This is a genomic window from Novosphingobium rosa NBRC 15208, from assembly GCF_001598555.1.
In the GTDB taxonomy this organism is placed as follows: Bacteria; Pseudomonadota; Alphaproteobacteria; order Sphingomonadales; family Sphingomonadaceae; genus Novosphingobium; species Novosphingobium rosa.
In genome coordinates this window covers 1-57,010 of sequence record NZ_BCZE01000007.1, presented here as the reverse complement: position 1 = coordinate 57,010, position 57,010 = coordinate 1, and the positions used below count along the sequence as shown (strand labels likewise).

Annotated in this window: 49 protein-coding genes and 3 tRNA genes (1 of these 52 cut by a window edge); 28 read left to right on the top strand and 24 right to left on the bottom strand. The window is 65.7% G+C overall.

What is annotated here, in order from left to right:
- The 3 genes from SR3_RS03205 to SR3_RS03195 form a co-directional block, all read left to right on the top strand.
- A protein-coding gene (locus SR3_RS03205) for a potassium transporter Kup (protein WP_068080610.1) crosses the window boundary here: on the top strand, positions 1-1,379 show its 3' portion. It extends 571 nt beyond the left edge of the window; 1,379 of the gene's 1,950 nt are visible here — the last part of the coding sequence; its start codon lies off the left edge, out of view; it ends in the stop codon at positions 1,377-1,379.
- 206 nt (positions 1,380-1,585) lie between these two features.
- Positions 1,586-2,203 carry a superoxide dismutase gene (locus SR3_RS03200; RefSeq protein ID WP_068080607.1) on the top strand — a complete coding sequence of 206 codons (618 nt, stop codon included), beginning with the start codon at positions 1,586-1,588 and terminating at the stop codon, positions 2,201-2,203.
- Between the two features lie 180 nt (positions 2,204-2,383).
- The gene (locus SR3_RS03195; RefSeq protein WP_068080604.1) at positions 2,384-3,349 is read left to right on the top strand and encodes a magnesium and cobalt transport protein CorA; all 966 of its coding nucleotides are present in this window, start codon (positions 2,384-2,386) and stop codon (positions 3,347-3,349) included.
- 38 nt (positions 3,350-3,387) lie between these two features.
- Here SR3_RS03195 and SR3_RS03190 read toward each other — a convergent pair whose 3' ends face one another.
- From SR3_RS03190 to SR3_RS03180, 3 genes are all read right to left on the bottom strand, one after another.
- Positions 3,388-3,684 carry a hypothetical protein gene (locus SR3_RS03190; protein WP_157098605.1) on the bottom strand — a complete coding sequence of 99 codons (297 nt, stop codon included), beginning with the start codon at positions 3,682-3,684 and terminating at the stop codon, positions 3,388-3,390.
- 140 nt (positions 3,685-3,824) lie between these two features.
- Positions 3,825-4,169 (bottom strand): hypothetical protein, encoded by a 345-nt coding sequence (locus SR3_RS03185; protein ID WP_068080598.1) that lies wholly within the window; start codon positions 4,167-4,169, stop codon positions 3,825-3,827.
- Positions 4,166-5,074 carry a hypothetical protein gene (locus tag SR3_RS03180; protein WP_169805551.1) on the bottom strand — a complete coding sequence of 303 codons (909 nt, stop codon included), beginning with the start codon at positions 5,072-5,074 and terminating at the stop codon, positions 4,166-4,168. The genes SR3_RS03185 and SR3_RS03180 overlap by 4 nt, the downstream gene beginning before the upstream one ends.
- A gap of 310 nt (positions 5,075-5,384) precedes the next feature.
- On the opposite strand from SR3_RS03180, the gene SR3_RS03175 reads away from it, so the two are divergent.
- Entirely contained in the window at positions 5,385-5,579 is a 195-nt protein-coding gene (locus tag SR3_RS03175) for a hypothetical protein (protein ID WP_068080584.1), read from the top strand.
- 495 nt (positions 5,580-6,074) lie between these two features.
- Complete coding sequence (locus SR3_RS03170) at positions 6,075-6,323, top strand: hypothetical protein (RefSeq protein ID WP_157098604.1); 249 nt, start codon at positions 6,075-6,077, stop codon at positions 6,321-6,323.
- 86 nt (positions 6,324-6,409) lie between these two features.
- On the opposite strand, the gene SR3_RS03165 is transcribed toward SR3_RS03170, so the two are convergent.
- On the bottom strand, positions 6,410-7,516 hold the full coding sequence (locus SR3_RS03165) for a hypothetical protein (RefSeq protein WP_169805550.1): 1,107 nt from the start codon (positions 7,514-7,516) through the stop codon (positions 6,410-6,412).
- Between the two features lie 225 nt (positions 7,517-7,741).
- Between SR3_RS03165 and SR3_RS03160 the strand changes: the two genes are divergently transcribed.
- From SR3_RS03160 to SR3_RS03150, 3 genes are all read left to right on the top strand, one after another.
- The gene (locus tag SR3_RS03160) at positions 7,742-8,992 is read left to right on the top strand and encodes a metallophosphoesterase family protein (protein ID WP_068080575.1); all 1,251 of its coding nucleotides are present in this window, start codon (positions 7,742-7,744) and stop codon (positions 8,990-8,992) included.
- An 11-nt stretch (positions 8,993-9,003) separates the two neighbouring features.
- The gene (locus SR3_RS03155) at positions 9,004-9,399 is read left to right on the top strand and encodes an MAPEG family protein (RefSeq protein WP_068080572.1); all 396 of its coding nucleotides are present in this window, start codon (positions 9,004-9,006) and stop codon (positions 9,397-9,399) included.
- Positions 9,400-9,578: 179 nt separating this feature from the next.
- Positions 9,579-11,483 (top strand): sensor domain-containing phosphodiesterase, encoded by a 1,905-nt coding sequence (locus SR3_RS03150; protein WP_169805549.1) that lies wholly within the window; start codon positions 9,579-9,581, stop codon positions 11,481-11,483.
- A 10-nt stretch (positions 11,484-11,493) separates the two neighbouring features.
- Here SR3_RS03150 and SR3_RS03145 read toward each other — a convergent pair whose 3' ends face one another.
- The 6 genes from SR3_RS03145 to SR3_RS03120 form a co-directional block, all read right to left on the bottom strand.
- On the bottom strand, positions 11,494-12,843 hold the full coding sequence (locus tag SR3_RS03145) for an NtaA/DmoA family FMN-dependent monooxygenase (protein ID WP_068080568.1): 1,350 nt from the start codon (positions 12,841-12,843) through the stop codon (positions 11,494-11,496).
- 91 nt (positions 12,844-12,934) lie between these two features.
- Positions 12,935-13,990 carry an aldo/keto reductase gene (locus SR3_RS03140; RefSeq protein WP_068080566.1) on the bottom strand — a complete coding sequence of 352 codons (1,056 nt, stop codon included), beginning with the start codon at positions 13,988-13,990 and terminating at the stop codon, positions 12,935-12,937.
- A gap of 14 nt (positions 13,991-14,004) precedes the next feature.
- The gene (locus SR3_RS03135; RefSeq protein WP_068080563.1) at positions 14,005-14,937 is read right to left on the bottom strand and encodes an ABC transporter ATP-binding protein; all 933 of its coding nucleotides are present in this window, start codon (positions 14,935-14,937) and stop codon (positions 14,005-14,007) included.
- Positions 14,938-14,942: 5 nt separating this feature from the next.
- Complete coding sequence (locus SR3_RS03130; RefSeq protein ID WP_245653749.1) at positions 14,943-15,953, bottom strand: ABC transporter ATP-binding protein; 1,011 nt, start codon at positions 15,951-15,953, stop codon at positions 14,943-14,945.
- Positions 15,950-16,906 (bottom strand): ABC transporter permease, encoded by a 957-nt coding sequence (locus SR3_RS03125; RefSeq protein WP_084454870.1) that lies wholly within the window; start codon positions 16,904-16,906, stop codon positions 15,950-15,952. The genes SR3_RS03130 and SR3_RS03125 overlap by 4 nt, the downstream gene beginning before the upstream one ends.
- Positions 16,896-17,897, bottom strand: coding sequence for an ABC transporter permease (locus SR3_RS03120; protein ID WP_218018754.1), 1,002 nt, complete (start codon positions 17,895-17,897; stop codon positions 16,896-16,898). Before SR3_RS03120 ends, SR3_RS03125 begins: the two co-directional genes overlap by 11 nt.
- A 400-nt stretch (positions 17,898-18,297) precedes the next feature.
- Between SR3_RS03120 and SR3_RS03115 the strand changes: the two genes are divergently transcribed.
- From SR3_RS03115 to SR3_RS03100, 4 genes are read left to right on the top strand one after another with little or no spacing between them, the layout of a single operon-like run.
- Entirely contained in the window at positions 18,298-19,200 is a 903-nt protein-coding gene (locus tag SR3_RS03115; RefSeq protein WP_068080559.1) for an oxidoreductase, read from the top strand.
- 14 nt (positions 19,201-19,214) lie between these two features.
- Entirely contained in the window at positions 19,215-20,813 is a 1,599-nt protein-coding gene (locus SR3_RS03110) for an ABC transporter substrate-binding protein (protein ID WP_169805548.1), read from the top strand.
- A gap of 24 nt (positions 20,814-20,837) precedes the next feature.
- Positions 20,838-21,893 (top strand): ABC transporter substrate-binding protein, encoded by a 1,056-nt coding sequence (locus SR3_RS03105; RefSeq protein ID WP_068080553.1) that lies wholly within the window; start codon positions 20,838-20,840, stop codon positions 21,891-21,893.
- A gap of 35 nt (positions 21,894-21,928) precedes the next feature.
- On the top strand, positions 21,929-23,035 hold the full coding sequence (locus SR3_RS03100; protein ID WP_068080551.1) for a rhodanese-like domain-containing protein: 1,107 nt from the start codon (positions 21,929-21,931) through the stop codon (positions 23,033-23,035).
- 75 nt (positions 23,036-23,110) lie between these two features.
- Here SR3_RS03100 and SR3_RS03095 read toward each other — a convergent pair whose 3' ends face one another.
- Entirely contained in the window at positions 23,111-24,379 is a 1,269-nt protein-coding gene (locus tag SR3_RS03095; protein WP_084454868.1) for an acyl-CoA dehydrogenase family protein, read from the bottom strand.
- 237 nt (positions 24,380-24,616) lie between these two features.
- On the opposite strand from SR3_RS03095, the gene SR3_RS03090 reads away from it, so the two are divergent.
- Positions 24,617-25,111, top strand: coding sequence for a hypothetical protein (locus SR3_RS03090; protein ID WP_068080549.1), 495 nt, complete (start codon positions 24,617-24,619; stop codon positions 25,109-25,111).
- A gap of 53 nt (positions 25,112-25,164) precedes the next feature.
- Positions 25,165-26,262: a lysylphosphatidylglycerol synthase transmembrane domain-containing protein gene (locus tag SR3_RS03085; RefSeq protein ID WP_245653748.1), complete on the top strand. Its 1,098-nt coding sequence runs from the start codon at positions 25,165-25,167 to the stop codon at positions 26,260-26,262.
- A 35-nt stretch (positions 26,263-26,297) separates the two neighbouring features.
- Here the strand turns inward: SR3_RS03085 and SR3_RS03080 are convergent, their stop codons facing one another.
- The 3 genes from SR3_RS03080 to SR3_RS03070 all read right to left on the bottom strand — a co-directional run bounded on the left by SR3_RS03080 (position 26,298) and on the right by SR3_RS03070 (position 27,223).
- The gene (locus tag SR3_RS03080) at positions 26,298-26,792 is read right to left on the bottom strand and encodes a MucR family transcriptional regulator (RefSeq protein ID WP_068080547.1); all 495 of its coding nucleotides are present in this window, start codon (positions 26,790-26,792) and stop codon (positions 26,298-26,300) included.
- A 230-nt stretch (positions 26,793-27,022) separates the two neighbouring features.
- Positions 27,023-27,097 (bottom strand) — tRNA-Val (locus SR3_RS03075).
- Between the two features lie 51 nt (positions 27,098-27,148).
- A tRNA-Val gene (locus SR3_RS03070) sits at positions 27,149-27,223 on the bottom strand.
- Positions 27,224-27,302: 79 nt separating this feature from the next.
- Here SR3_RS03070 and SR3_RS03065 point away from each other — a divergent pair.
- Positions 27,303-27,611 (top strand): DUF3297 family protein, encoded by a 309-nt coding sequence (locus SR3_RS03065; protein ID WP_068080690.1) that lies wholly within the window; start codon positions 27,303-27,305, stop codon positions 27,609-27,611.
- Positions 27,612-27,891: 280 nt separating this feature from the next.
- Here the strand turns inward: SR3_RS03065 and SR3_RS32335 are convergent, their stop codons facing one another.
- The gene (locus SR3_RS32335) at positions 27,892-28,611 is read right to left on the bottom strand and encodes a CHAP domain-containing protein (RefSeq protein ID WP_307558419.1); all 720 of its coding nucleotides are present in this window, start codon (positions 28,609-28,611) and stop codon (positions 27,892-27,894) included.
- A 461-nt stretch (positions 28,612-29,072) separates the two neighbouring features.
- Here SR3_RS32335 and der point away from each other — a divergent pair, with 461 nt between their 5' ends.
- Positions 29,073-30,461 carry a ribosome biogenesis GTPase Der gene (gene der, locus SR3_RS03055; RefSeq protein WP_068080684.1) on the top strand — a complete coding sequence of 463 codons (1,389 nt, stop codon included), beginning with the start codon at positions 29,073-29,075 and terminating at the stop codon, positions 30,459-30,461.
- A gap of 256 nt (positions 30,462-30,717) precedes the next feature.
- Here der and SR3_RS03050 read toward each other — a convergent pair whose 3' ends face one another.
- Entirely contained in the window at positions 30,718-31,599 is an 882-nt protein-coding gene (locus SR3_RS03050) for an SPFH domain-containing protein (RefSeq protein WP_218018753.1), read from the bottom strand.
- A gap of 225 nt (positions 31,600-31,824) precedes the next feature.
- Positions 31,825-33,036, bottom strand: coding sequence for an SPOR domain-containing protein (locus SR3_RS03045; RefSeq protein WP_068080543.1), 1,212 nt, complete (start codon positions 33,034-33,036; stop codon positions 31,825-31,827).
- 230 nt (positions 33,037-33,266) lie between these two features.
- Here SR3_RS03045 and SR3_RS03040 point away from each other — a divergent pair, with 230 nt between their 5' ends.
- Positions 33,267-34,688, top strand: coding sequence for an SPOR domain-containing protein (locus SR3_RS03040; RefSeq protein WP_068080541.1), 1,422 nt, complete (start codon positions 33,267-33,269; stop codon positions 34,686-34,688).
- 120 nt (positions 34,689-34,808) lie between these two features.
- Here SR3_RS03040 and SR3_RS03035 read toward each other — a convergent pair whose 3' ends face one another.
- Complete coding sequence (locus tag SR3_RS03035; RefSeq protein ID WP_068080539.1) at positions 34,809-36,038, bottom strand: dihydroorotase; 1,230 nt, start codon at positions 36,036-36,038, stop codon at positions 34,809-34,811.
- A complete protein-coding gene (locus SR3_RS03030; protein WP_068080537.1) occupies positions 36,035-37,066 on the bottom strand; it encodes an aspartate carbamoyltransferase catalytic subunit in 1,032 nt (343 codons plus the stop codon). The genes SR3_RS03035 and SR3_RS03030 overlap by 4 nt, the downstream gene beginning before the upstream one ends.
- Before the next feature lie 159 nt (positions 37,067-37,225).
- On the opposite strand from SR3_RS03030, the gene sppA reads away from it, so the two are divergent.
- From sppA to clpX, 5 genes are all read left to right on the top strand, one after another.
- Positions 37,226-39,178, top strand: a complete 1,953-nt coding sequence (gene sppA, locus SR3_RS03025; RefSeq protein WP_068080535.1) for a signal peptide peptidase SppA — start codon at positions 37,226-37,228, stop codon at positions 39,176-39,178.
- A gap of 118 nt (positions 39,179-39,296) precedes the next feature.
- Positions 39,297-39,381: transfer RNA gene (locus tag SR3_RS03020), tRNA-Leu, on the top strand.
- 64 nt (positions 39,382-39,445) lie between these two features.
- Positions 39,446-41,020 carry a trigger factor gene (tig, locus tag SR3_RS03015; RefSeq protein ID WP_068080533.1) on the top strand — a complete coding sequence of 525 codons (1,575 nt, stop codon included), beginning with the start codon at positions 39,446-39,448 and terminating at the stop codon, positions 41,018-41,020.
- Positions 41,021-41,279: 259 nt separating this feature from the next.
- Positions 41,280-41,954, top strand: coding sequence for an ATP-dependent Clp endopeptidase proteolytic subunit ClpP (gene clpP / locus SR3_RS03010; RefSeq protein ID WP_068080532.1), 675 nt, complete (start codon positions 41,280-41,282; stop codon positions 41,952-41,954).
- 120 nt (positions 41,955-42,074) lie between these two features.
- The gene (gene clpX / locus SR3_RS03005) at positions 42,075-43,334 is read left to right on the top strand and encodes an ATP-dependent Clp protease ATP-binding subunit ClpX (RefSeq protein ID WP_068080529.1); all 1,260 of its coding nucleotides are present in this window, start codon (positions 42,075-42,077) and stop codon (positions 43,332-43,334) included.
- A 327-nt stretch (positions 43,335-43,661) separates the two neighbouring features.
- Here the strand turns inward: clpX and SR3_RS03000 are convergent, their stop codons facing one another.
- Together SR3_RS03000 and SR3_RS02995 are read right to left on the bottom strand one after the other, a co-directional pair.
- Positions 43,662-45,107 carry an aldehyde dehydrogenase family protein gene (locus tag SR3_RS03000; RefSeq protein WP_245653747.1) on the bottom strand — a complete coding sequence of 482 codons (1,446 nt, stop codon included), beginning with the start codon at positions 45,105-45,107 and terminating at the stop codon, positions 43,662-43,664.
- A 311-nt stretch (positions 45,108-45,418) separates the two neighbouring features.
- A complete protein-coding gene (locus tag SR3_RS02995; RefSeq protein ID WP_068080678.1) occupies positions 45,419-46,801 on the bottom strand; it encodes a protein adenylyltransferase SelO family protein in 1,383 nt (460 codons plus the stop codon).
- A gap of 93 nt (positions 46,802-46,894) precedes the next feature.
- Between SR3_RS02995 and SR3_RS02990 the strand changes: the two genes are divergently transcribed.
- The 5 genes from SR3_RS02990 (at position 46,895) to SR3_RS02970 (ending at position 52,936) form a co-directional block, all read left to right on the top strand.
- Complete coding sequence (locus SR3_RS02990; protein WP_068080527.1) at positions 46,895-47,794, top strand: alpha/beta fold hydrolase; 900 nt, start codon at positions 46,895-46,897, stop codon at positions 47,792-47,794.
- Positions 47,795-47,799: 5 nt separating this feature from the next.
- Entirely contained in the window at positions 47,800-48,933 is a 1,134-nt protein-coding gene (locus SR3_RS02985) for a glycosyltransferase (protein ID WP_068080525.1), read from the top strand.
- Between the two features lie 176 nt (positions 48,934-49,109).
- Positions 49,110-50,138, top strand: coding sequence for a tetratricopeptide repeat protein (locus SR3_RS02980; RefSeq protein WP_245653746.1), 1,029 nt, complete (start codon positions 49,110-49,112; stop codon positions 50,136-50,138).
- A gap of 29 nt (positions 50,139-50,167) precedes the next feature.
- Positions 50,168-51,580 carry an outer membrane protein assembly factor BamB family protein gene (locus SR3_RS02975; RefSeq protein ID WP_068080523.1) on the top strand — a complete coding sequence of 471 codons (1,413 nt, stop codon included), beginning with the start codon at positions 50,168-50,170 and terminating at the stop codon, positions 51,578-51,580.
- Positions 51,581-51,622: 42 nt separating this feature from the next.
- Entirely contained in the window at positions 51,623-52,936 is a 1,314-nt protein-coding gene (locus SR3_RS02970; protein ID WP_068080521.1) for a methyltransferase family protein, read from the top strand.
- On the opposite strand, the gene SR3_RS02965 is transcribed toward SR3_RS02970, so the two are convergent.
- The 3 genes from SR3_RS02965 to SR3_RS02955 form a co-directional block, all read right to left on the bottom strand.
- Positions 52,937-53,701 carry a hypothetical protein gene (locus SR3_RS02965; RefSeq protein ID WP_068080519.1) on the bottom strand — a complete coding sequence of 255 codons (765 nt, stop codon included), beginning with the start codon at positions 53,699-53,701 and terminating at the stop codon, positions 52,937-52,939.
- Positions 53,702-53,706: 5 nt separating this feature from the next.
- Positions 53,707-55,080 (bottom strand): glutamate--cysteine ligase, encoded by a 1,374-nt coding sequence (locus SR3_RS02960; RefSeq protein ID WP_068080517.1) that lies wholly within the window; start codon positions 55,078-55,080, stop codon positions 53,707-53,709.
- Positions 55,081-55,199: 119 nt separating this feature from the next.
- Positions 55,200-55,970, bottom strand: coding sequence for a 16S rRNA (uracil(1498)-N(3))-methyltransferase (locus tag SR3_RS02955; RefSeq protein WP_068080515.1), 771 nt, complete (start codon positions 55,968-55,970; stop codon positions 55,200-55,202).
- Between the two features lie 79 nt (positions 55,971-56,049).
- On the opposite strand from SR3_RS02955, the gene ubiA reads away from it, so the two are divergent.
- Entirely contained in the window at positions 56,050-56,982 is a 933-nt protein-coding gene (gene ubiA / locus SR3_RS02950; protein WP_068080513.1) for a 4-hydroxybenzoate octaprenyltransferase, read from the top strand.
- The last annotated feature ends 28 nt before the right edge of the window (positions 56,983-57,010 follow it).

Here is a 57,010-nt window from a genome sequence, read left to right as displayed (position 1 = left end):
GCATGGGCCAGATGTTCGGCCCGGTGATGCTGATCTATTTCCTCTCGATCGCGGCGATGGGCGTGTCGCAGATCCGCCTGCATCCGCAGGTGCTGTGGGAGCCGCTGAACCCGCTCTACATCTTCTATTTCTTCAAGGCGCACCCCTATCTGTCCTTCGTGTCGCTCTCCGCGGTGGTCTATTCGATTACCGGCGTCGAGGCGCTCTATGCCGATATGGGGCACTTCGGGCGCAAGGCGATCAGCTGGGCCTGGGTGATCGTGTTCCCTTCGCTGGTGCTGAACTACATGGGGCAGGCCGCGCTGCTGATCACCGATCCGGCCTCGGCGTCGAACCCCTTCTTCAACATGGTGCCCGACAGTCTGCAGCTGCCGCTGGTGGTGCTGGCCACGCTGGCCACGGTGATCGCCAGCCAGGCGGTGATTTCCGGCGCCTATTCCGTCACGCATCAGGCGATCCAGCTGGGCTATCTGCCGCGCGTGCAGATCAAGCATACCTCGCATTCGATGGCCGGGCAGATCTATATTCCGGCGATCAACTGGTTCCTGGCCTGCATGGTTGCCGCTCTGGTGCTGACCTTCGAGAGCAGCGCGGCGATGCTGCCCGCCTATGGTCTGGCCGTGGTGGGCACGATGAGCATCACCACCGGCATGGCCATCGTGGTGGTGTTCCGCATGTGGAAGGTGCGCTGGTGGGTCGCGGCACCCGGCTTCGCGGTGATCTTCGCCATCGACTGGTCCTATCTGGCGGCGGGCTCGGCCAAGTTCTTCGAGGGCGCATGGTTCCCGGTGGTGGTCGGCATGATCATCTTCCTGCTGCTGACCACATGGTCGAAGGGCCGGATGCTGATGCGCCAGAACATGGCCGAGGATTCGCTGCCGATCGAGGTCTTCGCGCGTTCTGCTCATTCCAGCGCGACCCGCGTGCCCGGCACCGCGATCTTCATGTCGACCGCGCGCAATGGGGTGCCCTCGGCGCTGCTTCACAACATCAAGCACAACAAGGTGCTGCATGAGCGCGTGGTGGTGCTGACCGTGCTGATCGAGGAGGTGCCCTATGTGCCCGAGATCAAGCGGGTGGCCGTCAGCGAGATCGGGCAGGGCTTCTACAAGATCATCCTGCGCTTCGGCTTCCTGGAGGAAACCAATGTGCCGGAGGCTTTGCGCGGCGTCTCGGTCTGCGGCGGCGAGCCCTTCGACATGATGAAAACCAGCTTCTTCCTCAGCCGCCAGACGCTGATCGCTTCCTCCAAGCCGGGCATGGCGATCTGGCGCGAGAAGCTGTTCGCCTGGATGCTGCGCAATGCGGCCAGCGCGATGGAGTTCTTCCGCCTGCCGATCAACCGCGTGGTGGAACTGGGCAGTCAGGTCGAGATTTAACCGGGATGGGGCGCCAGAGAGTTCCTTTTAAAGGCGGAACTGTTTGCCTTGCCCGTCCCTTACGTCTTTGGCATGACCAACAAAATCTTTGGAGCGGCTGGCCTTCGGCTGGCCTATCCCTTTGCAGTCACACGCGAGGGCCGATACCCACCGGACCTCTTTTCGACCACCCATCAACCACCCCCTGACAGCAGTGGAGTTTGCACATGGCTTTCGCTCTTCCCGAACTGCCTTACGGCAAGGATGCCTTCGGCGACGTTCTCTCGGCCGAGACCTTCGACTATCACTATGGCAAGCATCATCAGGCCTACATCACCCAGGCCAATGACCAGACCAAGGGCACCGACCTTGAGAACGCCAGCCTGCTGGAGGTGATCGCCGCCGCCAAGGCCGCCGGCAACAAGAAGCTGTTCAACGCCAGCGCCCAGATCTGGAACCACAGCTTCTACTGGCTGGGCCTGAGCCCCGAAAAGAAGCAGCCCTCGGCTGAACTGCTGGCCAAGATCGACGCCGATCTGGGCGGTCTGGACGCCTTCAAGGCCGCCATCAAGGCCGAGAGCGCCGGCCACTTCGCCAGCGGCTGGGGCTGGCTGGTGCTGGAAGGCGGCAAGCTGAAGGTGACGTCGTACCACGACGCCGACACCCCCGTCGCTTACGAGGGCGTGGCCCCGCTCTTCACGCTCGACGTCTGGGAGCACGCTTACTACATCGATTATCGCAACGCGCGCCCGAACTACCTCGACGCGCTCCTCGACCATATCGACTGGGATTTCGTCGAGGCCAACCTTGACGGCCAGGGCGCCTCGCGCGCCGATCAGGGCTGATTTTCAGCTCTAGATCGACCGGAACACCAGAGCCGCCCCGCACCTTCGGGTCCGGGGCGGTTTTGCGTTTGAAGCCCGCGTTTACGATCAAAGGCCCCGAAAACACGCCTGTCCGGGGCAGGGGGTTTTGCGGCCACGGCAAAAGGGGTTAGTCCCCGCAGACGCTGTCACGGAGTTGTCATGAGCGTCGTTTCCGCCTCTCTCTACCATCAGGGCAAGCCGCGAAGAATCGCCACGCTCGATTGCCCGCCGGTGCTGATCGCGCCGGATGACTTCGTCTGGATCGGCCTGCTCGAACCCACCGAGAGTGAACTGCGCCTGCTCCAGCAGCATTACGGCCTGCATCCGCTGGCGGTGGAGGATGCGCTGAAAGCCCATCAGATGCCCAAGGTGGATGTCTATGGTGACCAGCTTTTCACCGTCGCACGCACCGCCCATCTGCAGGGCGACGAGATCTGCTATGGCGAGACCGCGATCTTCACCGGGCGCAACCATATCATCACCGTGCGTCACGGTTCGGCCCGCGCGCATACGGCGCTACGCGCCCAGCTGGAGGCGGCGCCCTCGCTGCTGATGCATGGCACCGACTATGTGCTTCACGCCATTCTGGACTTTATCGTCGACGGCTTCTTCCCGGTGATCGAAACCATCGAGGACGAAGTGCTGGCGATGGAAAACCGCGCGCTGGACGCTTTCCTCAGCCGGGAGGAGATCACCCGCATCTTCACGCTGCGCCGCACGTTGATGCGCTTCCTGCGCATGCTGGGGCCGATGTCGGAAGTGGCGAGCAAGCTGGAGCATCAGGACCTGCCCTGCCTCGATCCCGAGGTGCGCCCCTATTTCCGCGATGTACTGGATCATGTGCGCCGCGTGGAAACCCGCACCGATGCGCTGCGCGACATTCTGGGGTCTGTGCTGGAGGTGAGCAATCTGCTCGAATCGCAGCGGCAGGGGGTGATCACCCGGCAGCTGGCCTCATGGGCGGCGATTCTGGCGGTGCCCACGGCGATCGCGGGCATCTATGGCATGAATTTCGAGTACATGCCGGAGCTGAAAACCCACAACGGCTATTTCGTGGTGCTGAGCGCGATGGTGGTGATTTGCGGCGGGCTCTGGCTGCGTTTCAAACGCACCGGCTGGCTGTGAGGGAAGGGCGGGCTCGTCAGGGCCCGCCCCGTCCTGACTTAATGCTTGATCTCGGTCGAAGAGCTGTGGTCCCCGTTCGAGCTGACCGAGCGGGTCTGGATCGTCTTGGTGGTGCGGGTCTTGTGGCCCACCTTCACGCCAAGGATCTTCTTGGGGCGATGGGTCTTCACCTTGCGGATATGCTCCACCTTGGTGGTGCGGGTGGCCACGCCGTCCTGCATGGTGGTGTCGTGGCTGACCTTGGTCTCATGGCTGACCTGCGCCGAGGCGGGAACGCCCGCCAGAGCAACGCCAAGACCCAGCGCCATGGCTGTGAGGGTGCGAGAAACTGTCATGAGAGATCCTTTCGACACGGAAGGTTAGGATGGTCCTGCATGACGCGCGGACACGATGCGTTAAGCTCTGGATGAGGCGATAGGTCCATGAAACAAGCTGAGCTGAGGCTGGAGGCGGGCCAGTTTTTACCGGGGGCGCCTCAGGGCTTGCGCGCGATCCCGGCGACGGGGTGAAGGGCATGAGGAGAGGGCACGCGCTTCACCTTGGGCCAGTGCATGTGGATGCGCCAGACCGGAGCGCCCGCGGTGGCGGCCAGCCTTTCGGTTTCACAGCGGCCCTGAGCAAACAGCCGGTCATAGCCCAGCCCATGCACTGGCGGCGCATGGCTGACGCGCGCCCGCGCTTCATCGAGCTGTTGCTGGCATTCCGCCGCGCTGCCGAAACTGGCGTCAAGGAGAGCGGCGGCGCTGTGCGGGGTCCAGTCGGTGTCCGTATCGGCAGGGGGAGCCGCCAGAAGGGCCAGCAGGATCAGCGCGCCGCTCATCCGCCGATCTCCAGCGCCCCGGTTCCTGCTGCGGCGACACTGGCGCTGCTCTGCTGAAGCGCGCAGGCGCGCATGCCGCTTTCGCCTCCGGTGGCGGCCAGCAGGCGCAGGGCTTCGGCCTTCAGACGCTCGGGATCGATGGGCCAGCCGATGTCGATGCTCTCGCGGCTATGGGGGAAGACGGTGTAGGCGATGCGGCCCCGTGGCAGGCCCTCGCCGTTGCGGGCATTGGGCGGTCCTTCGCCCAGCGCCGCCCAGAAGGCCATCGAGGCCTCGCCCAGCGGTTCGACCGGGCCTTCGTCAGCGATCACGAATGGCGTGGCGCGGCCCGTGTCGAGGTTGATGGCATAGCCGATGTCGCCCATCGCCCCCATGCCTTCGGTGCGGTAGATCGGGGCGGGCAGCACGATATAGGGCGTGGCCGAGGCGTCGACATAGCTGGCCGGATTGGCCGGGCCGCCCCACGCCACATTCTGCAGGGACGTCATCGAGACGAAATAGCCCTTGAACCTGCCCTTGCGCTGAATGGCGGGGCGGTCTGGCGCGCGCGGGTCGGCGGCCAGCACCGTCTGCCACCATGAGCCATGCGGATAGCCTGCGGCCTCAAGGCAATCGAGGCCCCGGCCATTGTCCGGGCAGGCGTCTTCGATGTCTGCGGGGTGATAGGCGTTGGGCGCGCCATCGGCGTCCACGATCTTCATGCCGGTGACATAGGTGTAGGCCCCCGGCGTGCCATGCCGGTCGATGCGCGTGCCCATATAGTCGAAGGAGGAATCGGCGGGGGAGGGGGTGATCGGGCAGGCGGGGGCTGCGGCGGCGGTGAGGGACTGGGCGGCGATCAACCCCGCAAGCGATCCTGACAACACCCGTTTCGCGAGCCAGACCGCTCGCCCCGACATGATCACGATGTAACTCCTGTGCCTGTGCATTTACCCAAGGAATGCGCGAAACCCCCGTAAGGTTGCTTAGACCAAAGCGTGGCGCGCTCCGCCCTGCGAGTCGTGGCTCCGCGTCACGTGGTTGGCCCAAAAGATGGAATGAGGCGGATGACGTAGGCGTGAACGAAAGAATATTACAAAATGGGTGAGGGTCGCACACGATTGCAGGATCGATCCAGCGCATGACGGTGCCATTTGGGCGCAGGAGGCTTTTCTGAACGGATATTCAGGCCCATTGTATAGTCTACAGAAAAGATAGACGTTTGGAGTTCGCCCGATGAGCTGGTTCTGGAACCGGGATTTCCTCACCCGCCGCATTGACCGCTGCTATCTGATCGCGGCGGGCACGAAAAAGCCGCATAAGCGTGAGGCGCATCTCGAACTGGCCCGCCGCTATCGCCGCCTGCTGACCTCGCTCGGCGATTATACGGCGATCCCGCAGGAACCTGCTGTCGCCAGCGCGGCGAACTGATCCGGCAGGGCGGAGAGGCTGCCGCCCCGAAGCGATTAAGGCGCTGCCTTGCACCGGCGGTGTGATCTTCAAACGCTCGGGCAGGGTGCTGGAGGATGCTTGGTTCAAGAACGTCTGGAACAGCGAGGCGGTGGCTTGTCTGGCGAGACCTTCCTTTCCTTGCATGAAAAACGCGATGGTTGCCGCGTACAGGTGGTGAGGAATCTGCCAAATACCAAGCGGGAATTTGCATGAACCGGTTCCGTTTCCGGAACATGATTTTACGAATTTCTGTATTGATTCATCATTCTTCGCATGAGTAGGTTTTGAGCACCCCATCTGAAAGGTGCCTTGAGATCTGTTCTCATGACAATCGATGCGACTGCGCGGCCCTCTGCGCCGCCAAGCCTGAGCCTGCCGTTTCTGATCTATCTGAACTTCGCCATTCTGCTGCCGGTGGGATGGTTTTAGAACGGCTTCCCGCGCCTGGCGCTGTTGCTGATCTTTGGCGGCGGGATGTTGGCCTGCCTTGTCTTGCGCCGCGGCTTTGCGCTTCTGGAGGCTGTGCTGGCGCGGACCGGCACGCTCTGGCGGCTGATCCTGTTCATGATCGCGGCCTTGCTGCTGATTATGACGGGTTCGACGGCGCATGACGATTACATGATCTGGTGGATGCCCGCAGCCCTTGCCGCTTTCGCGCGCAAGAGCGAGGAGCAGCTTGCGGAGACCCCGATGGCGACAATGCCCCTGGCCGCCGCAGGCTGAAAACCGATGCGCGCCGCTGGGCGCCGGTCACAATGAACAAGCCAAGGGGTGCGCGAGGCTTATGACCCTCGCAGTTTCCCTTCTTTCTACCTTGCCGGAATCGTCACCACTGTCCCGCTCGGCTGGGTGGTCTCTGCCAGAGACACCAAGGTCTGCATCACCGAAAAGGCCAGCTTGCTGTCGAAATCGGTGTCGGCGATCCAGTACCAGCGCTCATGATAGCGCACGCTGGAGAAGGCATCGCGGGGCGGCTTCTCGCCATTGTGGATGATGATGGTGGGGCGCGAGAGGATCGCCGTATCGTCCACCGTGGGGATGGTGCGATGCTCGGCGACATCCTGGGGCGAAACCTCGATTTCCGAGGCGATCTCCCCCAGCACCCCCAGAATGGGCCGCGTCAGGATTGAGACCGTGCCGGGCGAGGGCGATCCGCTGCCATAGACCACCTCGGCCTCGGTGCTTGTGGCGGAAAGGCCCAGCATCTTGCGCGTGGTCACCACCACCTTTTGCAATGCCGGGTCGTCGCTGTCGGGCAGGGAGATGATGAGGTTGCTCGGGGCCTTGGTGGATTTGTCCTCCGTCTTGGTGGGGTCGCCGCCGTTCTCGGTCTGGCCGAGGCGGAAATGCAGCAGCCCGGCTACCTGAAGCCGCCGCAGATTGATCAGCAGATGCGCAAAGCCGGGCGATCCGGTGCGGTTGGCGGTGTCCAGCATGGAGCTGTTCTGCAAGCCGTTGACCGATTGCACCGCCAGACGGAACAGCACATCGATGGGCGTGCCCGAAAGGCTCAGCGGCAGCAGCTCGGCGGGGGAGAGCGGCTGGATCACGCTTTGCGCCAGCGCCGCGCCGGTCACGGGCTGGAAGGTGAAGGTGGGGCTTTGGGTCATGGTCATGCCGGGGGTTCCGGCGATGGTGTTGGCCGGATTGTTGCCGGGCAGGATGGAGAGCCTGCCCGACAGGCTGCGCTGCAGCGAATAGCCCGAAATCACCTGCGTGGTGTTGAGGAACACCGGCGAATCCCCATAGCGGATGCGCACGGCATTGAGCAGCGTCTGGGCCTTCTGGCTGTCGCTGAGCGAGCCGGAATAGCCGATCTGGTCGTTGTAGAGCCGCTTGGGCGCGAAACCCGCGCAGGCCGACAGCAGCAGGGGCAGCAGCAAGCTGGCCAGCAGGGGGCGGGGGCGCGGGAACATCGCCATGGCTTGGGCTTTCGCTGCTGCATCGTCCTGCCGGGCGGCAGGTCCTGTCCTTCATGGAAAGACAATGCGGCAGGGGATCGCAAGTTCACCCTTTCCATGCGGTTTATCCTGTCGATCCCGCGCTGTAGCGCATAAGATGAAAAGCCGGGGCCATCGTGTTGCGGTCTTGCCTACAGCCTGCGCGCCAAGGCATCATCGCGCGAGCAGGGGAGACGCGGCATGGCACTGGGACCGGATGGCAAGCCTTACAAGACGCGCGCGGATGTCGATATGGCGCGCGAATCGCAGGCGCAGGCTTTTGCCAAACGCCGCGCGGCGCTGGCGGCGAAGAAACAACTCGGCAAGGGTGGGGTAGAGGCAGCGCGGCTTGCCGTCCTTGCCCCCAACATCCCGGTCACCAGCCTGGAAAAGACCAACAAGCTGGCCTGGGCGCTGACCTATCTTTCGCACCGCTTCGGCCCGCGCGAGAAGTTGCTCACCTATGAAGGTACCGGCCAGAGCGGTATCCATATCATGGCCGACACCGGCACGGTGGCGCTCTATGGAGACTGGGCCAGCGGCACGCTGGCCGCCGCGCAAGTCGCCGCCCGCATCCGCGAACATCGGCCCGAACACACCATCCATATGGGCGACATCTATTTCGTGGGCGACGAGGATGAAGCCCGCGAAAACTTTCTGGGCGAGGACGTGCCCGGCAGCCCGTGGCAGGCGGTGGCCTTTCCGCGCGGATCGCAGCGCTCCTTCGCGCTCAACGGCAATCACGAGATGTATGCGCGCGGGCGCGGCTATTTCCGCCGCGTCCTGCCCGCGCTGGACCAGCAGGCCAGTTTCTTCGCGCTTCAGAACGACCATTGGCGCATCATCGGGCTCGACAGCGGCTATCACTCGATCAGCTGGCCCTTCTGGGAACTGCTGTTTCGGCCCGACTGCCATCTGCCCGATGCCGTTGTGAACTGGCTGAAAGAGTTGGTCACCAAGCCGCGTCCGGGCGACCCGAAAGAACCGCGCGGCACGATCATCCTCACCCACCATCAGCCGTTCTCCTTCTATGAGCCCGGCTTCCCCCGGCTGATGGAGCAGATCGGCGCGGTGCTGGGCGGGCCGGTTCTGTGGTTCTGGGGCCATGAGCACTGGCTGAGCGTTTATGCGCCCGTCGAGCGCGCCGGGCTGGAGATCCACGGGCGCTGCATCGGCCATGGCGGCATGCCCTGCGAGCCGCCCGGCCAGAAACGCGATCCCTCCTGCCCGATCCTGCTGGAGGATCACCGCATCCTCGATACCGGCGCTCAGGTGGTGCTGTGGCCCAATGGCTATGCTATGCTGGGCTTTGACGGGCCGGAGCTGCGCGTCGATTACCGCGACGCGGAAGGCACGCTGGTCGCCCATGAGGGATGGACCCTGCGTGAGGGCAAGATCGTTATGACAGAGGCGCCCGTCGCCGATGCGGATGGTGTCGGGCCGCCCCTTTAAGGGAGGTTGCGATGCGGCTGGAATTTATCATGCTGGGCGCGGTGATTGGGTTGGCGCTGGTGAATATTCTGTGGGCGGCAAATGTGCGCACCCGCCAATATGGCGTGGCATGGAATCTGGGCGCCCGCGATGCGCCCATGCCGCCGCCGAGCGCTCTGGTGCAGCGGCTGCAACGCGCTCAGGCCAATCTCTACGAAACCTTGCCATTGTGGATCGGGGCGCTGCTGGGGGCGGCGGCGCAAGGCCATCTGGGCTGGAAGACGCAAGCCGGAGCGGCGCTTTATGCGGGCGCGCGGGTGGTCTATCTGCCGCTCTATGCCGCGGGTGTGCCGGTGGTGCGCACTGTGGTCTGGCTGGTGTCGCTGGCGGGGCTGTTGTTAACGCTCTGGGCCCTGATCGCGGGTTAGGCCTGCCTTCTTCATCATTTCGTATCGCTAAAAAATCTATAGTAACGTGGCTTTATAAGAACTAGGCACCAATACCTGCTTTTCATGTATCCTGCTGCTTACCATGCATGGTGCAGCCGGATTTACGTTTAGCGCCTAGCTTCGTCCAATCCCTTCTTGCATCTTTCGGGACGCTGGACGTGCTGCTGATTCAGAACAAAATCCTCGGAATGATTGCCAATGGCGAGCCGCTGGATCAGACGGCGCGCCAGCTGTGCCTCAATCTGGAGAAGCTGCTGCCGGGCGTGGCCTGCTCGATCCTGACGGTGGACCGGGCCGGGCTGATCCATCCGCTGGCCGCGCCCGGACTGCCCGCCACATACAGCCTCGCGCTGGACGGTCTGATGATCGGGCCGGAGGTCGGCTCCTGCGGCACGGCGGCCTATCGTCGCGCCCCGGTGGTGATCGAGGACATCGAGCGCGATCCGCGCTTCGCCCGTTTCTATCCCATGCTCGAACGGCCCGATCTGCGCGCCTGCTGGTCTTTCCCGGTGATCGACGCGATGGGGCAGGTGGTGGCGGTGCTGGCGATCTATGCGCCCGAGCACCGCAGCCCCACGCAGCCCGAGCGCGATCTGGCGCAGGGCTGCGTCGAACTGTGCGGCACGGCGCTGCGCCGTCAGGAGCGCATCATCGACCGCGAAAGGCGCGCGACCATCGATGCGCTGACCGGCCTGCCCAACCGGCAGGCCTTCAACGCCGCGCTGGCCAACATCGCCTGCGAGGAGCCGGGATCATGGGCGCTTTTCGTGCTCGATCTCGACAATCTCAAGGTGGTGAACGACACCTTCGGCCATCTGGCGGGCGACGATCTGATCCGCGCCGCGGCGCGCCGCCTGTCGCAGGCGATGGCGCCCGATGTGGCCTTTCGGCTGGGGGGCGATGAATTCGCGGTGATCGTCCAGTCGGAAAGCGCCCTGGCCGATCTGGACAGCGCGGCGGCCAGCATCTTCCGCCTGCTCGATTCCCCCGCGGTCTGCGATGGCCATTCGGTGGTGCCCCGCGCCACGATCGGCGGGGCGGTGCTGAGCCACGATCAGGCCACTGCTGTCGCCGTCAACGAAGCCGCCGATTTCGCGTTGTATCACGCCAAGGAAACCGGGCGCGGCGGTTTCGTGCGCTATTGGCCGGGCATCGGCACGCGCATCACCCTGCGCCGCGACGCCATCCGCGATGTGGCCGAGGCTTTGGCCGAAGAACGCATCGAGGCTTTTTACCAGCCCATCGTCCGCCTCGACACCGGCAAGATCATCGGGCTGGAGGCGCTGTGCCGCATGCGCGCCGCCGATGGCAGCATGATCGATGCGCGCCATTTTCAGGATGCCACCTCCGATGCCCATGTCGCCGCCGAGATGACCCGCCAGATGGTCGATGCGGTGGCGCGTGATATGGTTTACTGGAGCGATCTGGGCCTGTCGCTGCAGCATGTGGGGGTCAATGTCTCGACCGCCGATTTCTACACCGGCAGCCTCGCCGTCAAGCTGAAGGAGGCCTTCGAACGCACCGGCGCGCCGCTCGACCGGCTGGTGCTGGAGGTGACCGAGGATGTCTATCTGGGCCGGCGCGATCAGGTGGTGGCGCGTGAAATCGCGGCGCTGCGGGCGGCTGGCGTGAAGGTGGCGCTCGACGATTTCGGCACCGGCTATGCCTCGCTGACGCATCTGCTGCATGTGCCGGTGGACATCATCAAGATCGATCAGGCCTTTGTCGCCAGGCTGCGCCCCGGCGATCCCAGCCAGATCATCGTCGACGGGCTGATCGACATCGTGCGCCGCCTTGGCATGGAGGTGATCGCTGAGGGGATCGAGACCTCGGCACAGGCGCGCCAGCTCTGGACGATGGGCTGCAAGTTCGGGCAGGGCTTCGCCTATTCGCGCGCCATCGATCGCGAGGCCATCGTCACCCTGCTGCGCAACCATGCCGAGGAGCATGATGTGACCGGGCTGCATCCCTCACGCCATTGCGACGTGATGTCGGGTCCGCCGCGCACCGGCCTGCCGATCCGGCCGGTGGAGGAAACGCCCCAGCGCGCCGTGTCGTTCTGAGGCGGCGGGATCAGGCCAGAGCTTCAGCCCTGGCCGGGGCGGGCTCCGCCGCATGGGGCCATGGCAGGCCATAGCGGGCGCGCACGGTTTCGCCCGGCGTGTAGCGGGTGGGATAGACGCCGCGATCCTGCAAGATGGGGATCACCTTTTCGACAAACTCTTCGATATCGTCGGGCGCGCGGGGCGGCTGGAAGGTGTAGCCATCGACCGTGCCATCGGCCCAGAGGTCGATGATCTGATCGGCCACCTCCTCCGCCGTGCCCAGCACCAGCCGGTGATTGCCCGCCGAGCGCCGCACGGCCTGGCGCGCGGTGAGCTTCTCATGGCGCAGCAGTTCGACCAGCCCCTGCGTGAAGCCCACCGCCATCACGCGGTTCTGATCGGGGAGGAAGTCTTCGGCGTTGAGGATCGCGTCTGGATCGAAGCCCTGCGGGTCGATGCCATGTTCGCGGATGAAGTGCGTGATCAGAGCGTCTTCGCTGCCCGCGCCGGAAAACAGCTCATGCTTGCGCAGGGCTTCTTCGCGCGTCTCGCCGATGATGGCCACAAGGCCGGGCACCAGACGGATGGTCGAGGGATCGCGGCCATGCGCCAGCGCGCGTTCGTTGACCTTGCGGCGGAACGCCTGCCCCGCCCCGCGTGAGAGAATGTTGCAATAGATGATCTCGCCATGCTGCGCGGCCAGATCGATGCCCAGATCCGATCCTCCGGCCTGAGCGATCACCGGCTGACCTTGAGGGCTGACCGGCACGTTGATCGCGCCCTTCACCGAGAAATGCGCGCCCTTGTGGTTGGCGGGCTGCACCTCGGCCTCCGGGTCCCAGAACTGGCCTTCGGGCAGGGGGCGAGCGCGTTTGGGGTCCCAGCTGCGCCACAGCTTCTTGGCCACCTCGACAAATTCGGAAGCGCGCGGATAGCGCACCTGCCTCGGGGGCAGGGGATCATCGCCGAAGTTGGCGGCCACTTCGGGCACGAAATTGGAGACCATATTCACCACAAGCCGCCCACCCGACAGCACGTCCAAAGCCTGCGTGCGCCGCGCCAGATTGAACGGCGAATTGTACGTGGAGGACATGGTGGCAACGAGGCCGATATCGGGCACTTGCCCTGCCAGCCATGTCAGCAGGATCAGCGGATCGAGCGTGTGCAGGGGCCGGCTGTTCGGGTCCGGGCGCAGCAGCGGCATATCCGAATAGAACACGGCATCGAACACGCCTTGATGCGCCAGCCGGGCGAGGCGCAGATAATAGGCTGGATCATAGATGTCATGGCGCGTGCCGGTGCGATAGGGCCAGGCATTCCCCAGATAGCCAAGCGTGTTGAGCCCGACATTGAGGTTGAGGCGGCGTTGATAAGACATGGATCATGTCCCTGTTTCAAGAGGAAGAAGCACCGGCAGCTGAAAAGGTGGCCGGCGCCCGGCCCCGCAAGAGCCGAACGCCGGCCAAGGCTCAGGCTGGTTCGGGCTGACGCTCGGCGGGCGCGCTCTGGGCCGGATTGGCGTAAGGCACGCGGCCCTCGATGGGGTGGCTGGGATCGTTGAAGCCATGGGTGGAGGCATGGCCGGTGGTGACCAGATCGTCGATGAAGGCCTCATCCGCGTCGTTAAGTTTGACGCCCAGAGCCTTGATATAGCTGTCCCAATGCGCCTGCGTGCGCGGGCCGGTGATGGTCGAGGTGACGAGCTGGTTGTTGAGCACCCAGGCGATGGCGAAATGCACCGGATCGATGCCGCGATCCCGCGCATAATCCGCGATCTTCGCGGCCAGAGCGACCGATTCCGGGCGCCATTCGGTTTCCAGAATGCGCTTGTCGCCGCGGCCGGCGCGCGTGTCGGCTTCGGGGGTGAGGTCGGGGCGGTATTTGCCGGTCAGCACGCCGCGCGCCAGCGGGCTGTAGGAGACCACGCCGAGCCCGTAATGACCGGCGGCGGGCAGCTGCTCGGCCTCGGCCACGCGGTTGACGATGTTGTAGAGCGGCTGGCTGGCGATGGGCCGGTCGATGTTGAACTGATCGGCCAGATGCGAGACTTCCGCAATGCGCCAGGCGCGGAAGTTCGACACGCCGAAATAGCGCAGCTTGCCCTGCGTGATCAGGTCACCGATGGCGCGCACGGCCTCGCCCAGCGGGGCGTCGAAAATGGCGCGGTGGAAATAGAGGATGTCGATGTAATCCGTGCCCAGACGGCGCAGGCTGTTCTCGACATTTTCGATGATCCATTTGCGCGACTGGCCGCGCTGATTGGGGCCTTGCCCGCGCGGATTGGCGAATTTGGTGGCCAGCACCCAATGGTCGCGCTGGGCCTTGATGCCGCGCCCGACGACCTCTTCGGAGGCGCCTTTGTTGTAGCCATCGGCGGTGTCGATGAAGTTGATGCCCTGTTCACGCGCGGTGTCGATGATGCGGTGCGAGGTGGGTTCGTCGGTCTCGCCGCCGAACATCATCGTGCCCAGCGTGAGGGGGGAAACCTTCAGGCCGCTGCGGCCCAGATAACGATAGTCAACCATGGATTTGGCTCCAGTTAGGCGTGGTGACAGGCGATGGATTGGCCATCCCCGGCATCGCGCAATTCAGGTTCGCTGCTGCGGCACAGATCGGTGGCCAGCGGGCAGCGGGGGTGGAAACGGCAGCCGCGGGGAATGTCCTGCGGGCTGGGCAGATCGCCTTTGAGCGGCAGGGCGATGCGGCCCTGCGCGGGATCGGGCACGCTGGCCATCAGCGCCCGCGTGTAGGGATGCAGCGGCCGGGCCCATAATCCGCGCGTGGGGGCGCTTTCGACGATGCGGCCCAGATACATCACCACCACGCGGTCGGTGAAATAGCGCACCACCGAAAGATCGTGCGAGATGAAGATATAGGACAGGCCCAGATCCGCCTTCATCCGCGCCAGCAGGTTGAGCGTTTGCGCCTGAATGGACAGGTCCAGCGCGGAGACCGGCTCGTCGCAGATCACCAGATCGGGCTCGAGGATCAACGCCCGGGCGATGCCGATGCGCTGGCGCTGCCCGCCGGAGAACTCATGCGGATAGCGGTCGAGCGCATCGGGGCCCAGACCCACGCGGCGCAGCATATCCTCCACGCGGCGGCGGCGCTCATGCAGGCCGCCGATGCCATGGACTTTCAGCGGATCGCCCAGAATCTTGGCCACCGTATGGCGCGGGTTGAGCGAGGCGAAGGGGTCCTGAAACACCATCTGCGCGCGGCGGCGATAGGGGGCCAATTTGCCCGTCGGGAGCGCGGTGATATCATCGCCATCAAAGGCGATGGCGCCTGCGGTGGGCTCGACAAGGCGCAGGATGGTCTTGCCCAGCGTGCTTTTGCCGCAGCCGGATTCGCCCACGATACCAAGCGTTTCGCCCGCCTCAACCTCCAGCGAGACGCCGTCGAGCGCCCGCAGCGCGCCATCGGGCAGGCGGAAATGGGTCGAGAGATCGGTGATGGAAAGCAGCGGCACGGGGCTTAATCCTGATGGGCCAGCGGGCAGGCGACCTTGCGCCCGGACTCGAGAATCCGCAGCGAGGGCACTGCAGCCCTGCAAGCCGCCACCGCCTGAGGGCAACGCGGCGCAAAGGCGCAGCCATCCTGCCCCGCGGCCGAAGCGATCGAGCCGGGGATCTCCGTCAGCGGCCCTTGCGTGTAATGCTGCGCATCATCCAGCCTTGGCGAGGCGCGCAGCAGTCCCTGCGTGTAGGGATGCAGCGGCAGGGCAAACAGCGCGGAAGGATCGCCTTCTTCCACCTTGCGCCCGGCATACATCACCGCCACGCGGTCGGCCCATTGGCCCACCACGCCCAGATCGTGGGTGATCAGCAGCACCGCCATCGACAGATCGCGCCGCAGCCGGTCGAGCAGCTCCAGCACCTGCGCCTGAATGGTGACATCCAGCGCGGTGGTGGGCTCGTCGGCGATCAGCAGGCGCGGCCCGCAGGCCACCGCCATGGCGATCATCACCCGCTGGCGCATCCCGCCCGAAAGCTGATGCGGATAGTCCTGAAAGCGCCGTTTGGGATCGGGGATGCGGACCAGATCGATCAGCTCCAGCGCACGGGCCTTCGCCGCGGTGCGAGACAGCGGCTGATGCTGGCGCAAGGCTTCCACGATTTGCGCGCCGATGGTCATCACCGGGTTCAGGCTGGTCATCGGCTCCTGAAAGATCATGCCGATCTCGCCGCCGCGCAGGGCCCGGCGCGCGGCAGGCGACAGGGTGGAGGTATCGCGCCCGGCAAAGCGGATCGTGCCGCTGGCCCGCCCGCCATCGGGCAGCAGGCCCATCACCGAGAGCGCGGTCATCGATTTGCCCGAGCCGGATTCGCCCACCAGCGCCAGAGTCTCGCCCTCATGCACGGTAAAGCTGATGCCGCGCACGGCTGGCTTGCTACCGAAGTGGACCTGCAGATCCTGCACCTCCAGCAGCGGGGTGATGGCATGCGGCACGGCAAAGGCGGGAATGGAGAGGGCGGGGTGGCTCATGCGCGGCCTCCTCTTTTGCGGGGGTTGAGCGCCTCGTTCAGCGCGTCGCCGATCAGATTGAGCGCCAGCACCGTCAGCATGATCGCCAGGCCGGGCAGGGCGCTGATGTACCAGGCGCTGCGCAGATATTCGCGGCCCTGGCCGATCATGCTGCCCCAGCTCACCACATTGGGATCGCCAAGGCCCATGAAGGACAGCGCTGATTCCATCAGAATCGCCGAGGCCACCATCACCGAGGCTGTCACCACGATGGGCGGCAGGGCGTTGGGCAGGATTTCGTGGATGATGATGCGCGTGTGGCTGTAGCCCAGCGAGCGGGCTGCCAGCACGAAATCCTTCTCGCGCAGAGAACGGAACTCGGCGCGGGCGAGGCGGGCCACGGTGGGCCATGTCACGATGGCGATGGCGGCGGAAAGCGTGCCCGCGCTGGGCTGGGTGATGGCCACCAGCACCACCAGCAGCACGAAGCTGGGCACGGTCTGGAAGATCTCGATCAGGCGGGAGATGGCGGCATCGGTCCAGCCGCCCTTGTAGCCCGCCAGCGCGCCCGCCGCCACGCCCAGCACCAGACCCAGCGCCGTGGCCGACAGGCCGATGCGCAGCGAGACCCGCGCGCCATGGGCGACACCCGCCAGAATATCGCGCCCCAGCGAGTCGGTGCCCAAGGGATGGGCCAGGCTGGCGAAGGGCCAGAGGAAGGGCTCGCCGGTGATGGCCAGCGGGTCGCCGGGAAACAGCAGTGGCGACAGCAGGGCCAGCAGCGTTACGCCTGCCAGAATGGCCACGCCGATCAGCGCGGGCGGGTGGCGCCGCAGGGCTGAAACCACGCCGTTGCGGCTGGCCGTGGGGGCTGAAACCGTGTCCTCGATGCGAAAGGCGGCCAGAGGCCGGGTCTCCGGAGGGGGTGGGGTGTGATGGTCGCCGGGCGCGGCAAAGATGGCTTTAGGCGGCATGGCTCACCCCCACGCGCGGATCGAGCAGGCCTTGCAGAATGTCCACCAGCGCATTGGCCACGATGACCAGCAGCGACGACAACAGCAAAATCCCGAGCAGCACGCGGAAATCGCGACCTATCACCGATTCATAGGCCAGCCTGCCAAGGCCCGGCCAGCCATAGACCGTTTCCACCACCACGCCGCCGCCCAGCATGCCGCCCAGATGCATGCCCGCCACGGTGGTGAGCGGCAGCAGGGCGTTGCGCAGGATGTGGCGGATCAGGATGCGGCTTTCGCTCAACCCTTTGGCGCGGGCGGTGCGAACGTAATCCTGCGCCCTGGCCTCGATCATCGCCACTCGCACCAGCCGCGCGTAAATGGCGATGTAGAACAGCGAGAGGGAAGTGACCGGCAGCACCATATAGCGCGCGTGGTCAAGCAGACCCGCAAGCCCGCCTTCGGGCCCGCCGATGGTCTGCGATCCGCCGCTGGGCAGCCAGCCCAGATGGATCGAGAAGACCACGATCAGCATCAGGCTGATCCAGAAAGAGGGCAGCGAGTAGAACAGCAGCGCCGCCACCGACAGGCCACGATCCGCCCAGCTACCCTCGCGTGCGGCCATCAGCGCCCCCAGCGCCGCGCCTGCCAGCACCGACACCACCAGCGCTGTGCCCGACAGCAGCAACGAACCGGGCAGACGTTGCAGGATCAGGCTGGTGACGGGCACATTGAAGCGCGCCGACCAGCCCAGATCGCCATGCGCCAGGCCGGTGAGATAGGCGGCAAGCTGGCTGAGCACCGGCTGGTCCAGCCCGGCATGATGGCGCAGCGCGGCGGCTGCCTCGGTGGAGAGGCCGCCGGATTCGCCGGAGAGCACATCCACCGCATCGCCCGGCGCCTGTTGCAGCAGGAAGAAGCCGAGGATGACGATGCCGATGGCCGTCGGCAGCGCGCGCAGACCGGCGTGGCCGGCGATGCGGGCAAGGCGTGGCAAATGGCGTTTCATCATGGCTCCGTTCTGGCGGCGGGAGGGCGGGCGAGAGGCTTGGCTCACGGCTCGATCAATTAATCCTGATAATATAGGTAGGAATTGTCAACATTGTCGCGGCGAGCGGCCCCAAGAAGATGTTTCAGGGCTCAAACGCCGCTTTTGCCCGGCGCTGCAAAGCGGCGTTTCGCACGGCCCGGCGTTGGCCGAGTCGTGCCGGAATCCGCGCCTTGAGAGTTGATCCATCAGGATATCTTTGCCTCTTGCGGGGCCGAAAAAGAAAAATATACTTTTCCCATAGGATTTATTTTATGACGGATGGGGCCATCGCCCCTAATCGTCATGGCCCGTGATCATGTGGTGATCTTGTCAGTGCTTCTCAGGCGTCTGTCCTGAAGGCCCAAAGCGCAGTGGGGGTGCCATGCGACTGTTCGAGCCTTTTCCTTTTTCCGCCTTCGCGACGGACAACCGCATCGTGCTGAGCGGCGAGGACGAACCCGTTCCTGCGCGATCTGCCGCCGGGCTCACCATCACGCCGCGCTTCAATATCGAGGGCGGTCCGGCGCTGATCCATGGCTGGCGTCCGGCAGTGGACGCGGTGCGGCGCGCGGGCGGGCGGATCGTGCTTCAGCTTTCGCATCCGGGGCGTGTCAGCCATCCTTTGCTGCGTGGCGGGGCCGCGCCCGTCGCGCCTTCCGCGCTCGCCGGGCGCGGCCAGATCGACACGCCCGAAGGCCCTCAGCCGCTGCCCGTTCCCCGCGCGCTGGAGCGGGATGACATCGCCGGACTGGTCGAGCGCTTCGCCACCGCCGCCGCTCTCGCTCAGGCCGAAGGCTTCGACGGGGTGGAAATCCACGCCGCGCAAGGCTGGCTGATCGACCAGTTCCTGCGCACCGGCAGCAACCGGCGCGAGGATGATTATGGCGGCTCGCTCAGTGGCCGCAGCCGCTTCCTGCTGGAGGTGGCCGAGGCGGTCAGCGCCATCTGGGGCGTGAGCCGGGTGGGCGTGCGCCTGTCACCATGGAGCGCGGACCACGGCATGGCCGATGGCGAGCCGCTGGAGACCTTCACCCATGTCGCCGCGCAGCTGGATCAGCTGGGCATCGGCTGGCTTCATCTGGTGGAGCCGTGGCGTCGCAAGGCCTCGCTGCTGTGGCAGTTGCGCAGCCATTTCGGCGGGGCGGTGATCGCTGGCGGCGATCATACGCCGCAAAGCGCCGGGGAAGTCCTTGCCGAGGGGTTCGCCGATTGCGTCGCCTTCGATGCGGCGGGGGTGGCGGCTCTCGCGCCTGTGGCCCCGATTTCTCCTGTCTGTTCGGTTTGAGGATGTTGAGCCGCATGTTTGTCGTGTCACGTCGTGAAATGTTGGTGGCTGGTGGCGCCTTGGGTCTCGCCGGGCTTGCGGGCTGTTCTTCGGGGGGCGGCTCGGGGGGGCGGGGCACGCTGGTCTTTGGGTTCAACCCCGAGCCGCCCACGCTGACCAGCGCGGGCACCTCTGCGGGACCGACGCAGGTGGTCTCGACGAAAATTTTCGACGGGCTGGTTACCTTCGACGCGCAGGGCAAGCCTCAGCCGCAGCTGGCCACAAGCTGGGAAGAGGGCAGGGATGGGCTGAGCCTGACCTTTCATCTGCGCCCCGGCGTGAGGTGGCATGACGGGCAGCCGTTTACCGCCAGGGATGTGGCCTATTCGCTGCAGGAGGTCTGGAAAAAATACCACAGCCGGGGCCGCTCCACCTTCGCGCCGGTGGAGACGGTGGAAACGCCCGATCCGCAGACGGTGGTGCTGCGTCTTTCCACCCCCGCGCCTTATCTGCTTTCGGCTTTGGGTTCGCCGGAAAGCCAGATCGTTCCGGCGCATGTCTATGCGGGCAAGGATTTCCTCACCCATCCGGCGGGCAATGCGCCCATCGGCACCGGGCCGTTCAAATTCGTGGAATGGCGGCGCGGGGAATTTATCCGGCTGGAGCGCAACCCCGATTATTGGGCGCCGGCCGGGGCAGGGCTCGATGCCATCGTCTTCAAATTCTACAGCGATGCCGCAGCCACCGCCGCCGCGCTGGAGACGGGCGAAATTCACATGACCACCAGCACCCAGCTCAGCCTCGACGACGTGCGGCGCTTTTCCGGCAAGCCCGGCTTTGCGGTGCAGGACAAGCCCAGCGCCTTTGCCGCCACCCTGGCCGTCTTCGAATTCAACCTCGAAAAGCCCGAATTTCACGATCCGCGCGTGCGTCAGGCCTTCGCCCATGCCATCGACAAGGACTTCCTGCTGCGCAACGCGTGGCGCGGTTATGGCAAGGTGGAGGACTCGCCCGTCACCAGCGCGGTGCCCGATTTCTACGATCCGGGCTCGGGCCATTATCCCTATGATCCGGCCAGGGCGATGGCGCTGCTCGATGCCGCCGGGCTGAAGCCCGATGCACAAGGAGTGCGCCTGCGCATCCGCCACGACCCCGCGCCCACCGGCGGCCAGCTACTCAAATCCGCCGAGGCGATCCGCGATCAATTGCGACGCGTCGGCGTGGAGCTGACCATCCGCACCGGCGACTTCGCCACCTTTATCAAGCGAATCTACAGCGACCGCGATTTCGACACGATCCTGTATGGCGCCGGCGTCGGCCCCGATCCGGCGATCGGCATCCAGCGCTTTTACTGGTCGCGCAACATCCAGCGCGGCGTCGCCTTCTCCAATGGCGCGCATTACGACAGTCCGCAGGCCGATGCCCTGCTGGCCAAGGCGCAGAGCGAGATCGATCCTGTCGCCCGCCGCGCCGATTATGTCGCCTTCCAGCAGCTGGTGGCGCGCGATTTGCCGCGCATTCCGCTGGTCTCTTTCGCCACGCTGGCGGTGACCGGGCCACGCGTGAGGAATTTTCCGCAGACCGCCTACGGCCTCTACGACAATTTCGCCGGGGTCACGCTGCTGCCCGCCTGATGGCATAGTTTCGAGGAGAGTATCATGACCGAGCCCACAACCATCTGGTACACCCGCTGCCCCGTGCCCACCACATCGGGCATCGCGCAGCATTTCCGCTGGCTGCATGGCGAGTTCGCCCGCAACGGTCTGGCGCTGGAATCGATCCGCGCCGCGCAGGACAAGGCCGTGCGTCTCTCTCACTTCGACCACACCCATGAGAACCAGTTCCGCGAGGGCGGCAATGTCCCCCCGCTCTGGGCCAGGGGCGAGGGCCGCGATACGGTGGTCGTCGGCATCACCTGGGTCGATGAGGAGCAGCTGATTCTGGTGCGGGAGGACAGCCCTTTGCGCACTGTCGCCGATCTGCGCGGCGCGCGGCTGGGCCTGCCCAGGCATGACAGCCAGATCGTGGATATTGGCCGCGCCGAGGATTTGCGCGGGCTGCTCACCGCGCTGAAGATCGGCGGCATCGGGCGCGACGAGGTCATCTTCGTCGATCTGCATGGCGGCGATTTCGATCTGCGCGAAGACACGGCGGCCGAGCGCGATGTCGGCGCCAGCCCCAAGCTGCGCCTGAACGCGCAAGGGTTGCTCGATGGCACGGTCGATGCGGTCTATGCCAAGGGGGCCTTCAGCGCCACGCTGATCGAGCGCCACGGCTTCCGCCCGATCCTCGACATCAACGAGCAGAGCGACCCGCTGCTGCGCGTCAATGCCGGCACGCCGCGTCCGATCACGGTGAACCGCGATCTGGCGCAAAACCATCCGCTGATCGTGGCGCGCTATCTGGCGGTGCTGCAAAAGACCGCGCAATGGGCCCGCACCCATCATGACGAGGTGGTGCAGGCCATCGCGGCGGAAACCGGCGCTACCCAAGCCGCCGTGAAGCGCGGCTTCGGCCCGCATGTCCATGAACGTTTCACCGTGACCCTGTCCGAAACCAGCGTGGCAGGCCTGCGCGCCCAGAAGGACTATCTGGTGGCCGAGGGTTTCATTCAGGATTTCGCTTTCGACAGCTGGATCGATCCCGCCCCCCTGCGTCTGGCCGAAACGCTGGTGGAGCAGCTGGCGCTGTCCGCCGATCTGCAACCGGCCTGATCGCCGCTGCCGCCCATTCCCGAGGAGAGACGAGCATGACCCAAGCTTCGAACCTTTCGATTTCCCCCGACACCTTCGCCCAATGGCTGCAGGATGGCGCGGAACTGGCCGTCGTGGATATTCGCGCGCCCAGGGACATCGCCTATTATGGCAGCCCGCTGTTCGGCAAGAATGTGCCCGAGGATGTGTTGCTGGACCAGATCGGGCTCTATGTGCCGCGCAAGGTGATCCGCACCGTGCTGGTCGATGGCGGCGATGACAGCGCCGAGACCTTCGCGCGGATTTTGCAGGGGCAGGGGTGGACCGGCACGGTGGCGCTGGAAGGCGGCTTTCCCGGCTGGGTGAACGGGCCGCATGCCCATCTCTCCTTCGATATTCCGGGCAATGACTTCACCCGCGCCGTGCGTGATGAGCGCGGCACGCCTGCCTTCACCGTGCAGGAGCTGGCCATCGCGCGCGAGAAGGGCGAGGATGTGATCGTGATCGATACGCGCACCGTCCCCGAATTCACCCGCGACCATGTGCCCGGCGCGGTGAACATTCCCGGGGCCGAACTGCTGCTGCATGTGTCCGATGTGGTGCCTTCGGCGTCCACGCATATCGTGGTGTCCTGCGCGGGTCTGCCGCGGGCCATTCTGGGAGCCCAGACGCTGATCGATGCCGGGCTGGTCAACCGCGTCTCCTATCTGGAGGACGGCACCGCCGCATGGCGCCGCGCGGGCTGGGAGCTGGAAACCGGCGCGACCCGCGTTTACGGCCCTGTTACCGAAGGGGGCCGCGCCTTCGGGCGCGATCATGCCGCGCGTTTCGAAACGAAAACCCGCTTCCCGGATATCGATCTGGCCACCGCGCGGAATTGGGCCGAGGACAAGGACCGCACCACCTATCTGCTCGATGTGCGCACCCCCGAGGAATACGCCGCCGAGCATCTGGAAGGCACGCTCCCGGCGGAAGGCGGCCAGCTGCTGGGCCTGTCGAGCCGCACCATCGCCACGCGCGGCGCGCGGCTGGTGCTGATCGACGATGCGGATGGCGTGCGCGCCGCCACGGTGGCGCATTGGCTCTCGCGCCGCAATTTCGAGATCGCCATTCTGCACCATGCCTTCGCCCGCGCCGACAAGAAGGCCGAAGCCCTGGCCTGATCTGCCGGGCAATGAGGAAAGGGGCGCCAATCCAGTCGATTGGCGCCCCTTTCTGCATCCGCTTGTGAGGAAGGATCAGAAGACCCGGCCCTCGTCGAAATCCTCACGCGCGGCGTTGAGGTAGTAATCGCCCAGCACCCGCCCGCGCAGCAGCGCCGGATTGTGGTTGAGCAGGGTCCGCACATTGCGCCAGTGCCGGTCGAACCCCTGCTTGCGCAGGATGGCCGAGCCACCGCCGGTGTCGAACAGGCGCTCGGCGGCCTGCTGCGCCAGACGGCCCACCATGATCTGCGCCTTGGAATTGGCGAGTTGCGCCGCAAGGACCAGGCGGTCCAGCACCTCGGGATCGCTCTCGCCTGCCGCGAAGGCCTCTGCGCTGCGGTCCAGATGGCGGCCCACATCGGCGATGGTCACATCGATCACATGCGAGAGCGCCGAAAGATCGCCCACCGTCTGCTGCACAAAGGGATCGCCGGACGCCTTGTCCGCGCTGCTGTGCTTGGCGGCGCGGGCCTTTTGGGTGGTGAAATGGATGGCATCGGCCAGCACATTGCGCACGATGCCGCCCATCACCGCCACCAGATGCAATTGCGCGCGGGTTGCGCCATGGCGGCGGCGGAAGGGATCATTGCCGCGGTGTGCGCCGATCTCTTCGGGGAAGACTTCCACATTCTCCAGCAGCACCGTGCCGCTGGCCGAAAGGGTCTGGCCCATGCCATCCCAGTCATCCAGCAGCGTCACGCCGGGGCGACCGGCGGGCAGCAGCACATGGATCATCTCATCGGCTTCGTTCATGGCGCTGAAGCTGTGGAAGTCGGCGAAGATCGCGCCGGTGGCGTAATATTTCTCACCGTTGAGGCGGTAATGCGTTCCCTCACGCGTCAGGCGGGTGCGAAACTGGTTGGGGCGCGGCGTGTTGATCTCCATATGCGCGCCGCCGAAGATCTTGCCCGCCAGCACCTGAGGGGCATGCTTGCGGCTGGCTTCGGCGGCGGGATCGATCGCCAGACTTTCGAGAAAGGCGAAATGGCTGCGCAGCGCATGGGCCACACCGGAATCGGCAGAGGCCAGCGCGACAGTCACCTCCAGCTGATCGGAAAAGCTGCCGCCCGGTCCGCCCAGCACTTCGGGCACGCGCAGAAAGGTGAGGCCGGTGCGGCGCAGATCGTCGAAGAGATGGAAGGGCAGTTCGCGGCTGCGCTCGCGCTCGGCGGCGCCCTTGGCCACGGTCTCCAGCAACTCGGGCAGACGGGCCAGGATCGCCTCGCGCGTCAGGGGGGGCGGGGCTGGTTCGCGCCCGGACCCATGGGGCGGGACTTTGGCGAGCGTCAGGGCTTCGGGCATGCAAACTCTCCTTGAGGCATCAGGCGCGGGCCATGCGGCCATGCGCGCTCATGCCGGGGACTCGGATCAGAGACCCTCATATACATCTTAAAACCTATTGGCATGGTAGATATAATGTCGACTGCGATGACCCAGCTTCATGCCCCCGGGCCCGAACGGCTCCGAAACGGCTGATTCGCGTTGAGAAGATCTTTTCAGCATGTCAGTCTGATCCCGCCACGGGATGGGGATGGCCGCATGCTGCCTTTGTTGCTGATGTTCGCTCAAGCGCCTGTTCAGGATGCCGCCGCCAACAGCCCTTTGCTGAACCAATGGGCGCAATTCAGCCGGGCCGGCGCGCTCAACCGGGTGCGCGAGACGGTGGATATCGCCACTGGCGAGAGCCCTCAGGGCGCGCCTTTCGCCTATCGGCTGCGCTTCACCCGGCAGGCGCCCGCCAACCATGGCCGCGGTCGCCAGACCCGGGTGCAATGGGCCGACAGCGCAAGCTGCCCGGCGATTCGCCCGGTGATGGCCGCCATGGGTGGCATCACCATGCCCCGGCCCGCACCTTATGGCGTGCCAGGGCAGGAGATGACCATCGTTATGGATGGCGCGATCTACACGCTGAGCGTGCCCTCCTCCGATGCGGGAGGGGAGATAAGGATCAGTTCGAATGTCGGTTCGTCGCTGGCGGACTGGGTCGATCGCTCGCTGGAGGCGCTGGCGCCCTGCTGGAAAGCGCAGCCCTGATCTTCGTCAGGAACCAGTGCAAGGCTGACCGCATTTCATCGCCATGAGACTCCTTGGCACAGACCCGGCAATCAGGCTTCACCCGCAAGGGTTGGGCACAAAAGGGCGGCGGTGTCTCCTTGGTGGCTGACCCGGCCAGATCTGCTCCTGGCGGGGCTGTTGCTTCCGGGCGCTGGCGCGGCTGGTTTTTCGGCATCATGCTGGTGGGGGCGCTGGTGGCGGCCGTGCTGCGTCGCCATGAGATCGCGCATCTGCTGATGCTGGTCGGCAAGGCCAGCCCCGACTGGCTGGCGGCGGCGCTGGGCCTGCAGATCCTGACCTATGTGGCCCTCGCGCTGGGCTGGCAGGCCGTGCTGCGCCATGCCGGGCATCCTCAGCCGATGCCGCGCCTGCTGCGCATCGCGATCACCAAGCTCTTTGCCGATCAGGCGCTCCCCAGCGCCGGGCTTGGCGGCAATGTGGTGCTGGTGGACCAACTGATGCTGAACGGCGTGCCGCGCGGCGCTTCGGTGGCGGCGCTGATTCTCTCAATGATCGGCTTTTATGCAGCCTATGCGGTGTTCGCTGTGGCGATGCTGGCGCTGCTCTGGCTGCATGGGCATGTGATGCTGTGGATCACCGGACTGGTCAGCCTGTTCCTGCTGGTGGCGATGGCTATTCCCGGCACGGCGCTGTGGCTGAGGCAGCGCGGGCGCCATCCGTTGCCGCGCTGGATGGCGAAGCTGGGCTTTGTGCGCGATCTGCTGGTGACAGTGGGCGAGGCGCCCGGCGCTCTGCTGAGGGACCGCCCGCTGATCGCTCAGGTGACGTTCTGGAACGCGCTGATCTTTTTGCTCGACGCCTTCACGCTGCTGGCCTGCCTGCGGGCGCTGGGGCAGGTTTCGGCTGGCCAGAATACAGGATTGTGGGCCGAACTGGTCACGGCCTATATCGCCTTCATGATGGCCTCGATCGTCATCACGCTGGGGCCGGTGCCGCTGGGGCTGGGCAGTTTCGAGGCGACCTGCACGCTGATGCTCAGCCTGATGGGCGTGCCCTCCGGCACGGGGCTGGCGGCCACGCTGCTGCTGCGGGTGCTGACGCTATGGCTGCCGTTGCTGCCGGGGCTGATGCTGATGCGCCGCGCCATCGCGCCGCATCCGGATGGTTGAAGGGGCGGGGCGCCGTAAGGGCCCCGCCGAAAACCTCAAGCCGCGCTGGCTTCGCTCTCAGCCTTCTTGCGGGGGCCGCGCTTGGCCGGCGCCGCGCCATCCTTGGCGACCGCACGGGGCTTCTTGGCCGCCGCGTCGTCACCGGCAGGCTTGCGGCCCAGACCGATCTTCACGGCCAGCTCCTTGCGGCGCGCGGCATAATCGGGCGCGACCATCGGATAATCGGCATTCAGGCCCCAGCGCGCGCGATATTCCGCCGGGCTCAGCCCGTGATCGGTGGCCAGATGGCGCTTGAGCATCTTCATCTTGGTGCCGCAATCCAGACACGTCAGCGTATCGGACTTGAGCGAGGCCCGCACCGACACCGCCGGTTCCGGCTTGTGCTCCACCGGAGCTTCCTGACCCAGACCCTGCAGCGAACCGTAAACCGACTGGATCAGGCGAGGCAGGTCGTCATTGGACACAGTGTTGTTGCTGACATGCGCCGAAACAATATCGGCGGCAAGCGTAAGCAATGTTTCATTAGCCATGGCGACTTCTCTCCTTGATGGACCCGTGATGGCCGCAGTTTACACAAGAGAAGGGCATTGTGGGTAAAAAATTGTAACGAATGCTTGCGGCTTCAATCGATTGACTGAAAGATCCCCGGATTTCCGCGTGTTTTTCAGCGATGCAAGGGGGATTTTATGCGCATGGCGCAGTCAGGGCACGGTTCGCCGCATCGGCGGCCCGGGAAATCACCATGAAATGAAGGATTTCATGGTGGGCGCGACAGGGATTGAACCTGTGACCCCACCCGTGTGAAGGGTGTGCTCTACCGCTGAGCTACGCGCCCGCATCCCGAAACCAATCGGGCGGGTTCCGAGTGACTGGCCATCCCAAAGGATGGTGGGCGCGACAGGGATTGAACCTGTGACCCCACCCGTGTGAAGGGTGTGCTCTACCGCTGAGCTACGCGCCCGCTGTCACTTGCGGAGAGGCGCCACTAGACGCACCGCGCGACGTTGACAAGTGGCTCGCGAAAATTATTGAGCAACACCATGACTGACACGCCAGAAACCAGCTCGCCCGCCACCACCACCGGCGCGGATACCCCGCCCGACCGTCTGGCGATCAACCCCGCCAGCCCGCATTTCAACGCGGACCTGCTCCAGCGCGGCATCGGCATCCGCTTCAAGGGCGTGGTGCGCAACAATGTCGAGGAATACTCGATCTCCGAAGGCTGGGTGCGCGTGCAGGCCGGCAAGTCGATGGACCGCAAGGGCAATCCGCTGACGATCAAGCTGAGCGGGCCCGTGGAAGCATGGTTCGAGGATCTGGGTGAAGACGCCCCGGTGGCCAAGGCTTAAGGTTTAAGAAAAGTAAGGTGCGAGGGGATTATCCCCTCGCGCTCCCATTTTTGTCTGCGTGGCGCTTCGGGTTCGACCATAGGGCTAACGTTGCAGCGCCGCAGGCCTGTAAATCGCCTGCGCTATGTATCGATCTGCGGATCGATTGCCTGCGGCGCTTTATGCTGCGCAGGTGGAGAGGCTGGGCGCTACATTTAGGAGCCGCTGCCCTCTCGTCGGAAGACGTTCCGGGAGCGCGAGGGGGTAACCCCCTCGCACTTCATCTTCTTCCAACTTGGAATTAACGCCGGGAAAACGCCGCGATAATCGCCCCGATCGGGTCGCTCGTCCAGCGGCTGGCGGCCAGCCCATGCACCGGCACTGTGGCTCCACGCGGATAGATAAAGCCCGAGACCGGCCAATGCGTGCTGCCCAGCCCCTGAATGGGATCGAACCACACGCGCACCGCGCTCCAGTCTCCGGCGGGGGAGACGTCCACGGCCATCACGTCGCGCTCGACCTGACCGCGCCGTCCGTTGATCGGCGACCAGTTGGCATGGCGCAGCAGCACGCGGCGCGAATCGACCACCCGGCTGACCATGGCGACATGGCCCAGCACCATCTTCCCATGCGGGCGGAAGGCCATCACCGCGCCCACGCGCGGCGTGTTGCCCCGGCTGTAGCGCCCGGCGGCCTGACCCCACCATGTGCGCGCATCGCCAAAAAGCTGGATGCCCGAGGCCTGGCGCGCATAGGGCACGCATTGCAGATAGCCGGGCAGGACTTCGTCGGCGGCTGAGACGGCCAGCCTTGGCGCCCCCGGTTGCTTCAGATGACTCGCGGCATAGGCTGGGGCGGCCTTTCTGCGGGTGGGCGCGGCATAGCCATAACGCGTGGTGCGCGCGGGCGTGCTGGCTTCCGGCAGCAGGTTGGTGGGGCTGCTCACGCCGATGCGGTAGTTGTTGACGCTGGTCACGCCTGTCACCCGATAGGCGGCGCTGCGGCTGCTGGTCACGTCCACGAACTGGATTGCGCCGCGCGCCTGTGCCCGCTCGGGCGCCAGAGCCGCAAGGCAAGATATTGCCGTGCAAAAAGCTGCCGCCCGCAAAGCCGATGCGCAAAACACAGGTCTTGCGCGCAACTGCCCCGCAGCGCGTGCCCCAAGAAGAATCTGTCCCGTCATAGGTGCGGCAATAACTTGCCGACTCTTAGGGCCTGGTCGCCCGATATGGTTACCAAGGCCTCAACCAGACTGAACGCTTTGGGCGATCACGGTTGTGTCGATTTTTGGCACGGGCTGGCGCCGCACAGGCGGCGAATCGCGGTTTTTCTTGCTTTTCGGGCGGGGGGGAGGCAAGGGGCGTCGCTTCCCGTGTGCAGCGACAGATGCCGGGGCAAGGGCAAAAGCACTGGGCTTTGCCATGCTTGCCCGGCAAAAATATGCTGACCCGGCAAATGCTTGCCTTCTGGATCATCACCATCATGCTGCCTCAAGTTATCATCATCGGTCGGCCCAATGTGGGCAAGTCCACGCTGTTCAACCGGCTCGTCGGCAAGAAGCTGGCGCTGGTCGACGATCAGCCGGGCGTCACGCGTGACCGCCGCTTCGGGGAAGCAAATCTACTGGGGCTGGAGTTCACCATCGTGGACACCGCCGGTTGGGAAGATGAGGATGCGCATACCCTGCCGGGCCGCATGCGCGCCCAGACCGAGGCCGCGCTGGTGGGCGCCGATGTCGCGCTGTTCTGCATCGATGCGCGCGCGGGCCTGACCCCGCTGGACGAGGAAATCGCCCGCTGGCTGCGCGAGCAGACCGTGCCGGTGATTCTGGTGGCCAACAAGGCGGAAGGCCGCAGCGGCGATGGCGGCTTCTATGAAGCCTTCGCGCTGGGCATGGGCGAGCCGCTGGCGATCAGCGCCGAACATGGCGAGGGCATGGCCGACCTCTTCACCGCCCTGCTGCCGCATATTGAGCGCGAGGGCGAGGAATACGACGAAGAGGACGAGATCGATCCCGAGGATGAGGAAGCGCTCAACCGCGCGCCTCTGAAGCTGGCGATCGTGGGGCGCCCCAATGCGGGCAAGTCCACACTGATCAACTCGATCCTGAAGGACGACCGCCTGCTGACAGGACCCGAGGCCGGCATCACCCGCGACTCGATCTCCATCGACTGGGAATGGACCGATCCGGCCAGCGGCGAGGCCCGTCCGGTGCGGCTGATCGATACGGCGGGCATGCGCAAGAAGGCCAATGTGGTCGAGAAGCTGGAACGCCTCTCGGTCGCCGATGCGCGCCGCGCCATCGATTTCGCCGAGGTCGTCGTGCTGCTGCTCGACGCCACGCGCGGGCTGGAGCATCAGGATCTCAAGATCGCCTCCATGGTGCTGGAGGAAGGCCGCGCGTTGATGATCGCCATCAACAAATGGGACATTGCAGAGGATGCCTCGGCGCTGTTCAACGGCATTCGCGGCGCGCTGGACGATGGTTTGGCGCAGGTGAAGGGTCTGCCGCTGATCACGGTGTCCGCCCGTACCGGCAAGGGCCTCGACACGCTGTTGACCGCCGCTTTCGAGCTGCGCGCGGCCTGGTCGAAGCGCGTGCCCACCGCGCTGCTCAACCGCTGGTTCGACAAGGCGCTGGCGTCGAATCCGCCTCCGGCGCCGGGCGGCAAGCGTATCAAGCTGCGCTACATCACGCAGGCCAAGACCCGTCCGCCGGGCTTCATCCTGTTCGGCACGCGTCTGGACGATCTGCCGATGAGCTATCAGCGCTATCTGATCAATGGCATCCGGCGGGAGCTGGGCTTCGATGCCGTGCCGGTGCGTTTGACGTTGCGCATGCCCAAGAATCCGTTCGCGGATAAGAAGTAAGTTAAGGAAAAAGCGAGGGGGTTACCCCCTCGCGCTCCCATGACGTCTTCCGACGCACGGGCAGGGGGGCAGCATTGTGGCGCCCGGGCTCTCCAGCTGTGGCGCCGCAGGCAGTGATCCTTTGAACGACAGGCGATGTGAGCGATTGATGCCTGCGGCGCGGCAAGCTGAGCGCAAGGCCGAACCTTTGACGCAACGCGGACAGTAACGGGAGCGCGAGGGGATAATCCCCTCGCATTTCACCTTCCTGCAATTCTTACTTCTGAACGCCTTCCGCCGCGATCATCGACTCCATGATCTGATCCGAGATCGCCTGCACCGCGCCGGGCGTATGCGAGACAAACAGCGTGTTGGCCTTGCCCGTCTCACCGATGGATTTCAGCGTGTCGAAATATTGCGTCACCAGCACCATCTGCATGGCGTCGCGCGCGGTGGCTTCGCCCAGAGCCTTCTGGAAGCCCTCGATGGAGGTGCTGAGCCCCTCGATGATGGCCTTGCGCTGGTTGGCGATGCCCTGACCCTGCAGCGCCTTGCTCTCGGCTTCCGCCTCGGCCTTTTTGACCACCAGAATCTTCTCGGCCTCGCCGCGCGCATTGGCGGCCACCTGCTCGCGCTGGGCGGCGTTGATGTCGTTCATCGCCGATTTGACCTTGGCGTCGGGCACGATGTCGGTGACCAGCACGTTGACGATCTCATAGCCGAAGGCGGCCATGTCGGTGTCGAGTTCCTTCTTCACCGCCAGCGCGATGCTCGACTGGTTGGCGAAGACCTCGTCGAGCGACATGCCCGGCACATGGCCCAGCACCACCTGCTCGACATAGGCCTGAATCTGGGCGTTGGGGTCCGAGAGGCTGTAATAGGCCTCGAACACGCGCTCGGGCCGCACGCGGGCCTGCACGGAGATCGGGATGCTGATGAAGACGTTGTCGCGCGTCTTGGTTTCCATGGTGAGGGCGATCTGCTCGACACGCAGGCTGACGCGGCCCTGCACCTTGTCGATGAAGGGCACCTTCCAGCCCAGGCCGGGACCGGCGCTGCGCAGGAACTGGCCAAAACGGGTGACGATGGCGACTTCGGCGGTCTGCACCGTGTAGAAACTGCCAAGCGCGGTGATGACCGCGAAGATGAGCAGCAGCATGCCAAACGTCGATAGGACCGTACCCATGTCTTGAGCCTCTCACCTTGTGAAAACGACAGCATTCCATCGCCCTCACCATAGGGCCGAACGATGAAACGATCCACGCAAAGCCTGAGGCACGGCAAGCCTGACACAAGGCCGAATCCAAAGCGCCAGAGCTGATCATTCACGGGAGTGCGAGGGCGTAAGGCCCTCGCACTCCCGTTTTTTTAAAATTGCAGGACTTCAATTCTGGGCCGGAATGCAGGTGATCCCGGCGGCCACCAGCTTGCGGCAGGCAGCCTTGGCGCTTTCTTCCGAGTAACCGCCGGCCATCAGACGGGTCACCTTGCCGGTGGGCACGTTTTGGCGGGGATGCCCGGCGACTTCGGGCAGGCGGCTGGCCTTGGCCCATTGCGCATCGACATTGGCGGGCACGCCGAAGGCGCCGAGCTGGATCTTCCAGTTCCCGCTGACAGGCACCGGCTTGGCGGGAGCGGGCTTGGCCGGGGCAGGCTTCGGCGCGTCGGGCACGGGTTTGGTCGCCGCAGTCTTGGGTGCGGGCGGGGTATGGGTCGCAGCCGGGTTTGGCGTCTCGCTGGGCGCAGTCGGCCTGGGCGCGGGCTTGGGCGTCGGTTTGTCCTTGGGCGGCGACGGCGCCTTGACGACTGGCGCGGGCGAAGGCGCGGCGGCATGCGGCGTCTCGACGGGAGCCGGGGCAGGGGCGCTGGCTCCGGCGGGCGGCGGGGTCACCGTATTGCCCAGATCGTTGCTGGCGAACTGGCGCTGGCGGTTGGCCTCGATCTGGGTGCTCAGTTCGCTGGCGAGGGACGCGCCGCGCTGGCGGTCTTCCATGGAGATGAACTTGTCCATCTGCGCCAGCGCCGCGCGGGCCTGCGGCAGCGGAGGCTGGCCGTCGACGGGCTGATTGGCGATGGTTTCCAGCGCATAGGCGCGCACCCAGTCCTTGGGGACGTTCTCGCCGTTGAAATGGGCGATGCCCAGCAGATAGAGCGCGCCCTTCTCGCCACGGTCGGCGGCGGCCTGCAGATAGGGCATGGCCTGCGCGTGCTGGCCGCGCTGGAACAGCAGCAGGCCGTAATTGTCGGCGGCCTGCGTGTGGCCCTTGGCGGCGGCCTTGGCGAAGAGGACTTCGGCGCGGGTCAGATCCTGAGGGACGCCCTTGCCCCATTTGTAGGCCTGGCCCAGGTTGAACTGGGCATCGGGATCGCCCTTGTCAGCGTCGGCCTGCCATTCGTGGATGGCGGCGGCATATTCGCGCTGGGCGGCCACCTTGTTGCCGGCGGCGCTGGCGGCTTCGGCGCGGCTCCAGGCGTCGACACCGGCCTTGGCGTCGGCCTGGGCGGTCTGGGCCAGCAGGCCGCAGGCGGCCAGCGCGCCCAGCAGGGCGGCGCTTTTCAGGGCCGACGCGTTGCGGCGCGCATGGATGCGAATCATCTTGGTTCCCTTCCGTGTGGCCAGCGATCACGCTCGGCCATGTTCGGCCTCTGCGCATAAGCAAATGTGGTAAACAAAAACTTGTTACAGTCCTTGTGTTCATGCGGATTTCGGGGCGCTTTCGAGGATGCCCTAGTGCCTTTTAAGGGTTCGTTAGGAACGATCTGCAATCTTTGCGCCTGAAAAATGCCTGCGTCCGGCTGACACGCCGATGCCTTGGGGAAAGACCGATGCTGTCCACGCCTGCTCACAACCGCCGTTTCGCGCTGCTTCGCGGCCTGCCTCTGGGCGGGGCGCTGGCTCTGGCCCTGCTGGGGGGGGCTCAGACGATGGCCGAGGGCGCCGCGCCTGCGGGGGCTTCGGTCCAGACCATAGCCGCCGGCGAATCGGCGCTGCGCAAGGCCCCGCGCGATGCGGCCACCCGCGCCGCCCTTGGCCGCGCCTATCTGCGCGGCGGACGGTTCGAATCGGCGGTGACGGTGCTGAGCGACGCGGTGGTGCTGGGCGACAACTCGCCGCGCACCACATTGAGTCTCGCTCTGGCACAGACGGCGCTGGGGCATAACCGCGAGGCGCTGGCCCTGCTGCAGACGGTGCAGGGCACGCTGCCCGCCGCCGATTACGGTCTGGCGCTGGCGTTGGCTGGCGACTCGGCAGGCGGCGTGAATGTGCTGGCCAATGCGGCGCAGGCTGGCGACGCCAGTGAAAAGCTGCGCCAGAATCTGGCCTATGCCTATGCACTCGATGGCCGCTGGGCCGAGGCGCGCAATGTCGCCGCGATGGACCTTTCGCCCGACAAGCTGGATGAGCGCCTGACGCAATGGGCCGCCACCGCGCGCCCCGATGCCACCCGCCAGCGCGTTGCCGCGCTGCTGGGCGCGCCGGTGGTGGGTGACGCTGGCCTGCCGACGGCTCTGGCGCTGCGTGATGAGGCGCCCGCTGCGCAACTGGCTGCCAAGGCGCCTGCCGCTGCGCCGGTGGCTCAGCCTGTGGCCGAGAAGGAATTGCCTGCCATGGCGACGGCGGCTGTCAGCGCGCCGGTGGTTCCGGTGCGTGCTGCTTCTGCTCCCACGGTCGTTTCGACGCCGGTGGTGGAGCCGGTTCGTGATGCGGCTCCCGAAGCCGCGCCTGCCCAGCCTTCGGGCCGGGCGGCGATGGGCGGCGTGATGGCATGGTCCGAAGTTCCCGCGACTCCGGCGGCTCAGCCTGCTGCTCGCGTGGTGCCGACGCGTGTCGCTTATGAAGCACCTGCGCCGAAGCCCCGTGCGGTGAAGGCGAAGGTTCAGCCCGCCAGGCTGCGGGTGGCCAAGGCCGATGCCAAGGCCGATGTGGTGCGTTCGTCCACGGGCTCGCATCTGGTTCAGCTTGGGGCCTTCAGCAATGAAGCCAATGCCGAGAAGGCGCGCAAGATGGCGCTGGCGCGCGGTGATATGCGTGCCCATGAGGTCACCATCACCAAGGCCACCGTCAATGGCCGCGAGTTCTGGCGCGTGGCCGCGCTGGGCTTCGACTCGGGTTCGGCGCAGGGCGCCTGTGGCCGCGTGAAGAAGTCGGGCGGGGTGTGCATGGCCATGTCGGGCAAGAGCGTGTCGGCGAACGGGCCTGCTCTGGCTCTGGCCAATGCGCCTGCGGCTCCGGGCCACAAGCGCTAAGCATCACAGATTTCGTCAAAGGAAAGGGCGCCTTCCCAGCGAAGGCGCCCTTTCTTGCGTTCAGAGCATCGTGCGAAAAGGTGGAAACCGGCTTTTCGCATCAAACGATGCGACAACAATCTAGTCGACCCGCGCGCCGCCCTTGAACAGGCCCAGCACGCGGCCTTGCACGGGCTGGCGGTCAAAAGGCGTGTTGCCCGCCGCCGCCGCCATCTTGTTCGAATCGACAATCCACGGCTTGTCGGCATCGATCAGCGCGATGTCCGCCTGAGCGCCCACCGCCAGCACGCCCGCATCCACGCCCAGCAGGCGCGCCGGGTTGGTGGCCAGCAGCTCGAAGGCGCGGGCCATATCGATCACGCCGTCGCGCACCAGAGTCATGGTCAGCGGCAGCAGGGTTTCCGCGCCGGCCATGCCGGGTTCGGCATCGGCGAAGGGCAGGCGCTTGTCTTCGGGGCCGCGCGGATCGTGGCCGGAGGCGATCACGTCGATCGTGCCGTCGCCGATGGCGGCGATCACGGCCTTGCGGTCATCCTCCTGACGCAGCGGCGGCGAAAGGCGGCAGAAGGTACGGAAATCGGCCAGAGCTGTGTCCGACAGCATGAAATGCGCCGGGGTGACGCCCGCCGTGATGCGCAGACCCTTCGCCTTGGCCGCACGCACCAGATCGAGCGCGGCTTTCGTGGTGATCTGGCGGAAGTGCAGCGCGGCGCCCGCCATTTCGGCCAGGGCAATATCGCGGGCGACGGCGACGGCCTCGGCCTCACGCGGGGCGCTGGGCAGGCCGAGGCGGGTGGCCATCTCGCCTGCGGTGGCGACCGCGCCGCCGGTGATCCCGGCATCCTCGGCATGGGTGATGACCGTCATGCCCAGCATCGCGGCATAGCGCAGCAGGCGCAGCATCACGCCCGAGTCGCCGATCCACGCGCGGCCCGTGGCCACGGCCTTGGCCCCGGCATCGCGCATCATGGCGACCTCGGCCAGTTCCTTGCCTTCAAGCCCGCGTGTGGCGGCGGCGAGGGGATGGACCCACAGGTCCGGCTTGCCGCTCTGCGCGGCGTAGCGGGTGTTCGACGGGCGGTCGATCACCGGGCTCTGGTCGGGCATCAGCGCGGCGCGGGTGATGCCGCCGAAATGGAAGGCGGGCTTGTCGATGGCGAAGACGCCCAGATCGACCAGACCGGGCGTGACCAGCGCGCCCTTGGCATCAACCACGGTATCACCCATTTCGGCCGCAACATCGCCCAGGGCGACAATGCGGTCATCGACGGCGCGCAGGGTGCCCTTGAACGGCGCTTGGCCCGGCGTGACCAGCAGGCCGTTCACGATGGTGAGGGGAGCGTGCTTCATGCCCAGCCCTCCATGCCGCGTGCGCGTCTTGTCAGGATCTCCAGCGCGGCCATGCGGACGGCGACGCCCATCTCGACCTGACGGGTGATGAGGCTGCGCTCGGGCAGATCGGCCACGGTCGAGTCGATCTCGATGCCGCGGTTCATCGGGCCGGGGTGCATCACCACGGCGTCGGGATGGGCCCTAGCGAGGCGCGCGGGGCTGAGCCCGTAAAGGTGGCGGTATTCGCGGGGCGAGGGGATGAACTGGCCGGTCATGCGTTCGTTCTGCAGGCGCAGCATCATCACCACTTCCGCGCCCTCAAGCGCCTTGTCGAAATCATGATAAGGGGTGACGCGCATCTGCTCGATCCCCTCCGGCATCAGGGCGGGGGGGGCGCAGACGCGCACATCGGCACCCAGCGCCGTGAGCGACAGAATGTTCGAGCGCGCCACGCGGCTGTGCAGGATGTCGCCGCAGATCACCACTTTCAGGCCCACGAAACCCTCGCCGCCGGTGAAGTTGAGCGACTGGCGGATGGTCAGCGCATCGAGCAGCGCCTGTGTGGGGTGTTCGTGCTGGCCATCGCCCGCATTCAGCACCGGGCAGTCCACCTTGTCGGCGATCAGCCGCACCGCGCCCGAGGAAGCATGACGGATCACGATGGCGTCGGCCCGCATGGCGTTGAGTGTCATCGCCGTATCGATCAGCGTCTCGCCCTTTTTCACGCTGCTGGTGGCGGCATGCATGTTCACCACATCGGCGCCGAGGCGCTTGCCCGCGATTTCGAAGCTGAGCAGCGTGCGCGTCGAGTTCTCGAAGAAGGCGTTGATGATGGTGAGGCCGCGCAGCGCCTCGACCCGCTTGGTGGGCTGGCGGTTCAGCTCGACCCAGCGTTCCGCCTCATCGAGCAGGAACAGGATCTCATGCGGCGCAAGGCCGGCGATGCCGAGCAATCCGCGATGAGGAAAAGCGAGCGAGCCCGCAGGGAAGCGCGACGCCTGCCCGGCGCTGGACGCCGGCAGGGGAGGGAGCTGAAAGGATGTCATCGAAGACGATGCCCTAGAGCGCAGAGGCCTTCCACTCAAGCCCGTTTGCCCCTTTCTCCACTTGTGTTTAAGGGGAGGGGCTCTTGCAGCACGGAACAAGCGGCTCCACCTTGGGTTTTCGCTCTGCTGCATCATCATGGAATAAGGACGGAAAACGGCATGATCTTCGCGCGCAAGGTTTGGAACCTGCTGGTCGCGATCAAGGACGCGCTGGTGCTGGTGATGGCGCTGCTGTTCTTCTTCCTGCTGTTTGCCGCGCTGACGGCGCGCGGGCCTTCGCCTCAGGTGCGCAAGGGTGCCCTGCTGATCAAGCTGGACGGCGCGGTGGTGGAGGAACTGCCCCGCCTCGATCCGGCCACCATGCTGACCGGCGGCGGTGGCGCCGAGAAGGTGGTGCGCGAGCGTGATGTGGTGCGCGCGCTGAAGGGCGCCGTGGCGGATGACAAGATCCGCGCCGTCGCCATCGATATGTCGGGCTTTTCAGGCGGCGGTCTGGTCCATCTGGAGGAGATCGGCGCGGCGATGGACGCCGTGAAGGCCGCGAAAAAGCCGGTGCTGGTCTATGGCATGATGCTGGACGACGCCGGCATGCTGATGGCCGCCCATGGCAGCGAGGTGTGGCTCGATCCGCTGGGCGGGGCCTTTGTTCCGGGGCCGGGGGGCTATCGTCCCTACTTTGGCCCGCTGCTTGAGAAGCTGATGATCAATGTCCATGTCTTCCGCGTGGGCACCTATAAGGATTTCGTCGAACCCTACATCCGCAATGGCATGTCCGATCCGTCGCGCGAGTCCAACAAGGCCCTGATCGGCTCGATCTGGAGCGAGTGGCAGGCCAATGTCGCCAAGGCGCGGCCGCAGGCGGACATCGCTGGCGTGGTGAAGGATCCGCTGGGCCTGCTCAAGGCGGCGGGCGGCGATGCGGCTCAGGCGGCGCTGAAGGCGAAGCTGGTTGACCGCATCGGCAACCGCACCGATTTCGGCCAGCGCGTCGCCGATGTGGCGGGCGATGATCGCAACGACAAGCGCCCGGGCGCCTTTGCCCATACCTCGCTGGACACCTGGGTGGCGGCGAACCCGGAAAGCACCAAAGGCAAGGCCATCGGCGTCATCACCATCGCGGGTGACATCACCGACGGCAAGGAAGGCCCCGGCACGGCAGGCGGCGCGCGCATTGCCGCGCTGATCGATTCGGCGCAGCAGCGCAAATTGTCGGCGCTGGTGGTACGTGTCGATTCCCCCGGCGGCTCGGTGGTGGGCGCCGAGGCGATCCGCGCGGCCATCGAGCGGCAGAAGAAGCTGGGCCTGCCCATCGTGGTCTCCATGGCCAATTACGCGGCAAGCGGCGGCTATTGGGTTTCCACGCCCGCGACGCGCATCTTCGCCCAGCCCGGCACGATCACCGGCTCGATCGGCATTTTCGCCGTGGTGCCCAGCTTCGAGAAGGCGTTGTCCCATTGGGGCGTGACGGGTGACGGCGTGCGCACCACGCCGCTGTCCGGCCAACCCGATCTGGTCACCGGCCTGACGCCCGAGGTGGAAGCCCTGCTTCAGGCCGATATCGAGGGTGGCTATGGCCGCTTCATCAAGCTGGTGGCCAATTCGCGCCATAAGACGCCTGAAGAGGTCGACGCCATCGCGCAGGGCCGCGTCTGGGATGGCGGCACGGCGCGTCAGAAGGGGCTGGTCGATGCGTTCGGCGGGCTGGACGATGCCTTGGCCTATGCCGCCGATCAGGCCAAGCTGAAGGATGGCGAATGGCACCCCGAATTCCTGCAGCAGAAGCCTTCCGCTCTGGTCCAGCTGGCGCAGAGCCTGCGCGGTAATGATGACGACAGCAGCGGCAATCAGGCCGGCAGCGACGATGATGGCCATGCGCTTTCCGGCGATCTAAGTGGTTTGATCGCGGCGCGTCAGCAAATGGGGCTGGCCCGGATGGTGGCTCAGGCCAGGATGCTGATGGGCGCACAGGGTGCTCAGGCGCGCTGTGTGGAATGCTCGGTGGTGATGGGCGCGGGTGTGGCGCCGCAGGGTGGCCTGCCGGGTCAGTCGGGCTGGAGCGCCTTCACGCTGATGCGGCTGGCGCAATGGGTGGGCATCGCGCCGCACCCCTGATGGACCTGCGCGGAGCGGGGTTTTCACCGCTTCCGCGCTTTTCGCGCGCATGCTCTTGCCCTTTTGGCGCGAGTACACTAGGGCGCACCCCTTGAATTTTCGCGGCTTCGTGTGTCAAGCGGGCGTGGCGGAATTGGTAGACGCGCTGGTTTTAGGTACCAGTATCGAAAGATGTGGGGGTTCGAGTCCCTTCGCCCGCACCAATTTCCGCCCCGGGCCAAGGGCAGGGCACACGGCGCCATCTCGCTTTGGGAAGGCTTTCAAATCATGCAGATCGTCGAAACCACGAACGAAGGCCTCAAGCGCGGCTTTACGGTCACCATCCCCGCCGCGCTGATCGCCGAGAAGGTCGATGGCGAGATCGCTCGCGTCGCCCCGCAGGTGCAGCTGCCCGGCTTCCGCCCCGGCAAGGTGCCCGCGAATCTGGTGCGCAAGCGCTTTGGCGACCAGATCCACCAGGACGCCCTGCAGGGCACCATCCGCGAGGCGCTGGACAAGGTCATCATCGACCAGCAGCTGCGCCCCGCCACCCAGCCCGACGTGGCGCTGACCGAAGGCTATGAGCTGGGCAAGGATGCCGAGCTGACCGTCGCTCTCGAAGTGCTGCCCACCATCTCGGCCCCGGACCTGACCGGTCTGAAGCTGGAAAAGCTGGTCGTGCCCGTCAAGGACGAGGCTGTGGACGAGGCCGTGCAGCGCGTGGCCAGCAGTGCCAAGCGTTTCGAGGACGCCGAAGAGGGCAAGGTTGCCGCCGAAGGCGACCAGCTGACCATCGACTTCCTGGGCAAGCTGGACGGCGTGCCTTTCGATGGCGGTCAGGCTGAAGATGCCGCGCTGGAAATCGGCGCTGGCCGTTTCATCCCCGGTTTCGAAGAGCAGCTCGTCGGCGCCAAGGTCGGTGACGAGAAGGTCATCACCGTGACCTTCCCCGAGGACTATCCCGCCGAGAACCTGAAGGGCAAGGAAACCACCTTCGACATCAAGGTCAAGGGCATCAAGGTTGCCGCCGAAACCGTCATCGACGACGAGTTCGCCAAGAGCTTGGGCCTGACCGATCTGGAGCAGCTCAAGGGCCTGCTCAAGGGCCAGCTGGAGGGCGAGACCGCCCAGCTGACCCGCACCCAGATGAAGCGCCAGCTGCTCGACATCCTGGCCGAGGGCCATGATTTCGACGTTCCCCCCACCATGGTGGAGGCCGAATTTAACCAGATCTGGCAGCAGCTGACGCAGGAAGCCGGCAACGAGGAAGATCCCGCCGCCGCTCTGGCCGAGATCGAGGCCGAGAAGGACGACTATCGCGGTATCGCTGTGCGCCGCGTGCGCCTGGGCCTGCTGCTGAGCGAGATCGGCCAGAAGAACGGCGTCGAGGTGTCCCAGCAGGAAATGCAGATGCTGGTGCAGCAGGCCGCGCAGCAGTACCGCCCCGAGGACCGTCAGCGCTTCGCCGAATACATCCAGAGCGAGCCGCTGGCTGCCGCTCAGCTGCGCGCCCCGCTGTATGAAGAGAAGGTCGTGGACTTCCTCTTCGAGCAGGCCGAGGTGACCGAGCGCGAAGTGACCAAGGAAGAGCTGCAGGCGGCCATCGAGGCTGACGAAGGCGAGGCCGGTCACGTGCACGGCCCCGACTGCGGCCATGACCACGCCGAAGCCAAGCCCGCCAAGAAGACGGCGAAGAAGGCTGAAGCCGCTGCCGACGCCGACGTGACCGAGGAAGCGCCGAAGAAGAAGGCCGCGCCCAAGAAGAAGGCCGAAGCGGCTGAAGCCGCCGAGGGCGAGGCTGCCGCCGAGGCCGCCCCCAAGAAGAAGGCTGCCCCCAAGAAGAAGGCCGCCGAGGAGAACTAAGTTTCTCACGCGGTGGCCCGAAAGGGCACATGGACAGGCCCGGCGCGAGGATCTTTCCCGCGCCGGGCTTTTCCGTTTTCCGCCGGATTGAGGTGCCCCGTCAGCGTGTTGGCGTGCATTCCGCCCCACTCGCCGCAAGCCTTCTTTCGGCCTTCTGCCTTGGGGATATCGCCCTGTGGCACAGATTTCTTGGGTTAATCCCCTTGAACATCGCCCAAAGTCACGCGACATAGGTTGGCCAAGGCAAGAGGAATTTTTGATGATCGACCTGTTCGGACATGGCAGCCACAGCACCCAGGGTCAGTTCACGCGTGACCCGGTTACCGGCAGCCTGATCCCCGTCGTGGTGGAACAGTCGAGCCGCGGTGAGCGCAGCTTCGACATCTATTCGCGCCTGCTGCGCGAGCGAATCATCTTCGTGACCGGCCAGATCGAGGATCACATGGCCAGCGTCATCGTCGCCCAGCTGCTCTTCCTCGAATCGGAGAACCCGACCAAGGACATCAGCATGTACATCAACTCGCCCGGCGGCGTGGTGACGGCGGGCCTGTCGATCTACGACACGATGCAGTACATCAAGCCCAAGGTCTCCACCGTGTGCATCGGCCAGGCCTGCTCGATGGGCAGCTTCCTGCTCGCCGCCGGTGAGCCCGGCATGCGCGTGGCCCTGCCCAATGCGCGCATCATGATCCACCAGCCCAGCGGCGGCGCCCAGGGTATGGCTTCGGACATCGAGATCCAGGCGCGTGAGATCCTGCGCATTCGCAAGCGCATGAACGATCTTTACGTGAAGTTTACCGGTAAGAGCCTTGAAGAGATCGAGGCCGCCATGGACCGTGACACCTTCCTTGAAGCCGATGAGGCGCTCAAGTTCGGTCTGATCGACAAGGTCTTCGAAACCCGCCCGGATGGCGATACCCCCGCGGCCGGTTAAGGAATGATCGGGACCGGTGCTTCATGCACCGGCAAGGCCCGCCCTGATAGACAGCGGCGGGGATGATATGAAAGTCCGGGCCGGGGAGCTGCTCCCCACCCGGATGAAGCAGGAAAGCCTATGACGAAACTGAGCGGATCCGATGCCAAGAGCACCCTCTACTGCAGCTTCTGCGGGAAGAGCCAGCATGAGGTGAGGAAGCTGATCGCTGGCCCCACCGTGTTCATCTGCGATGAATGCGTGGAGTTGTGCAACGACATCATCCGCGAGGAAACCAAGGCCGGCATCGCAGGCAAGAAGGACGGCGGCGTTCCCAGCCCGAAGGACATCTTCGAGACGCTGAACGATTACGTCATCGGCCAGGACCGCGCCAAGCGCGTGCTCTCGGTCGCCGTGCACAACCACTACAAGCGGTTGAAGCACAGCGGCAAGGGCGGCGATGTCGAGCTGTCGAAGTCGAACATCCTGCTCGTGGGCCCCACCGGCTCGGGCAAGACGCTGCTGGCCCAGACGCTGGCCAAGACCTTCGACGTGCCCTTCACCATGGCCGACGCCACCACGCTGACCGAAGCCGGTTACGTGGGTGAGGACGTGGAAAACATCATCCTCAAGCTGCTGCAGGCCAGCGACTACAATGTCGAGAAGGCCCAGCACGGCATCGTCTACATCGACGAGATCGACAAGATCAGCCGCAAGGCCGAGAACCCCTCGATCACGCGCGACGTTTCGGGCGAGGGCGTGCAGCAGGCCCTGCTCAAGCTGATGGAAGGCACCACCGCCAGCGTTCCGCCGCAGGGTGGCCGCAAGCATCCGCAGCAGGAATTCCTGCAGGTGGACACGACCAACATCCTGTTCATCTGCGGCGGCGCCTTCGCGGGCCTCGAAAAGATCATCGCGGATCGCCTGCAGAAGCGCTCGATCGGTTTCGGTGCCCATGTGGCCGACCCCGAGAAGCGCAAGGTCGGCGAACTGCTGCAGAAGGCCGAGCCGGAAGATCTGCTGAAGTTCGGCCTGATCCCCGAATTCGTCGGCCGTTTGCCGGTGATCGCCACGCTGGAGGATCTCGACATCCCCGCGCTGGTGCTGATCCTGCGCGAGCCGAAGAACGCGCTGATCAAGCAGTACGCCAAGCTGTTCGACCTTGAAGACGTCACCCTGACCTTCACCGACGACGCGCTGGAAGCCATCGCCAAGAAGGCCATCGAGCGCAAGACCGGTGCACGCGGCCTGCGCTCGATCGTGGAAGGGCTGCTGCTCGACACCATGTTCGACCTGCCGACCGAAGACGACATCGCCGAGGTCGTGGTCGACAAGGATGTGGTCGAGGGTCGCAAGGAACCCGTTCGCGTGCTGAAGGGCAAGGAAGAAGCAGCGGCTTAAGGCGCTGGTTTCTCGGAACTTGAAAGGGCGGCGGGGCTTCGGCTTCGCCGCCTTTTTCTGTTCAAGAGGTTTGAAGAAGGGGACATGCGAGGGCCATCGCCCTCGCGCTCCCTTTAATGTCTACGTTGGCGCTTCGGGTTCGGCCTTGGCGCAACGTCGCTGCGCCGCAGGCTTTAAAAACGCCAGCATAGCTTATCGATGATTGAAAGCCTGCGGCGCCATGGCTGACGCAGGTGGAGAGACTGGGCACAAGGATCGGGAACCATTGCCATATCGCCGGAAGACATAAAGGGGGTGCAGGGGGCGATGGCCCCCTGCTTTCAACCCTTAAATCCCTTCAACCTCTTCCATCATAAACCCGGCCCCCAGCACGGCCCGAGGCTGCTCCACCTCCGCCGAACTCACCGGGAAAGCGCAACTGTCCGAAGCATAGGCCCCGCCCGGGCGCAGATTGCCCGAGAGCCCCACGCCCCCCATCGGCGCGGCGGGCAGATCGACCGTGGTGGGCCGGTTCCAATGCACCAGCCCGGCGCGGCTCTGGGCCCAGAACTGGCTGTAATGCTCGGGCGTGCCCCCAACCAACGCTGCACAGAGGCCATATTGCGTCTCGTTCGCCACCGCGACGGCCTCGTCGAAATCCTGCACGCGGATCACCTGCAGCAGCGGGCCGAACAGCTCCACATCGGGCCGCTGGGCCATCTCCGTCACATCGATGATGCCGGGGGTGAGGAAGGGCAGATCGGGGTGAGGGCGGGTGGGGTGGCGGATGGGACGCGCGCCGTTGGACATCAGCCAGATAAAGCTCTGAGTCAGCCCGTCGGCGGCGGTCATGTCGCTCAGGGGGCCCATATAGGGCACGGGGTCATCGAAGGGGGCGCCGCAGATCATCAGATCGGCCCAATGCCTGACTGCGGCGAGCAGCGGCTCGGCCAGCTCCTCCTTCACGATCAGACGGCGGGCGCTGGTGTTGCGCTGCCCGCCATGCTGGAAGGCGGACTGCACCACCAGAGCGGCGGCGTCGGCGATCATGGGCGTGTCCCACACCACCAGCGGATTGTTGCCGCCCATTTCCAGTCGCAGCAGCCGGTCGGGGCGGTTGGCGTAGGCCCGCGCGAAGCCCAGCCCCACCGAGGCTGATCCGGCGAAGAGCAGGCCATCAATGCCCTCATGCAGCGCCAGAGCCTGCCCCTGCTCGGCGCCGCCCACGACCAGTTGCAGCACGCCATCGGGCACGCCCATCCGCGCGGCCGCCTGAACGATGGCCTCGCCCACGGCGACGGCCTTGTCGGACGGCTTGAACAGCACGGTGTTGCCCGCGATCAGAGCGGGGAAGATCTGTGTCAGCGGCGTGAGCAGTGGTTGGGCGAAGGGGCTTATCACCCCCAACACCCCATGCGGTTTGTGGCGCGTGGCCACCATGCCATTGCGGCCATTATCCAGCTTGCGTTGCGCGCAACGCTCGGCGTGGGAGCGCACCACGATTTCCACCCGGGCGATGGCGGCGTCGGTCTCGGCATGGGCTTCCCACAGTGGCATGCCGGTTTCGCGGGCCAGCAGATGGACCAGATCGTCTCCCATGCGGCGCAGGTCGCGCGTCAGGCGGCGGCAGAATTCCACGCGGTCGGACTGGGGCAGCATCGCCCAGCGGGGCCACGCGAGGCGCGCGCGCTCCACGCTGCTGTCGATGTCGCTGACAGCGCCTTGCCACAGCACCTCACCCGTCGCCGGTTCCAGCGAGGTGATCTGAGCGGGCGAGACAGAAGCGTGTATCAAGAGACGGCCTTCGTTGAGGTAAAAGTTGTGCGATTGTCCCTTTCTTGCACGCTGCATGGTTATCAGGAGGTTTCCAGAGGGATGAGGGTAAGAGGAAAAGCAGGGCGCGCCCGTGCCCCTTTTACGTCTCCCGACACGGATGGAGCGTCAGGCCGGATCGCAGCGCAAAGGTCGCATACTGCCTGCAGCGCTAAGACGTTTGTTCTGTGGCCGAACCCGATGCGCCACGTAGACATTAACGGGAGCGCGAGGGCGCCGTAGCTTGTCGCTCGCGACAAGCGCTCGCTTGGGGCCCTCGCATTTCTCTCTTCTTACTGATGTCCCACGGTCTTCAAAGGCTCTCCCAAAGCCTCCCCCAACCGAGCGATCGCGGCGGTGTGGTCATGCAAAACCTGCCAATCATCCCCAGCATCGATGGCGGCCCAGATCCGCTCCACCTCATCGATGTGATTCGTGGGCGCGGCATTCTCATGCCACAGCGGATGGTCCAGAGCGCCGGGCACGGCTTCTGGCAGCCCCTCTAGCAAGCGCCCGCCGCGATGGACGTGGAAAAACACATCGGGGCTCAAACCACTGGCGGCCAGAGCCTTGCCGATGACATTCAGCGCGGCGGCATCCTCTTCCGGGCCAACTTCCTGCACCCCCAGACGCCACAGCACGCGCTGGGCGAGGCGGCGCTGGAAGATTGGCTCGAAGCGTTCCAGAGCCGCCACCAGAGGCGCGGTTTCCGCCAGCGGGCGCAGGGCCACGGCCAACTGGCCGCAGTTCCAGCGAATCGCCTCGCCCTGCCGCCCGAAGGCGTAGAGCCCGGCGTGGTCGAAATAGGCAGCGGTGAAGCTGGCGTCCCATGCTGGCAGCCAGCGCCATGGGCCGTAATCGAAGCTTTCGCCGGTGATGTTCATATTGTCGGTGTTGAGCACGCCATGGACGAAGCCGCTCGCCACATAGCTGGCGGCCATATCGGCCAGCCGTTCGACCACCTGATGCAGCAGAATCACGGCGGGGTTTTCGGCATCGGGGACGCCAGCGGGCGCGGCAGGGCCGGGGTATTGCGCCAGCGCGTAATCCACCAGCGCGGCAAGATGCGCATCCTCTTCCAGCGCCATCAAGCGCTGAAAACTGCCGATGCGGATATGCCCGTGCGACAGGCGCACCAGCACGGCGGAGCGAGTCGGGCTGGGCTCGTCCCCGCGATGGAGATGCTCGCCGGTTTCGATCACGGAGAAGGTTTTCGAGGTGTTGGCGCCCAAAGCCTCCAGCATGGTGGTGGCCAGAATCTCGCGCATCGCGCCTTTCAGCGTGAGTCGCCCGTCGCCCTGCCGGCTCCATGGCGTGACGCCCGATCCCTTGGTGCCAAGGTCCATCAGGCGATCGGCAGAATCGCGCATCTGGGCAAACAGGAACCCGCGCCCGTCACCCAGTTCGGGATTGTAATGGCGGAACTGGTGGCCGTGATAGCGCAGCGCCAGCGGTTGGGGCAGGTTGCCTTCAAGCGCTTCGAAACGCCCGAAATGGGCGATCCATGCCTCGTCGCTCAGCCCGGATAGGCCCACTGTGGCGGCATGGGCGTCGTCACGCCAGCGCAGGATATGTTTGGGGAAATTGGCGGGGGGCACCTGGTCCCCCAGCCAATCGGCGACGGTGTTGATCTGTGGATCAGGCCTGTAGGGCGATGCTTGCGGTTCTTGGCGCATGGCCGCATAAGTGGGGGCGTGTCCGGTCCGGCGCAAGCGGGAAAGGGCGAGCGGGTGCCGCACCCTCATGCGGTTTCGTGAAGCACAGGACCGATGACCTCTTTCACCGACCGGCCCAGCGCCGACCAAGCCTATACCGACCGCCACTGGCAAAGTGGCGACGGGCTCTCCCTGCATGTCCGCGATTATGCTGGCCCAGAAGGCGGCATTCCCGTCCTCTGCCTGCCGGGGCTGACGCGCAATGCCCGCGATTTCGAGGGGCTGGCGGCGCGCCTTGCCGGGCGCTGGCGCGTGCTGTGCCCGGATATGCGCGGGCGGGGTGACAGCGCCTACGCCAAGAATTCCGCCACCTACAATCCGCTGCAATATGTGGCCGATGTGAACGCCCTGCTGGAGCAGGAGGGCATCACGCGCTTTATCGCGGTGGGCACGTCGCTGGGCGGCTTGATGACGATGCTGATGGGCATGGTGGAGCCGGGGCGAATCGCCGGCGCGGTGCTCAACGACATCGGCCCGGTGATCGAGCCCGAGGGGCTGGCCCGCATTCGCGATTATGTGGGGCAGGGCGGCACCTTCCCCACCTGGATGCACGCCGCCCGCGCGCTGGAGGAAGACCAGAGCGGGGCCTTCCCCGACTATCAGGCGGCGGACTGGCTGGCGATGGCCAAGCGGGTGATGGTGCTCAACGCCAATGGTCGCATCGTCTATGATTACGACATGAAGATCGCCGAGCCCTTCGAAAAGCCGGGCGGCGAGGCGGGTGTTGATCTGTGGCCGGGGCTGGAGGCGCTGGGTGCGGTGCCGGTGCTGTTTATCCGCGGGGCGCTTTCTGACATTCTCTCGCCCGAAACGCTGGCGCAGATGACCCGCCGCCTGCCCAAGGCCGAGGCCGTCGCCGTGCCCCGCACGGGCCACGCCCCCACGCTGGACGAACCCGAGGCCGCCGAGGCCATCGAGCGCCTGCTGGCCAAAATCGCGACGCCGGTGGCCTGACCTGGATGAGCGGTTTGAAAGTTCTGCATCTCCATTCCAGCTTCGATCCGGGCGGGAAGGAGCTGCGCTGCGTCCAGCTGATGAACGCCTTCGGGCCTGATCTGCATCACAGCGTGGTCTCGGGCGTGCCGGGGGCGATGGGCGCGGCGGCGCGGCTTCAGCCGGGGCTGCATGTCGATCTGGCGCCGGATTTTCCCGCGCTTCAGGGCAAGCCCACGCCGGGACGGCTGATGGCGCTGGCCAAGGCCATGGCGCCCTATGATCTGGTGCTGACCTATAATTTCGGCGCGATGGATGCCGTGCTGGCGCATACGCTGTTCGGCGATGTGCTGCGCCTGCCGCCGCTGGTCCATCACGAGGATGGCTTCAATCAGGATGAGGTCGAGCGGCGCAAGCCCGCGCGCAACTGGTATCGCCGCATCGCGCTGGGCCGGGCCAAGGCGCTGGTGGTCCCCTCGCAGCGGCTGGAGGCGATTGCCGTCACCGAATGGCACCAGCCGCCGGGCAAATTGCGCCGTATCGTCAATGGCATCGACACTGCCGCCTATGGCCGCAAGCCCAAAGCCGATGCCCTGTCGCGCCTGATCAAGCGCCCCGGTGAGATGTGGTTGGGTACGCTGGCGGGCCTGCGTCCGGTGAAGAACCTGCCGCGACTGGTGCGCGCCTTCGCCACTTTGCCTGATAACTGGCATCTGGTGATCCTCGGCGAGGGCCCCGAGCGTGAGGCCATCCGCGCCGAAGCCATGGCGGCCAAACTCGGCCACCGCGTCCATCTGCCCGGCCATGCCGCCGATCCCGCGAAGGTGGTGGGGCTGTTCGATCTCTTCGCCCTCTCGTCCGACAGCGAGCAGTTCCCGATCAGCGTGGTGGAGGCCATGGCGGCGGGTTTGCCGGTGGCGGCCACCGATGTCGGCGATGTGCGGGCGATGGTGTCGCTGGAAAACCAGCCCTGCATCGTGCCCGCCAGTGACGAGGCTTTGGGCGATGCCATCGCCCGGCTCGCTCAGGATGAGGCGCTGCGCAGCCGCATCGGCGCGGCCAATCGCGCGCGGGCGCGGGCCGAATATGATTCCGCCACCATGCTGGAAGCCTATCGCGACACCTACAGCGCGGCGCTGGGGGGCAGGGCTTTTCCCTGAGTGTTCGGCGCCTCTTCAGGCAGCATCGGCTTGAAGAGGCGTGAAAGCCCGAAACGGGCCGGGGGAAACCAAGCATAGACATTGAAAAGCGCGGCCCATCCGCTAAACACCCCCGCTGATGTCCGGCTTTCTTGCCGCCGGACCCTGCGTACCACGTCCAGAGAAAGCGAATTGTCTTGGCCCTGCGTCCCACCACTCCCCCGTCGAGAGCCGATCAGCTGGCCGCGCGCGATGCGGCGCAGACCGATGCCTTCATGCGCGAGGTGGATGAGGCGCTGCGCGAGGACCAGATGAAGTCCGCCTTCAAGCGCTGGGGCCTGCCTGCGGGAATCGCCGTGGTTGCGGCTCTGGGCGCGCTGGGCGGGGGCCTGTGGTGGAACCATCACAAGCAGGCCGAGGCCGAGGAACGCGGCATCGCCATCACCCGTGCCATCGACCAGATCGAGGGCGGCCGCATCGATCTTGCCACCGCCAGCCTCGACGCCATCGCCAAGGGCGATGCGGCGGGCAGCGCCGCGCTGGCCAGGCTGATTCAGGCGGGCATCGCCCTGCAGCAGAACAAGCCCGCCGATGCGGTGAAGCTGTATGACGCGGTCTCTGCCGACACGGCCGCGCCCCAGCCCATGCGCGATCTGGCGACCCTGCGCGGCGTGGCCGCCGGTTTCGACACCATCGGCCCGGACAAGGCGCTGGAGCGCCTGAAGCCGCTGGCCGTGCCCGGCAATCCGTGGTTCGGCCCGGCGGGCGAGCTGGCGGCGCTGGCCTATCTCAAGCTGAACAAGCCCGATCAGGCCGGAACCCTGCTGCGCGAAATCGCCAAGGACAAGGACACGCCCGAGACGCTCAAGGCGCGCACGCGCCAGCTGGCGGGCCTGCTGGGCTTCGACACCATCGACGATATCGCCCGCGCGCCCGAGGAAGCGCCCGCCGCTCCCGGACCTGCGGCTGGCCCTGGTCCTGCGGCTGGTCCCGCGCCGGTTGGCCCCGCACCCGCTGCCGCGCCTGCCGGAGCCGCGCCCGCTGGCGCCGCGCCGCGTGGTGAAGCGTCCGCACGCCATGCTTCCGCGCCCCCGATGGTTGCCGGCCCTGTTGCTGTGTCGCCGCCTGCGCCCGCCAAGCCTGCCAAGGCGACTTTGGCGCCCGGTCTTGCGGCGCCCATCACCGCTGCTCCCGCGCCTGCCGCACCTGCTCCGGCTCAGCCGTGATATCGGATTTGAAAGAGGATTTCCTGCGCATGACGCCTTCCGTTTCCCGCCGCACGCCGATTTCGCTGATGCGCGGCGCCCTTGGTCTGGCGCTGGCCGTGTCGCTGGCGGCATGTGGCCATGCGGGCAAGCATGATGTCAGCTCGGTGTCCGACACCGATGCCTCCAAGCCCGTGAAAAAGAAGAAGCACGGCAAGCGCCCCACGCCCACCAACGGCAATCGCATTCCGATCCTCAGCCGCATCGAATCGGCCAACAAGGTCGACAATGACATCGCCAACATGGCTGTCGTGGTGCCCACCGCCGAGGAAAATGCCGATTGGTCGCAGCCGGGCGGCTCGGCCAACAAGGCTTCGGGCAATCTGGCGCTGGCCAAGGCCCCCAAGGAAGTCTGGACCGCCGAAGTGGCGGGCAGCAATCCGCGCCAGCGTCTGGCCGCCGCGCCGGTCGTTTCGGGCGGGCTGCTGTTCATGTTCGACACCGGCGGTATTCTGCACGCCTTCGACGCCAAGACGGGCGCGGGCAAATGGACCGCCAGCTTCGATGTGGCGGGCATGCTGGGTCAGGCCGTGTTCGGCGGTGGCGCCAGCGTCGATGGCGGGCGCGTCTATGTGACCACGGGCCTTGGCGATGTGGCCGCGCTGGACGCCGCCACCGGCAAGCAGGTCTGGAAGGTGAAGCCTGCGGGCCCGCTGCGCGGCAGCCCCACGGTGGCCTTCGGCACCGTCTTCGTGATGACCCAGAACAACGAGATTCATGCGCTCAACGCCGACGATGGCAGCGAACTGTGGCAGGAAGCCGCCTCGCTGGGCCAGACCGGCGTGTTCGGCGTGGGCGCTCCGGCGGCGGGCCAGGGCTCGGTGGTGGCGGGCTTCTCCACCGGCGAGCTGGTGGCCTACCGCTATGAGAACGGTCGCCAGCTGTGGTCCGACGCCCTGTCGCGCACCTCGCTCTCGACCAGCGTGGGCGTGCTGACCGACATCGATGCCGCGCCGATCATCGACCGTGGCCGCGTCTTCGCGCTGGGTCAGGGCGGGCGCATGGCCTCCTACGATCTGCTCACCGGGCAGCGCGTGTGGGAGCTGAATGTGGCGGGCATTTCCACCCCGGCGATTTCGGGCGACTGGATCTTCACGTTGACCGACGATGACCGCCTGCTGTGCATCGCGCGCAGCAACGGCAAAGTGCGCTGGATCGCCCAGCTGGACCGCTATCACAATGCCGAGAAGAAGGCGGGCGCGATCTTCTGGACCGGCCCGGTGCTGGCGGGCGATCAGCTGTGGGTGGCCAATTCGGAAGGCGCGCTTTTCACCGTTTCGGTGATGGACGGTCTGGCCAAGCGCTATATGAAGTTCAAGACGCCGATCTCGCTGGCCCCTGTGGTCGCCGGATCGACGCTCTATGTGATCGAGGACAGCGGCAAGATCACGGCGCTGAAGTAAGCTTATCTCGCTCTTAACCGTGGCGGCCCTAAGGACGGCGGGATGAGCGAGACAGCACAGCATAAAACCCTTGAGCGCCCGGCCAGCGATGTGTCGGGCGCTGTCGGTTGGGTGGGGCTGGTTGGCCTTGCCTGCTGGGTGCTGATCTGCCGCAACTGGGCGCAGGTGGCCGATCTGCTGAACCTTCCCGGGCCGCGCCTGCCGCTCTCCGGGCCCTATGCCGCGCTGACGGGCGTGCTGGCCTGCGGTCTGCCGATGGTTCTGTGGTCGGTGCTGGTCGACAAGGTGCATCGCCGCGCTTCGACAGGTCTGGACTGGTCCGGCCCGCGCCCCTGGCGCGACGGATTCTCAGCGGCCTGGGTCAAGTTGCTGGGCCTGTGGGCGACATGGGCGATGATCGGCGCCTTCTATGTGCTGGAGCGCTATTACTGGCAGGGCAGCTATCTCTTCGCGATCCAGCTGCTGGGCGCGGCGGTGGTGCCGCTGGCCTTGCTCTCCATCCCCTATGTATTGTGGCTGGAGCGCGTGCTGGTGGAGCGCCATGATGGCGCATGGCACTTCGGCGCCATGCTGCTGGGGCGTGAGGGCTGGGATGGCCCCCATGTGCTGCGCTATCTGCGCAGCTGGGCGGTGAAGGGCTTTTTCACGGCCTTCATGCTCTCGATCCTGCCGGGCAACTTTGCCGATCTGGTGAACTGGCAGGGCTGGCAGGGGCCAGTCGCGCTGACCAACGGCTTGGCGCTGGCGCTCTTCGTGGTGGATGCGCAGATCGGCACTCTGGGCTATCTGCTGACGATGCGACCTCTTGATGCACAGATCCGCAGCGCCAATCCCTTCCTCGACGGCTGGCTGGCGGCGCTGATCTGCTATCCGCCCTTCACGCTGATGGCCGAGGGCGGCCCGCTCGATTACCATCCCGCCACCGCCGACTGGAGTCATTGGCTGGCCGATTATCCCGCGCTGTTGTGGATCTGGGGAGCATGGCTGGTGTTGCTGGTGGCGATCTATGCCTGGGCGACCATGGCGTTCGGTCTGCGTTTCTCCAACCTGACCTATCGCGGCGTGCTGACCCACGGCCCCTACCGCCTGACGCGCCATCCGGCCTATGTCTCGAAAAATCTGTTCTGGTGGTCCTCGACGCTGCCGTTTCTGGCCACCACGCATCAATGGTCTGACACCATTCGCAACACGGTGATTCTGGCGGCGGTCAGCGGTGTCTACTGGTGGCGCGGCGTGACCGAGGCGCGCCATCTGGCGCAGGAAGACCCCAAATACCGCGCCTATTCGGACTGGGCGCAGCGCCATGCGCCGATCACCCGCGCGATAGGCAGGTTCCAGCGCTGGCTGTTCGACTGATTATTCGGCGGAGGATGCTGCCGCTTGGGGCAGCAGCGGGGCATCGGGCCCCGGCGTGCCATCGGGGTTGCGGCAGACCAGCGGCTTGGCGTCATAGAGCGAAAGCAGCTTCTCCACCGCCACCTTCAGCCCTTCGGCGCGGGTGCGGGTGGAGAGCAGCCAGTCGTTGGAATTGACGCTCTGCGACAGCGTGCCGGATTTGCTGGAACTGCCGCTGAACGGCGCGGTGCTGGAATTGTCCTGCTTGGTCGCCCCCACCAGATGCACGCAGCCGCTGGTCTTGCAATAGAAGCGCAGCGCCGCCGTGCCATCATCATGCGGCACGATCGTCAACGAGGGTTGCAGGTCGGCTGGTGACAGGCTGTAGGTCAGCGTGCTGCCGGTCTGATGCGTGTCCGTGCCAAGGAAAGCGGGCTGCTGGCTGGTGATGCTGCTGGTTTCGGTCCAGCGCCAGCCTGTGGCGTCCAGCGCGGCGATCTCGATGCTCCAGTCCAGCGCGCGCGGGTTCTGGGGATCGTTGTTGCCTTCCGTCACCTTGTCCAGCGTGGTCTTGATGATGGTCTGCTGCTGGGTGATCTGATCGGCATTGCCCTGCGTGGCCTGCGTGTTGCGGGTTTCGCAGGCGCGGATCGCTTCTTTGTCGGCCAGCGCGCGGGCCTGCGCCTTCTGCTTGGCCACTTCCTCGGGAGAGGGGCCGAACAGATGGCACGAGGACGGCCCGCAAGCCACCAGCATGAAAGAGGCGAGGATGATGCCTTTGCGCATGGGGATCAGAAGCTCTTCACATCATAGATGCGCGACAGGTCGCCGTTCCATTCGCCATGGTACAGGTCGAGCAGGCGCTGGGCCGGAACCTTGCCGGTGGCGACCACCTCGTCCAGCGGGGCCAGGAAGCCGGTTTCATCGTCGCCGATGGCGTTCTTCTGGGCGCGGGCGCGCAGGCCGCTGCGGGCAATATCCAGCACCTCGCGGGCGATGTCCTTCAGCGTGCCGCCGCCCGGCAGGGGGGCGTCCAGCGCCAGCCTGGGCACGCTGGAACGCAGCGCTTCGCGCCCTTCCATATCCCAGCCCTTGACCAGATCCCAAGCTGCATCCAGCGCCGACTGATCGTAAAGCAGGCCCACCCACAGAGCGGGCAGGGCGCAGATCCGGTCGGTCGGCCCGCCATCGGCGCCGCGCATTTCGAGGAAGCTCTTCAGGCGAACCTCGGGGAAGGCGGTGGAGAGGTGATCGACCCAGTCGCTCTCGCGCGGCAACTCGCCGGGCAGGGCCGAGAGCTTGCCTGCAAGGAAATCGCGGAAGGAAAGGCCCGCCGCATCGATGTATTTCCCATCGCGGAAGACGAAATACATCGGCACATCGAGCATATAGTCGACGTAACGCTCGTAACCGAAGCCGTCCTCGAACACGAAAGGCAGCATGCCGGTGCGCGCCGGATCGGTGTCCGACCAGATATGGCTGCGATAGGAAAGATAGCCGTTGGGCTTGCCCTCAAGGAAGGGCGAATTGGCGAAAAGCGCGGTGGCCAGCGGCTGCAAGGCCAGCGACACGCGGAACTTCTGCACCATATCGGCTTCGCTGCTGTAATCCAGATTGGTCTGGATGGTGCAGGTGCGCAGCATCATGTCCAGCCCCATCGAGCCCACGCGCGGCATATGGCGCAGCATGATCTCGTAGCGGCCCTTGGGCATGATCGGCAGCTCTTCGCGGGTCTTGTCGGGCCAGAGGCCCAAGCCCAGGAAGCCGGTGCCGGTCTTCTCGCCGATGGCTTTCACCTGGCGAACATGGCGCGCGCTTTCGGCGCAGGTCTCGTGCAGATTGACCAGCGGCGCGCCAGACAGCTCCAGCTGCCCCGCAGGCTCAAGGCTGACATTGCCATCCTTGCCCTTCAGCGCAATGATGTTGCCGCCTTCCATGATCGGCTCCCAGCCGAACTGGCCCAGCGCCACCAGCATGTCGCGGATGCCGTCGGGTTCATCATAGGAGGGCGCGCGATGGTCGGCGGTGCGATAGACGAATTTCTCGTGCTCGGTGCCGATGCGCCAGCGCTCACGCGGCTTTTCGCCGCCCGCCATCGGCGCGATCAGCTGCTCGCGCGTGGTGATGAGCGGATCGACGCGATCCGAAACTTCCTTGGTGCTCATGCCTAATTCGTCCACCGCTGAATGCCGGCGAGTGTTAGGGCACAGCCCCCACCCAAGCCAGCGCTAAATGACGGGGTGAACCCCCGCGGCCAGCGCGTTTGAGCATTTGCGGGAGAAAATCAAGAATTTTGTACCGACCAGTCTCCAATTACCCCCATCCATAATGCGGTGGCGGCGATTGTGGCTGTTTCACCACGCAAAATGCGCGGGCCCAGGGTGATGGGATGGGCCTGCGGCAGGGCGCGGATGGCGGCGCGCTCACCCTCGTCGAAGCCGCCCTCGGGGCCGGTCAGCAGGGCGGCAGGGCCTTTGTTGGCGATGAAGGTGGCGGTGGCGGTGGCGCCTCCGGTTTCATCGGCGAAGAACAGGGCGCGGTTTGCATCCCATCCTTTCAGCAGGGCGTCCAGCTTGATAGGCTCAGCCAGCGTGGGCAAAGCGGTGCGGGCGCATTGCTCGGCGGCTTCGGCGAGCAGAGCGCGGGCGCGGTCCAGATTGAGCTTGTCGGCCACGCAGCGGCGGGTCAGCACCGGCTGGATACGCGCCACGCCCAGCTCGCAGGCCTTTTCCAGCACCAGATCGAAGCGGTCCTTCTTGAGCAGCGCCGCACACAGCGTGAAATCGGGCACATCCTCACGCGGACGCAGCAGGATCTCGCAGGTGACGGCCAGATCGCGCTTGCCGACATGCGTGGCGCGCGCCGCCCATTCGCCGGTGGCATCGTCGCACAGGATCACCGCATCGCCCACGGCCATGCGCATCACGCGCGCCAGATAATGCGCCTGCGCGCCCTCGATCACCACCTGCGCATCCATGGCCAACGGCCCGGGCACGAAAAGACGCGGCGCGCTGCGCGGAGGCCAGGCGGGGGTGGCGGGCAGATGGTCAGTCATGCGCCTTCCCTAGCGCTGCCGCCGCCCCAAGACCAGAGCAGGTCTTGTGAGCTAACCAAGGCAGGGATATGCCGCGCAGATGACCCAGCCCATCCAGCCCCAAACCGTGCCCGATAGCGAACATCGCGGCCTGATGGCGATCCTGCCCCCTGTGGCGCGCGATTACGCCGCTCTGGCCCGGCTGGACCGCCCCATCGGCTGGTGGTTGCTGTTCTGGCCCTGCGCCTGGGGCGTGCTGCTGGGCGGCGGCATGCCCTCGCTGATGACCGGACGCTGGGGCCTGCTCGCATGGCTGCTGCTGGGATCGGTGGCGATGCGCGGCGCGGGTTGCGTCTACAACGATATCGTCGATGTCGACATCGACCAGCAGGTCGCCCGCACCCGTGCCCGCCCCATCGCCAGCGGACGCGTCTCCAAGAAAGCCGCATGGATCTGGTTGCTGGCCCTGTGCCTGATCGGCCTCACCGTGCTGCTGCAACTCCACTGGCAGGCGCAGTTGGTGGCACTGGGCTCGCTGGCGCTGGTCGCGGCCTATCCTTTTATGAAGCGCATCACCGGCTGGCCGCAAGCATGGCTGGGGCTGGTCTTCACTTGGGGCGCCCCCGTCGGCTGGGTGGAAGTGATCGGCTTCGAGCGTCTCGATGTCCTCGGTCTGCTCTACCTCGGCTGCTGGGGCTGGTGCGTGGGTTACGACACGATCTACGCCTGCCAGGACCGCGAGGATGACGTACTGGTCGGCATCGGCTCCTCGGCCTTGTCGCTGGGCGGGCGTATCCGCGAGGGCGTGCTGGGCTTCTACGCGGTAGCGTTGATCGGCTGGGGGCTGGCCTTCTGGCGTCTGCGCCCGGACGTGCTGGTGCTGGCGGCGCTGGCCCCGGTGGCGGCGCATCTGTTGTGGCAGGCTCTATCGTTGAACCCCGAGGATGGTGGCGGAGCCTTGGCCCGCTTCCGCTCGAACCGGTTTGCGGGGTTGTTGATGGCTTTGGCCTGTTGGGTGGTTGGGAACGCCTGAAGAAGATTGCAGGGAAAATGCGAGGGCC

Coding starts and splice junctions, on each gene's coding strand:
- SR3_RS03200 (WP_068080607.1), top strand. CDS start 1,586: ATGGCTTTCGCTCTTCCCGAACTGCCTTACGGCAAGGATGCCTTCGGC.
- SR3_RS03195 (WP_068080604.1), top strand. CDS start 2,384: ATGAGCGTCGTTTCCGCCTCTCTCTACCATCAGGGCAAGCCGCGAAGA.
- SR3_RS03190 (WP_157098605.1), bottom strand. CDS start 3,684: ATGACAGTTTCTCGCACCCTCACAGCCATGGCGCTGGGTCTTGGCGTT.
- SR3_RS03185 (WP_068080598.1), bottom strand. CDS start 4,169: ATGAGCGGCGCGCTGATCCTGCTGGCCCTTCTGGCGGCTCCCCCTGCC.
- SR3_RS03175 (WP_068080584.1), top strand. CDS start 5,385: ATGAGCTGGTTCTGGAACCGGGATTTCCTCACCCGCCGCATTGACCGC.
- SR3_RS03170 (WP_157098604.1), top strand. CDS start 6,075: ATGTTGGCCTGCCTTGTCTTGCGCCGCGGCTTTGCGCTTCTGGAGGCT.
- SR3_RS03165 (WP_169805550.1), bottom strand. CDS start 7,516: ATGTTCCCGCGCCCCCGCCCCCTGCTGGCCAGCTTGCTGCTGCCCCTG.
- SR3_RS03160 (WP_068080575.1), top strand. CDS start 7,742: ATGGCACTGGGACCGGATGGCAAGCCTTACAAGACGCGCGCGGATGTC.
- SR3_RS03155 (WP_068080572.1), top strand. CDS start 9,004: ATGCGGCTGGAATTTATCATGCTGGGCGCGGTGATTGGGTTGGCGCTG.
- SR3_RS03145 (WP_068080568.1), bottom strand. CDS start 12,843: ATGTCTTATCAACGCCGCCTCAACCTCAATGTCGGGCTCAACACGCTT.
- SR3_RS03140 (WP_068080566.1), bottom strand. CDS start 13,990: ATGGTTGACTATCGTTATCTGGGCCGCAGCGGCCTGAAGGTTTCCCCC.
- SR3_RS03130 (WP_245653749.1), bottom strand. CDS start 15,953: ATGAGCCACCCCGCCCTCTCCATTCCCGCCTTTGCCGTGCCGCATGCC.
- SR3_RS03125 (WP_084454870.1), bottom strand. CDS start 16,906: ATGCCGCCTAAAGCCATCTTTGCCGCGCCCGGCGACCATCACACCCCA.
- SR3_RS03120 (WP_218018754.1), bottom strand. CDS start 17,897: ATGATGAAACGCCATTTGCCACGCCTTGCCCGCATCGCCGGCCACGCC.
- SR3_RS03115 (WP_068080559.1), top strand. CDS start 18,298: ATGCGACTGTTCGAGCCTTTTCCTTTTTCCGCCTTCGCGACGGACAAC.
- SR3_RS03110 (WP_169805548.1), top strand. CDS start 19,215: ATGTTTGTCGTGTCACGTCGTGAAATGTTGGTGGCTGGTGGCGCCTTG.
- SR3_RS03105 (WP_068080553.1), top strand. CDS start 20,838: ATGACCGAGCCCACAACCATCTGGTACACCCGCTGCCCCGTGCCCACC.
- SR3_RS03100 (WP_068080551.1), top strand. CDS start 21,929: ATGACCCAAGCTTCGAACCTTTCGATTTCCCCCGACACCTTCGCCCAA.
- SR3_RS03095 (WP_084454868.1), bottom strand. CDS start 24,379: ATGCCCGAAGCCCTGACGCTCGCCAAAGTCCCGCCCCATGGGTCCGGG.
- SR3_RS03090 (WP_068080549.1), top strand. CDS start 24,617: ATGCTGCCTTTGTTGCTGATGTTCGCTCAAGCGCCTGTTCAGGATGCC.
- SR3_RS03080 (WP_068080547.1), bottom strand. CDS start 26,792: ATGGCTAATGAAACATTGCTTACGCTTGCCGCCGATATTGTTTCGGCG.
- SR3_RS03065 (WP_068080690.1), top strand. CDS start 27,303: ATGACTGACACGCCAGAAACCAGCTCGCCCGCCACCACCACCGGCGCG.
- der (WP_068080684.1), top strand. CDS start 29,073: ATGCTGCCTCAAGTTATCATCATCGGTCGGCCCAATGTGGGCAAGTCC.
- SR3_RS03050 (WP_218018753.1), bottom strand. CDS start 31,599: ATGCTGCTGCTCATCTTCGCGGTCATCACCGCGCTTGGCAGTTTCTAC.
- SR3_RS03045 (WP_068080543.1), bottom strand. CDS start 33,036: ATGATTCGCATCCATGCGCGCCGCAACGCGTCGGCCCTGAAAAGCGCC.
- SR3_RS03040 (WP_068080541.1), top strand. CDS start 33,267: ATGCTGTCCACGCCTGCTCACAACCGCCGTTTCGCGCTGCTTCGCGGC.
- SR3_RS03035 (WP_068080539.1), bottom strand. CDS start 36,038: ATGAAGCACGCTCCCCTCACCATCGTGAACGGCCTGCTGGTCACGCCG.
- SR3_RS03030 (WP_068080537.1), bottom strand. CDS start 37,066: ATGACATCCTTTCAGCTCCCTCCCCTGCCGGCGTCCAGCGCCGGGCAG.
- sppA (WP_068080535.1), top strand. CDS start 37,226: ATGATCTTCGCGCGCAAGGTTTGGAACCTGCTGGTCGCGATCAAGGAC.
- tig (WP_068080533.1), top strand. CDS start 39,446: ATGCAGATCGTCGAAACCACGAACGAAGGCCTCAAGCGCGGCTTTACG.
- clpP (WP_068080532.1), top strand. CDS start 41,280: ATGATCGACCTGTTCGGACATGGCAGCCACAGCACCCAGGGTCAGTTC.
- clpX (WP_068080529.1), top strand. CDS start 42,075: ATGACGAAACTGAGCGGATCCGATGCCAAGAGCACCCTCTACTGCAGC.
- SR3_RS02995 (WP_068080678.1), bottom strand. CDS start 46,801: ATGCGCCAAGAACCGCAAGCATCGCCCTACAGGCCTGATCCACAGATC.
- SR3_RS02990 (WP_068080527.1), top strand. CDS start 46,895: ATGACCTCTTTCACCGACCGGCCCAGCGCCGACCAAGCCTATACCGAC.
- SR3_RS02985 (WP_068080525.1), top strand. CDS start 47,800: ATGAGCGGTTTGAAAGTTCTGCATCTCCATTCCAGCTTCGATCCGGGC.
- SR3_RS02975 (WP_068080523.1), top strand. CDS start 50,168: ATGACGCCTTCCGTTTCCCGCCGCACGCCGATTTCGCTGATGCGCGGC.
- SR3_RS02970 (WP_068080521.1), top strand. CDS start 51,623: ATGAGCGAGACAGCACAGCATAAAACCCTTGAGCGCCCGGCCAGCGAT.
- SR3_RS02965 (WP_068080519.1), bottom strand. CDS start 53,701: ATGCGCAAAGGCATCATCCTCGCCTCTTTCATGCTGGTGGCTTGCGGG.
- SR3_RS02960 (WP_068080517.1), bottom strand. CDS start 55,080: ATGAGCACCAAGGAAGTTTCGGATCGCGTCGATCCGCTCATCACCACG.
- SR3_RS02955 (WP_068080515.1), bottom strand. CDS start 55,970: ATGACTGACCATCTGCCCGCCACCCCCGCCTGGCCTCCGCGCAGCGCG.
- ubiA (WP_068080513.1), top strand. CDS start 56,050: ATGACCCAGCCCATCCAGCCCCAAACCGTGCCCGATAGCGAACATCGC.